Origin of the sequence: Pseudoalteromonas sp. DY56-GL79, assembly GCF_041414765.1 — a bacterium.
Taxonomy (GTDB): Bacteria; Pseudomonadota; Gammaproteobacteria; order Enterobacterales; family Alteromonadaceae; genus Pseudoalteromonas; species Pseudoalteromonas piscicida.
In genome coordinates this window covers 1-57,671 of the sequence record NZ_JANHZS010000019.1, presented here as the reverse complement: position 1 = coordinate 57,671, position 57,671 = coordinate 1, and the positions used below count along the sequence as shown (strand labels likewise).

At 42.5% G+C, this 57,671-nt stretch carries 56 protein-coding genes and 2 pseudogenes (1 of these 58 running past the window's edge); 23 read left to right on the top strand and 35 right to left on the bottom strand.

Annotation, left to right across the window (positions count from 1 at the left end; all coding sequences use genetic code 11):
* The 8 genes from NO992_RS14760 to NO992_RS14725 form a co-directional block, all read left to right on the top strand.
* Positions 1–1,295 carry the 3' portion of a methyl-accepting chemotaxis protein gene (locus tag NO992_RS14760; RefSeq protein ID WP_253106654.1) on the top strand. Its footprint begins 574 nt before the window's first position, so the window shows 1,295 of its 1,869 coding nt (coding positions 575–1,869); the start codon falls outside the window, past its left edge; its stop codon occupies positions 1,293–1,295.
* A 66-nt stretch (positions 1,296–1,361) separates the two neighbouring features.
* Positions 1,362–1,928 carry a hypothetical protein gene (locus NO992_RS14755; RefSeq protein ID WP_010372743.1) on the top strand — a complete coding sequence of 189 codons (567 nt, stop codon included), beginning with the start codon at positions 1,362–1,364 and terminating at the stop codon, positions 1,926–1,928.
* A 114-nt stretch (positions 1,929–2,042) separates the two neighbouring features.
* On the top strand, positions 2,043–3,080 hold the full coding sequence (locus NO992_RS14750; RefSeq protein WP_371378409.1) for an agmatine/peptidylarginine deiminase: 1,038 nt from the start codon (positions 2,043–2,045) through the stop codon (positions 3,078–3,080).
* A gap of 5 nt (positions 3,081–3,085) precedes the next feature.
* Positions 3,086–3,976 carry a carbon-nitrogen hydrolase gene (locus NO992_RS14745; RefSeq protein ID WP_017217436.1) on the top strand — a complete coding sequence of 297 codons (891 nt, stop codon included), beginning with the start codon at positions 3,086–3,088 and terminating at the stop codon, positions 3,974–3,976.
* Positions 3,977–3,992: 16 nt separating this feature from the next.
* Positions 3,993–7,466: a transcription-repair coupling factor gene (mfd, locus tag NO992_RS14740; RefSeq protein ID WP_371378406.1), complete on the top strand. Its 3,474-nt coding sequence runs from the start codon at positions 3,993–3,995 to the stop codon at positions 7,464–7,466.
* Positions 7,463–8,287, top strand: a complete 825-nt coding sequence (locus tag NO992_RS14735; protein ID WP_371378403.1) for a CsiV family protein — start codon at positions 7,463–7,465, stop codon at positions 8,285–8,287. The genes mfd and NO992_RS14735 overlap by 4 nt, the downstream gene beginning before the upstream one ends.
* Before the next feature lie 12 nt (positions 8,288–8,299).
* Positions 8,300–8,548 carry a hypothetical protein gene (locus NO992_RS14730; protein ID WP_010372728.1) on the top strand — a complete coding sequence of 83 codons (249 nt, stop codon included), beginning with the start codon at positions 8,300–8,302 and terminating at the stop codon, positions 8,546–8,548.
* Positions 8,549–8,682: 134 nt separating this feature from the next.
* Positions 8,683–9,381: a hypothetical protein gene (locus NO992_RS14725; RefSeq protein ID WP_371378400.1), complete on the top strand. Its 699-nt coding sequence runs from the start codon at positions 8,683–8,685 to the stop codon at positions 9,379–9,381.
* Positions 9,382–9,422: 41 nt separating this feature from the next.
* Here the strand turns inward: NO992_RS14725 and NO992_RS14720 are convergent.
* From NO992_RS14720 to seqA, 8 genes and pseudogenes are all read right to left on the bottom strand, one after another.
* Positions 9,423–9,673: pseudogene (locus NO992_RS14720) on the bottom strand (IS3 family transposase); the annotation flags it as partial.
* A 125-nt stretch (positions 9,674–9,798) separates the two neighbouring features.
* Positions 9,799–12,750: a TonB-dependent receptor domain-containing protein gene (locus NO992_RS14715; protein ID WP_371378396.1), complete on the bottom strand. Its 2,952-nt coding sequence runs from the start codon at positions 12,748–12,750 to the stop codon at positions 9,799–9,801.
* 947 nt (positions 12,751–13,697) lie between these two features.
* A complete protein-coding gene (locus NO992_RS14710) occupies positions 13,698–15,269 on the bottom strand; it encodes a dihydrolipoyllysine-residue acetyltransferase (protein WP_371378393.1) in 1,572 nt (523 codons plus the stop codon).
* 9 nt (positions 15,270–15,278) lie between these two features.
* Positions 15,279–16,256, bottom strand: coding sequence for an alpha-ketoacid dehydrogenase subunit beta (locus tag NO992_RS14705; RefSeq protein ID WP_010604720.1), 978 nt, complete (start codon positions 16,254–16,256; stop codon positions 15,279–15,281).
* Positions 16,256–17,473 carry a thiamine pyrophosphate-dependent dehydrogenase E1 component subunit alpha gene (locus NO992_RS14700; protein ID WP_010372716.1) on the bottom strand — a complete coding sequence of 406 codons (1,218 nt, stop codon included), beginning with the start codon at positions 17,471–17,473 and terminating at the stop codon, positions 16,256–16,258. The genes NO992_RS14705 and NO992_RS14700 overlap by 1 nt, the downstream gene beginning before the upstream one ends.
* 351 nt (positions 17,474–17,824) lie before the next feature.
* The gene (astE, locus tag NO992_RS14695) at positions 17,825–18,859 is read right to left on the bottom strand and encodes a succinylglutamate desuccinylase (RefSeq protein WP_371378390.1); all 1,035 of its coding nucleotides are present in this window, start codon (positions 18,857–18,859) and stop codon (positions 17,825–17,827) included.
* Positions 18,860–18,941: 82 nt separating this feature from the next.
* Positions 18,942–20,579 carry a phosphoglucomutase (alpha-D-glucose-1,6-bisphosphate-dependent) gene (gene pgm / locus NO992_RS14690; protein ID WP_045963816.1) on the bottom strand — a complete coding sequence of 546 codons (1,638 nt, stop codon included), beginning with the start codon at positions 20,577–20,579 and terminating at the stop codon, positions 18,942–18,944.
* A gap of 13 nt (positions 20,580–20,592) precedes the next feature.
* Positions 20,593–21,141, bottom strand: a complete 549-nt coding sequence (gene seqA / locus NO992_RS14685; RefSeq protein ID WP_039495937.1) for a replication initiation negative regulator SeqA — start codon at positions 21,139–21,141, stop codon at positions 20,593–20,595.
* Positions 21,142–21,277: 136 nt separating this feature from the next.
* Between seqA and NO992_RS14680 the strand changes: the two genes are divergently transcribed.
* The 5 genes from NO992_RS14680 (at position 21,278) to fur (ending at position 23,724) form a co-directional block, all read left to right on the top strand.
* Positions 21,278–22,045, top strand: a complete 768-nt coding sequence (locus NO992_RS14680; RefSeq protein ID WP_371378386.1) for an alpha/beta fold hydrolase — start codon at positions 21,278–21,280, stop codon at positions 22,043–22,045.
* A gap of 87 nt (positions 22,046–22,132) precedes the next feature.
* Entirely contained in the window at positions 22,133–22,354 is a 222-nt protein-coding gene (locus NO992_RS14675; RefSeq protein WP_010372701.1) for a DUF2788 domain-containing protein, read from the top strand.
* Positions 22,354–22,632: a LexA regulated protein gene (gene ybfE, locus NO992_RS14670; RefSeq protein WP_010372698.1), complete on the top strand. Its 279-nt coding sequence runs from the start codon at positions 22,354–22,356 to the stop codon at positions 22,630–22,632. The genes NO992_RS14675 and ybfE overlap by 1 nt, the downstream gene beginning before the upstream one ends.
* Positions 22,633–22,646: 14 nt before the next feature.
* Entirely contained in the window at positions 22,647–23,174 is a 528-nt protein-coding gene (fldA, locus tag NO992_RS14665) for a flavodoxin FldA (RefSeq protein WP_010372695.1), read from the top strand.
* 103 nt (positions 23,175–23,277) lie between these two features.
* On the top strand, positions 23,278–23,724 hold the full coding sequence (fur, locus tag NO992_RS14660; protein ID WP_010372691.1) for a ferric iron uptake transcriptional regulator: 447 nt from the start codon (positions 23,278–23,280) through the stop codon (positions 23,722–23,724).
* 48 nt (positions 23,725–23,772) lie between these two features.
* Here fur and NO992_RS14655 read toward each other — a convergent pair whose 3' ends face one another.
* The 9 genes from NO992_RS14655 to glnS all read right to left on the bottom strand — a co-directional run bounded on the left by NO992_RS14655 (position 23,773) and on the right by glnS (position 32,247).
* Positions 23,773–24,180: a VOC family protein gene (locus NO992_RS14655; RefSeq protein ID WP_017217446.1), complete on the bottom strand. Its 408-nt coding sequence runs from the start codon at positions 24,178–24,180 to the stop codon at positions 23,773–23,775.
* 24 nt (positions 24,181–24,204) lie between these two features.
* A complete protein-coding gene (locus NO992_RS14650; protein ID WP_371378381.1) occupies positions 24,205–24,837 on the bottom strand; it encodes a glutathione S-transferase family protein in 633 nt (210 codons plus the stop codon).
* 54 nt (positions 24,838–24,891) lie between these two features.
* Positions 24,892–25,245, bottom strand: coding sequence for a DUF1428 domain-containing protein (locus NO992_RS14645; RefSeq protein WP_371378378.1), 354 nt, complete (start codon positions 25,243–25,245; stop codon positions 24,892–24,894).
* Positions 25,246–25,259: 14 nt separating this feature from the next.
* Positions 25,260–25,649 carry a YciI family protein gene (locus tag NO992_RS14640; protein WP_017217449.1) on the bottom strand — a complete coding sequence of 130 codons (390 nt, stop codon included), beginning with the start codon at positions 25,647–25,649 and terminating at the stop codon, positions 25,260–25,262.
* Between the two features lie 85 nt (positions 25,650–25,734).
* Positions 25,735–26,583 (bottom strand): YciI family protein, encoded by an 849-nt coding sequence (locus NO992_RS14635; protein ID WP_010372679.1) that lies wholly within the window; start codon positions 26,581–26,583, stop codon positions 25,735–25,737.
* Positions 26,584–26,720: 137 nt separating this feature from the next.
* Positions 26,721–27,995, bottom strand: a complete 1,275-nt coding sequence (locus NO992_RS14630) for an RNA polymerase sigma factor (RefSeq protein ID WP_371378375.1) — start codon at positions 27,993–27,995, stop codon at positions 26,721–26,723.
* 144 nt (positions 27,996–28,139) lie between these two features.
* Positions 28,140–28,613 carry a DUF1203 domain-containing protein gene (locus NO992_RS14625; protein ID WP_045963832.1) on the bottom strand — a complete coding sequence of 158 codons (474 nt, stop codon included), beginning with the start codon at positions 28,611–28,613 and terminating at the stop codon, positions 28,140–28,142.
* 86 nt (positions 28,614–28,699) lie between these two features.
* Entirely contained in the window at positions 28,700–30,526 is a 1,827-nt protein-coding gene (locus NO992_RS14620; protein WP_371378372.1) for a serine/threonine protein kinase, read from the bottom strand.
* Positions 30,527–30,582: 56 nt separating this feature from the next.
* Positions 30,583–32,247, bottom strand: a complete 1,665-nt coding sequence (gene glnS / locus NO992_RS14615; protein ID WP_371378369.1) for a glutamine--tRNA ligase — start codon at positions 32,245–32,247, stop codon at positions 30,583–30,585.
* Between the two features lie 248 nt (positions 32,248–32,495).
* Between glnS and NO992_RS14610 the strand changes: the two genes are divergently transcribed.
* A complete protein-coding gene (locus tag NO992_RS14610) occupies positions 32,496–33,566 on the top strand; it encodes a DUF3083 family protein (RefSeq protein ID WP_371378366.1) in 1,071 nt (356 codons plus the stop codon).
* Positions 33,567–33,610: 44 nt separating this feature from the next.
* Here the strand turns inward: NO992_RS14610 and NO992_RS14605 are convergent, their stop codons facing one another.
* From NO992_RS14605 to NO992_RS14590, 4 genes are all read right to left on the bottom strand, one after another.
* The gene (locus NO992_RS14605) at positions 33,611–34,465 is read right to left on the bottom strand and encodes a pirin family protein (RefSeq protein ID WP_305776176.1); all 855 of its coding nucleotides are present in this window, start codon (positions 34,463–34,465) and stop codon (positions 33,611–33,613) included.
* A 92-nt stretch (positions 34,466–34,557) separates the two neighbouring features.
* A complete protein-coding gene (gene fos / locus NO992_RS14600; protein WP_371378363.1) occupies positions 34,558–34,965 on the bottom strand; it encodes a fosfomycin resistance glutathione transferase in 408 nt (135 codons plus the stop codon).
* 113 nt (positions 34,966–35,078) lie between these two features.
* A complete protein-coding gene (locus NO992_RS14595) occupies positions 35,079–36,005 on the bottom strand; it encodes an electron transfer flavoprotein subunit alpha/FixB family protein (RefSeq protein ID WP_371378360.1) in 927 nt (308 codons plus the stop codon).
* A complete protein-coding gene (locus NO992_RS14590; RefSeq protein ID WP_371378357.1) occupies positions 36,002–36,754 on the bottom strand; it encodes an electron transfer flavoprotein subunit beta/FixA family protein in 753 nt (250 codons plus the stop codon). Before NO992_RS14590 ends, NO992_RS14595 begins: the two co-directional genes overlap by 4 nt.
* 176 nt (positions 36,755–36,930) lie before the next feature.
* Between NO992_RS14590 and NO992_RS14585 the strand changes: the two genes are divergently transcribed.
* Positions 36,931–38,580, top strand: coding sequence for an electron transfer flavoprotein-ubiquinone oxidoreductase (locus NO992_RS14585; protein ID WP_371378354.1), 1,650 nt, complete (start codon positions 36,931–36,933; stop codon positions 38,578–38,580).
* Between the two features lie 83 nt (positions 38,581–38,663).
* Positions 38,664–39,143 (top strand): acyl-CoA thioesterase, encoded by a 480-nt coding sequence (locus NO992_RS14580; protein WP_010372647.1) that lies wholly within the window; start codon positions 38,664–38,666, stop codon positions 39,141–39,143.
* Positions 39,144–39,184: 41 nt separating this feature from the next.
* On the opposite strand, the gene NO992_RS14575 is transcribed toward NO992_RS14580, so the two are convergent.
* From NO992_RS14575 to NO992_RS14565, 3 genes are all read right to left on the bottom strand, one after another.
* On the bottom strand, positions 39,185–40,234 hold the full coding sequence (locus NO992_RS14575) for an energy transducer TonB (RefSeq protein WP_371378351.1): 1,050 nt from the start codon (positions 40,232–40,234) through the stop codon (positions 39,185–39,187).
* Positions 40,235–40,492: 258 nt separating this feature from the next.
* Positions 40,493–40,780: a hypothetical protein gene (locus tag NO992_RS14570; RefSeq protein ID WP_010372642.1), complete on the bottom strand. Its 288-nt coding sequence runs from the start codon at positions 40,778–40,780 to the stop codon at positions 40,493–40,495.
* Entirely contained in the window at positions 40,780–40,962 is a 183-nt protein-coding gene (locus NO992_RS14565; protein WP_010372639.1) for a hypothetical protein, read from the bottom strand. Before NO992_RS14565 ends, NO992_RS14570 begins: the two co-directional genes overlap by 1 nt.
* A gap of 156 nt (positions 40,963–41,118) precedes the next feature.
* Here NO992_RS14565 and tsaA point away from each other — a divergent pair, with 156 nt between their 5' ends.
* The 3 genes from tsaA to NO992_RS14550 all read left to right on the top strand — a co-directional run bounded on the left by tsaA (position 41,119) and on the right by NO992_RS14550 (position 44,616).
* Positions 41,119–41,826, top strand: coding sequence for a tRNA (N6-threonylcarbamoyladenosine(37)-N6)-methyltransferase TrmO (tsaA, locus tag NO992_RS14560; RefSeq protein ID WP_371378347.1), 708 nt, complete (start codon positions 41,119–41,121; stop codon positions 41,824–41,826).
* Between the two features lie 131 nt (positions 41,827–41,957).
* Positions 41,958–43,685 (top strand): proline--tRNA ligase, encoded by a 1,728-nt coding sequence (locus NO992_RS14555; protein ID WP_371378344.1) that lies wholly within the window; start codon positions 41,958–41,960, stop codon positions 43,683–43,685.
* A 130-nt stretch (positions 43,686–43,815) separates the two neighbouring features.
* Entirely contained in the window at positions 43,816–44,616 is an 801-nt protein-coding gene (locus NO992_RS14550; protein WP_371378341.1) for a UDP-2,3-diacylglucosamine diphosphatase, read from the top strand.
* 32 nt (positions 44,617–44,648) lie between these two features.
* Here NO992_RS14550 and NO992_RS14545 read toward each other — a convergent pair whose 3' ends face one another.
* From NO992_RS14545 to NO992_RS14525, 5 genes are all read right to left on the bottom strand, one after another.
* Positions 44,649–44,942, bottom strand: a complete 294-nt coding sequence (locus NO992_RS14545) for a hypothetical protein (RefSeq protein WP_305776177.1) — start codon at positions 44,940–44,942, stop codon at positions 44,649–44,651.
* A 155-nt stretch (positions 44,943–45,097) separates the two neighbouring features.
* Positions 45,098–46,246, bottom strand: a complete 1,149-nt coding sequence (locus tag NO992_RS14540) for a hypothetical protein (protein ID WP_371378338.1) — start codon at positions 46,244–46,246, stop codon at positions 45,098–45,100.
* A 155-nt stretch (positions 46,247–46,401) separates the two neighbouring features.
* Positions 46,402–47,610 (bottom strand): ABC transporter permease, encoded by a 1,209-nt coding sequence (locus NO992_RS14535; protein WP_010372620.1) that lies wholly within the window; start codon positions 47,608–47,610, stop codon positions 46,402–46,404.
* Complete coding sequence (locus NO992_RS14530; protein WP_371378334.1) at positions 47,603–48,388, bottom strand: ATP-binding cassette domain-containing protein; 786 nt, start codon at positions 48,386–48,388, stop codon at positions 47,603–47,605. The genes NO992_RS14535 and NO992_RS14530 overlap by 8 nt, the downstream gene beginning before the upstream one ends.
* Before the next feature lies 1 nt (position 48,389).
* Positions 48,390–49,190 (bottom strand): DUF3025 domain-containing protein, encoded by an 801-nt coding sequence (locus NO992_RS14525; RefSeq protein WP_371378331.1) that lies wholly within the window; start codon positions 49,188–49,190, stop codon positions 48,390–48,392.
* Between the two features lie 229 nt (positions 49,191–49,419).
* On the opposite strand from NO992_RS14525, the gene NO992_RS14520 reads away from it, so the two are divergent.
* On the top strand, positions 49,420–51,045 hold the full coding sequence (locus NO992_RS14520; RefSeq protein WP_017217470.1) for a M28 family metallopeptidase: 1,626 nt from the start codon (positions 49,420–49,422) through the stop codon (positions 51,043–51,045).
* 70 nt (positions 51,046–51,115) lie between these two features.
* Positions 51,116–52,282, top strand: coding sequence for a putative manganese transporter (locus NO992_RS14515; protein WP_371378328.1), 1,167 nt, complete (start codon positions 51,116–51,118; stop codon positions 52,280–52,282).
* A 321-nt stretch (positions 52,283–52,603) separates the two neighbouring features.
* Here NO992_RS14515 and NO992_RS14510 read toward each other — a convergent pair whose 3' ends face one another.
* Together NO992_RS14510 and NO992_RS14505 are read right to left on the bottom strand one after the other, a co-directional pair.
* Positions 52,604–52,828: a DUF6429 family protein gene (locus NO992_RS14510; RefSeq protein WP_099029137.1), complete on the bottom strand. Its 225-nt coding sequence runs from the start codon at positions 52,826–52,828 to the stop codon at positions 52,604–52,606.
* A gap of 118 nt (positions 52,829–52,946) precedes the next feature.
* Positions 52,947–53,243 carry a hypothetical protein gene (locus tag NO992_RS14505; protein ID WP_371378325.1) on the bottom strand — a complete coding sequence of 99 codons (297 nt, stop codon included), beginning with the start codon at positions 53,241–53,243 and terminating at the stop codon, positions 52,947–52,949.
* 174 nt (positions 53,244–53,417) lie between these two features.
* Here NO992_RS14505 and NO992_RS14500 point away from each other — a divergent pair, with 174 nt between their 5' ends.
* Both NO992_RS14500 and NO992_RS14495 read left to right on the top strand, forming a co-directional pair.
* Positions 53,418–54,389 (top strand): transposase, encoded by a 972-nt coding sequence (locus tag NO992_RS14500; RefSeq protein WP_371378322.1) that lies wholly within the window; start codon positions 53,418–53,420, stop codon positions 54,387–54,389.
* Between the two features lie 264 nt (positions 54,390–54,653).
* Positions 54,654–55,151 (top strand): annotated as a pseudogene (locus tag NO992_RS14495) (transposase); the annotation flags it as partial.
* Positions 55,152–55,353: 202 nt separating this feature from the next.
* Here NO992_RS14495 and NO992_RS14490 read toward each other — a convergent pair.
* The 4 genes from NO992_RS14490 to NO992_RS14475 all read right to left on the bottom strand — a co-directional run bounded on the left by NO992_RS14490 (position 55,354) and on the right by NO992_RS14475 (position 57,266).
* Positions 55,354–55,485: a hypothetical protein gene (locus NO992_RS14490; protein ID WP_371378320.1), complete on the bottom strand. Its 132-nt coding sequence runs from the start codon at positions 55,483–55,485 to the stop codon at positions 55,354–55,356.
* Positions 55,486–55,546: 61 nt separating this feature from the next.
* Entirely contained in the window at positions 55,547–55,882 is a 336-nt protein-coding gene (locus NO992_RS14485) for a hypothetical protein (RefSeq protein ID WP_371378317.1), read from the bottom strand.
* A gap of 85 nt (positions 55,883–55,967) precedes the next feature.
* Positions 55,968–56,666, bottom strand: coding sequence for a hypothetical protein (locus tag NO992_RS14480; protein WP_371378314.1), 699 nt, complete (start codon positions 56,664–56,666; stop codon positions 55,968–55,970).
* Between the two features lie 126 nt (positions 56,667–56,792).
* The gene (locus NO992_RS14475; protein WP_371378311.1) at positions 56,793–57,266 is read right to left on the bottom strand and encodes a hypothetical protein; all 474 of its coding nucleotides are present in this window, start codon (positions 57,264–57,266) and stop codon (positions 56,793–56,795) included.
* Positions 57,267–57,671: the final 405 nt, after the last annotated feature.

Below are 57,671 nucleotides of genomic sequence, written 5' to 3'. Positions count from 1 at the left end.
CCTTTATGGTGAGTAAAGACGGGTCGACTATCTCACACCCTGATGTAAAACTAAATGGTAAGTCTTCTCGTACATTTCTCGGTGACATAAGTATCTCAGAAAATATTCAATACGTTGAAGTGAACGGCGAAGACAAATTAGTGCAGTTTAAAGAAGTCGAAGGCTTAGATTGGTATTTAGGGGTGATGCTGGATGAAGACACCGTTTTTGCCGCACTTTCACGACTGCAAAGAGATGCAGCCATATTTGCTTTTATTTCTGTGGCACTCGCGACTGTGCTACTTTCTTTTGTGATTAGCTTATTATTAAAGCCGCTGGATGAAATCAACACCGCCATGGCTGCTATCGCACGCGGTAATGCGGACTTAACCGTACGATTAAATACCGAGCATGAACCCGAATTTGCAGCACTGGCGCAAAATTTTAATGCCTTTACCAGCAGCTTACAGTCTCTGATAGCGAATATTCAGGGCTTAGGCCATGAAGTTTTAAACGATGCTCAACAAACATCTCAGGTTGCAAATAAAGCCAAACTTTCCATTCAAGAGCAATTAGCGAGTATCAAAGTCCTTGATGAAGCAACAACACACATGTCTGCAACTGAGCATCAAGTAACTCAATCTGCCCATGAAGCCGCTGAAGCAATTAAAACAACCGATCAAGTTGCTCGCCAAGGAGAAAAAATCGTTGCAGAAACAACGGAGACAATTCAAGAGCTGTCTAATCAAATCAGTTCGGCAATGACCGTAGTTACGGAATTAGAAAGCTCGTCTACTGCTATTGAACAAATATTATCGGTTATCAATAGCATCGCTGAGCAAACCAACCTCCTAGCGCTCAATGCTGCCATTGAAGCCGCAAGAGCTGGTGAGTCTGGCCGCGGCTTTGCCGTCGTTGCAGACGAAGTGAGATCGCTTGCACAAAGAACACAAGAAGCCACAACTGAAATTCGTGGAATGATAAGTCAACTACAGTCAGGTTCAGAAAGCGCGGTTACTGTAATGAAGCAAAGCCAACATTATGTCGATAAAACGGTTGAAAAGGCAGAGCAAACTCGAGCCGCGCTTGAAGATATGCGTAGTGCTATTCGCCATATTGTCGATTTGAATTCACGTATTGCTGATATGCTGAATGAGCAAAATGACATTGTAAATAACGTGAATAGCAGTAGCTCATCAATTCGTGGTATTTCAGAGTCGGTGTATAGCGAAGCTAAGAGCGTTGATGCCACGATGCAGTCTCAAGTAGAAAAGATAACAACCCAAGAACAACTACTTGAGCAATTCAAAGTTTGATTATCGGTAAGCTAAACCGTTACTATAGAGACAGTTGTAAAGCGGCGCGATGCCAAGAGATAAAACATGAAAGCGAATTTGCAGGAATTATTTGAACAGTATTTTCAGATAGCTGAACAGGTTCAGATCAACCTCTACCCGGTTGATGACAATATGGTTCCAGAAAACGAATATCAATTAGAAGCTGCAATTCCGCCGCTATTTAAACTCGCGAACGAAATTAATGAGTTAGATCTTAATGCGCTGCGACCACTTCGTAATCTGGGTGATATTGCCAATGAGTTAGCAGCTTATTTGCAGGCGCAATCACGTAAGATTGATTTAATTATCAGCCATATTCTCGCAACTGAAGAGCCTGACGACAGTCATTTATTTTGTGACAGCTACGGCGGCGGCGGCCTGACCGCAACGTTAGAAGCAGATTATGAGGTCGGGCAATCGTTACGAACTAAAATATTTTTGCGCAATGAAGCCAGTGCTATCTTTTGCTACTCAGAAGTCATTGCCAAGCAAGATGGTAAATTCACCCTCGCCTTTACCGCTATTAGAGAAGCGGATCAAGAGTTGCTTGTACGGGCAAGCCTACACGCTCAGACCAGACAACTTAAGCTAAAGCAGCAAAAAGACCAATAAGGTATTTAACGCATTAAGTGCCTTCTTTAAATGCTCAATTATCTTCACAAAACTTACTGACACACCTGAGGTTAATGATAAACTATAGGCTTATTATTATATGGTGATGATTTAATGAGTTTTACTTTACTCCCAGAATGGGCACCACAAGATGCAATCATGCTTACTTGGCCGCATTCTGATACCGATTGGAGCGACATTCTCAGTGACGTTGAACCTGTGTACGTTGCACTTTGCCAACATATTACCCAAGTTCAAGAAGTTGTTATCGTGGCGCATAATGAAGCGTTAAAACAGCATATCGAAAACTTACTCAGCGCAGCTGAGGTTAGCTTAACCAAGTGTCACTTTGTTGTTACGCCTTGCGATGACACCTGGGCCCGTGACCATGGTCCACTTACGACGCAAACAAGTACAGGAAATCTATGTATCAAAGATTTCACCTTTACAGGTTGGGGTAACAAGTTTGCTGCGGATTTAGACAATAAGATCAATCAGCAGCTTGCTAAACAGGTCCTCAACCCAAACTGTACCTTTGAAAAGGTTGACGTGGTACTTGAAGGCGGCGGTATTGAGATCAACGAGTCCAATGTCCTATTGACCACTTCAGAGTGTCTGTTGAACCCAAATCGCAATCCACATCTAAGTAAAACCGAATTAGAACTATTGTTGCAAAAAGAGTTGGGTGCAGAGTCATTCTTGTGGGTAGATCATGGATACTTAGCCGGTGATGATACGGATAGTCATATCGACACTTTAGTGCGTTTTGCACCGGATAACACCTTGGTATATGTTAAGTGCGACGACAAATCAGACGAGCACTATGATGCCCTCAATAAAATGGAACAGCAGCTACGCACATTCCGCACCCCAAATGGCGATCCATACCGTTTGATTAGTTTACCTTGGCCTAGCGCTAAGTTTGATAATGAGGGTGAGAGATTACCTGCAACCTATGCAAACTATCTGATCTTGAATAAAACGGTGTTAGTACCTATCTATGGCGACGACAAAGACCAAGAAGCGCTGGACAAAGTCTCTCTTGCTCACCCAGAAAGAACGGTAATTGGCGTAAACTGCCTACCAATCATCCATCAATTCGGTAGCCTGCACTGTATTACGATGCAGTTACCAAAAGGTTTTTTAAGGTAAGTACCATGACTGAAAAAAACATCAAAGTTGGTATTGTTCAACATAGCAACTCTACAGATCTCGTAAACAACTTTGCGAAAACCTGTGACGGTATCCGAAAAGCCGCTAGTCAGGGGGCTAAGCTTATCGTTTTACAAGAATTGCACCGCAGCTTGTATTTTTGCCAGACTGAAGACACCGATCTCTTCGACTTAGCGGAAACCATTCCAGGCCCAAGCACCGACTCACTAGGCGCACTTGCAAAAGAGCTTAATGTTGTCATCGTTGCGTCGTTATTTGAAAAGCGTGCAACAGGGCTTTATCACAACACCGCGGTTGTACTTGAGTCTGACGGTACGATTGCCGGCAAATACCGTAAAATGCACATTCCTGATGACCCAGGTTTTTATGAAAAGTTTTACTTCACCCCTGGTGACATGGGCTTTACTCCAATTCAGACTTCTGTAGGCAAATTAGGCGTACTGGTGTGTTGGGATCAATGGTTCCCTGAAGGTGCGCGTCTGATGGCAATGGCAGGCGCTGAGTTTTTAATTTACCCAACGGCAATTGGCTGGGATCCTCGCGATGATAAAGCAGAGCAAATCCGTCAACGAGATGCTTGGATAATTGCACAGCGTGCACATGCAGTCTCTAACGGAGTACCTGTGATTAGCGTTAACCGTGTTGGCCATGAATCAGACCCTTCGGGTCAAAGTGAAGGTATTCAATTCTGGGGCAATTCTTTTGTTACCGGTCCGCAAGGTGAAATGTTATTGCATGCATCTGAAGAAGCTGAGGAAATCTCGGTTGTTGATGTTGATCTTGCACGCAGTGAATCTGTTCGTCGCATCTGGCCGTATTTAAGAGACAGACGAATCGATCACTATCAGGATCTTTGCAAAATTTATCGCGATTAATAAATAGGAGTAATCAATGGCGAATGTGCAATGGAACAATTTACCTTGGGTAAAATCAAACAAGGATAAAATTTCGTGGGGTAATTTGGTTGGCAGTAGCTTATCACTGTGTTTGAGTGAGCACATCCAACAACATGACAACTTAGTTGTACTCGTCACCCCCGACACGCCCTCTGCACTTCGCCTTGAGCATGAACTGGCGTATCTTTTAAAAGATACGCCCGTCATGATGTTTCCTGACTGGGAAACATTACCCTATGATCACTTTTCACCACATCAAGACATTATCTCCCAGCGTCTTGCAACGCTAAATACACTCAAACAGGAAAAGCAATCCGTACTCATCATTCCTGTTTCAACACTCATGCTACGTACCGCACCACCTAGCTTTATCCACGGCATGAGTCTTCAGGTAAAAAAAGGTGACACAGTAGACGCACAAAGCTTGCGTGATACCTTAACTCAAGCGGGTTATCGTCATGTTCAGCAGGTAATGGAGCATGGTGAGTTTGCTGTTCGAGGCTCCATTATTGATTTATATCCCATGGGTAGCCCACTCCCCTTTAGACTAGATTTCTTTGATGATGAGTTAGACTCAATTCGTCATTTTGATATCGAAAGCCAACGCTCAAATGATGAGATTGATGCTATCGATTTATTACCGGCGCACGAATTCCCAACCAATGCAGAAGACATTGAACGCTTTAGAATTAATTACCGCGAAGCGTTCGGCGCAAGTAGTGAAAAAGACAGCATCTATATGCAAGTCAGTAAAGGGAACTGGCCAGCGGGTATAGAGTATTATTTACCGCTCTTTTTTGATTCGTTAGCGACGGTGTTTGACTATTTACCTGAAGATACCGTATTTATGCCTTTTGGCGACATTGAATCTGCGGCCCAAACCTTTTGGCAAGACGTATCTAAACGCTACGAAAGTCGCCGGGTTGACCCTCTTCGCCCGCTACTTGCACCAGCCAAGCTATATCAGCCAATAGAGACCTTATTTGAAGGCCTTAACGGCTTCTCTCGAATAAAGCTTAGTCAAGCGATGCTGGGAACCAAAGCGGGCAATAACAATGTCGCAGCAGAATTAATAGACGATGTCCGCATTGAGCATAAACAAGCTAATCCATATCAAAAAATCCTTGATTACATCGCTGCTGAGAAAAAGCAAAAGTCGCGGGTGTTATTCAGTGTTGAATCAGAGGGCAGAAGAGAGTCACTGCTTACCTTATTAAAACCAACAGGTCTAAAGCTTAGGCCTTATAAGCGCATTGCAGAGTTTGTCTCTAGCGACTCAGATGTTGGTGTGGTCGTCACTCCACTTGCGACCAGTGTTAAGCTACTGGATAAACAATCGCTGTCTATCATCACCGAGCAAGAGCTGTTAGGTGTTAAGATTTCCCAAAAGCGCCGCCGTAAACATAAATACGAGCAAGGGCAAGATGCGCTGATCCGAAACCTCGCTGAGTTGAAAGAAGGTCAACCTATTGTTCATTTAGATCATGGTGTAGGCCGCTATTTAGGGCTAGAAACCATAGATGCAGCGGGTATTGCTACCGAGTTTGTGACTATCATCTATGCCAATGACGCTAAACTTTATGTGCCTGTTTCTTCGCTTCATATGCTCAGTCGTTACTCAGGAGGTGAAGAAGCTTCTGCACCACTTCATAAATTGGGTAACGACGCCTGGGAAAAAGCAAAAAGCAAAGCGGCTGAAAAAGTCAGAGATGTTGCAGCTGAACTCCTAGATATATACGCAAAACGCCAAAGTAAACCGGGATATGCATTTAAGCTAGATGCGAGTGCCTATCGAGACTTTTCTGATAGCTTCCCATTTGAAGAAACAGACGATCAACGCAATGCAATCACAGCCGTACTTGCAGACATGCAATCAAGCCTAGCGATGGACAGACTTGTTTGTGGCGATGTCGGCTTTGGTAAAACCGAAGTGGCCATGCGTGCTGCATTTGTTGCCGTCAACGATAGCAAACAAGTGGCTGTCTTAGTGCCAACTACGCTCCTTGCCCAACAACACTTTGAGAACTTTAAAGACCGTTTTGCCGATCTGCCTGTTGAAGTTGGTGTGCTTTCGCGCTTTAACTCAGCGAAAGAACAAAAAGAGACGTTACAAAAACTTGAAGAAGGCAAAATTGATATTGTGATAGGCACCCATAAGCTTATTCAAGAAAACATCAAGTTCGCCGATTTAGGTCTGTTGATTGTTGACGAAGAACACCGCTTTGGTGTGAGACAAAAAGAAAAAATTAAGCAGCTTAGAGCGGATGTCGACATTCTTACCCTAACCGCTACCCCAATCCCGCGTACACTGAATATGGCAATGAGTGGTATGCGTGATCTCTCTATTATCGCGACACCGCCAGCCAAACGATTAGCAGTAAAGACCTTTGTGCGAGAGCGCAACGACGAGCTTATCCGCGAAGCAATTTTGCGTGAAATCAAGCGCGGTGGACAGGTTTACTTCCTCCACAATAACGTCGAAACGATAGACAAAATCACCGCAGATATCTCAGCGCTCGTGCCAGAAGCCAATGTCACCACCGCCCACGGGCAAATGCGTGAAAAAGAACTTGAGCACTTGATGGGTGAATTCTATCACCAAAAGTATAATGTGCTTGTGTGCACGACCATTATTGAAACCGGTATCGATATTCCCTCTGCTAATACCATCATAATGGATAGAGCCGATAAACTCGGATTGGCACAGTTACATCAGCTTCGCGGCCGTGTAGGACGAAGCCATCACCAAGCATACGCATACCTACTCACGAAGAATAGCCAAGCCTTAACTAAAGACGCGGTCAAGCGCTTACAGGCCATTGAGCAACTCGAAGACTTAGGCGCAGGTTTTGCCCTTGCCACCCACGATTTAGAGATCCGTGGTGCAGGTGAGTTACTGGGAGACGACCAAAGCGGTCAAATTCAAACCGTTGGCTTTACACTGTATATGGAAATGCTGGAACAAGCAGTTGAAGCTTTAAAAAATGGTAAAGAGCCGACACTCGATAACCTACTTCAGCAGCAAAGCGAGGTTGACCTTAAGTTCCCAGCACTGCTACCGGATGATTACATTCATGATGTAAATATTCGTCTTAGTATGTATAAACGCATAGCAAGCACTAAATCATTGGCTGAACTCGATGAGCTGCAGATCGAATTAATCGATCGCTTTGGGCTGCTGCCAGATGCAGCGAAAAACCTCTTTGCGGTGCAGTCTGTTAAGCTAAAGGCAACCCAACTAGGCATTAACAAGGTCGAAGCAAACCCAAAAGGTGGCTTCTTTGAGTTCAGTAGTCATACAAAAGTTAACCCAACATTCATCATAGGATTGATACAAAGTAGCCCGTCAACCTATAGAATGGAAGGCGCGAATAAACTGAAGTTCCTGATCGAAGAAAAAAATGGCCAAGAGAGATTAAAGCTGGTGAATGCGATGATTGATGACTTTGAGAAAAAGGCTGTAGCATGAAAACAATAAAAAGTCTGGCCATCCTAGCGGCTTTGGCAAGTAGCGCGTCTGCACATGCCACCCGTTGGTTTGAAGTAGAAATGATAGCATTTGAGCAAGAGCCTAGTTTCTCTTTGCGAGAAGACTTTAGTATTGAACCTGAACCACTCAATCGGAAAAACATCAAGTCACTATTATTCGACGGTTTTAATACCACTGGCTATAAACTATGCTTGGAAGGCAGCGAGCAGTTTGCTGAGCAAGATTTTATTCGTGGATTAACGTCGGGCGCGCGTTCCAGCTCTTGCGATCCAGATGCAAACTATGTTGAAAAATTCGACACTTTGCCTCTTTCGCCGCAAGTTGAGTCACAAGAACATATGGACTCAATTTATTTGTTGGATGAGTCCCAGCTTAATTTTTCTAACAAAATTGCTGAATTAAAACGTAAAGGACTCAAGCCACTGTTACACACAGGTTGGCGATTCCCGGAACAAAGTAACAAGCGTGCTCCCAATATCGAAATTATTGCTGGCAAACAGTTTGCGTCACCATCCAGTTATAGCGTAATAGAAAATGACGATAAGTTTTCTTCATTGTCAAATCGCTTTAATATTCAAGAATCGAAAGAGCAAGTGCATTGGCAACTTGAAGGCCTGATTAAAATTCACGTGAGACATTACCTTTACGTGACCACAGATTTAGATTTAAAGTACGAAGACGGCAACGACATTCGTACTGCTCGTATGTCCCAATATACACGCGTGTATAGCGGCGACATACATTACTTAGATCACCCCAAACTTGGGGTCATCTTTCAAATAAGAAAATACAAACATTAGACGGGCAACCCTATGAAAAAATTACTAACTGCTGCTGCGCTACTCACCCTAGTCGGCTGTTCTAAAGTAAGTTTAGAAAACTACAATAAGCTAGAAGTAGGCATGGACAAAGCTGAAGTTGAGAATATTCTTGGCTCTGCTGATAAATGTGAAGAAAAAACCCTACACACCAATTGCATTTGGGGAAGCGAAAACAAGCACATTAAAGTAACGCTGCTTTCAGATAAAGTCACTTTGTATTCTAAAAAAGGGTTAGAGTAAACTTATTTAGCGCCTTTTAATCAAAATAGGGCGCTTTTATTTTTAAGTAGGCCAATCACAAGAAACAATTTGTTGACATAATAGATACAAGAAAGTACCGTTTAGCCTCCATTAAAACATTAAGGATTAAAATAATGAGAAAAGGTATTCTTCTTCCAATTATATTAGTAGGCAGTGCTTTATCAGGCGCTGAGGCTAGGACTGAACGTGAACTTAATTGTAGAGTTGAGGTTGTTGATAAAAAACCAATATATGGAGGAGCCGCAAGTTGTGTCGCTCACTACAGCGTAAATACCTGCAGTCCTACACATAATGGTTTCGATGTAATAGTAACAAATAAGACACTCCCCATTTCGCAATATATCGAAGCTCACAGCAGGTCTTCGATACGACTAAGTGCTGTTGTTGAATATTACGAAAATTATGGAGTGGGTCCTAACGCGTGTAGCTTGCCAAAAAAGACTACGGAGTTTGTTGGTTGTGATGCTAATCTAGAATTGCTCCGATATGAAGATATTAAAGAAAGAGTATGTGATTACACGCCAAATGTAACAGTAAGAGGTCGCCAATTCTCTGAGCTTGAAGTCGCATTCAAAGCCGATACTTCAGATAGAGACGGAAGCATTGTTAAACGAGAATGGACAGTTAATGACGTTCCCGCAAGTAGTAGTCCATTCTTAACATACGAACAAGGTGATGAAATACTTCTAATTGGACAAAACGGTCAATCTCTCTACACCTGTTTAACTGTAACAGATAACGATGGTTATACGTCTAAAAGCTGTGATGGAATTACGATTCAACGCCATGGATCAATTAATCCATATGAATAATTAACCTGAACCGAGGAAAAGTGTTCTGCACAACTAGAGCAAGACACTTTTCTTAAAGAATTTTCATACTCTACTGGTGACTGATCATTATTAGCTGAGTAGAGCCTTTCCAAATTATAATACTTCATATATTCAGCGACATAGTTTTTCATATGCTTTATAGCTGAGCTATTTTTAGCAACCAGTCATATTTTAGCTCAACAACACCTATATCTCAGTAAGCCCCATATCCCCCAAAAGCTCGAATTCCATAGCGTGCCAATAAATGATGGTAACGCTTAATGGTATATTGTGGCAGTAAGTGCTACAGACGCTATATTTAACTGTTCAGTTAATTGAAAAATTGTTGGATATTAGATACTAGTGATTCATAAAGTAAAAAGGCCACCCAAAGGTGGCCCTATTCAATTTCAAATGTTAGAAATTATAGGTTAGATTAACAAACGCTCTGCGTCCCCAAGGGTCGTAGATCGCTGATGACGTACCTGCGCCACCAACATAATCAGGTATAAGTTTATCGAAAATATTACGAACACCCAATTCAACCGAAAGGTCTTCAGTTGCTAAGTAGCGAGCCGATAAGTCATGATACACCATGCTCGGAGCATATGGATATGCGGTATCTTCAGGTGTATCACCTTCTTTCTTACCATCTGCGCTGTACGTTTCTTTCAAATTGATAATAGCGGATCTGTCTATGAAACGGCTACTCCAAGTGACAGATAAGTCATCTAAGTTATACGTTGCTCTGAAAGTCGCTTGCCATGTTGGATCACCGATTTCGCCGTCTTGACGGTCAGGCTTATCAGGATTGTTCTGGAACTCATACGTATCGTACTCGATAACATGGTTAACAAATAGGTTAATCTTTGCACTACCAGGTAGCGAGAAATCAGCAAGATCAAGGTTATAGTTAAAGTCAGCCTCTACACCTGATAACACACGTTTAGCGGTATTTTGGTAGCCAGACTCAACAAACGTAACTGATTTGTTGTTTGGATCGCGCGTAATTTGCGAGCAATAAATAGGATCAAGCTCAGGGCCATCTACACAGTTATTCACTACTGTCTGTGGCGTAATTGACTGAATAGCATCTTCAATTTCAATATCATAGTAATCGATACTAAATGAGAAATCCTCAAACGCAGTAGTAACGAAGCCAAGTGTGAAAGAAGTTGATTCTTCAGGCGTCAAGTTTGGATTTCCGCCGATGATTACCCGTTTACTAGCATTATCTTGACCAACATGGTCAGCTGGAATACCCAATGCGGCACAGTTTGCAGCGCGATTAGGATTGTTAGCCAATCTTGTTACATCGCATGGATCCCATACACGTGCAAAGTCAGGACTACGAGGAGAGAATGCTTCGGTTACGTTAGGAGCTCGTACCGCTTCACTATAAGTACCACGAAGACTATAACCTTCCACTGGAGACCACATGAAACCAGCTTTCCAAGCATCTACTTCACCAGCATGTGAATAATCCGCTCTACGAAATGCACCGTCAATACTTAACTCATGTGCTAAGAAAACGTCAGACAAAATAGGTAAATTAACTTCGAAGAACCATTCTGACACATCATATTCGCCATATGTATCTGGCGTCGCTACCTCGTTTAGAGCCCCTGATTTAGTTAACTCATCAGTAATCGAGCCCGACGACTCCCAGCGCTTTTCGTAGCCGAGTGCCATTCCCATAGCACCACCAGGTAGTTCAAACCACTCAGAACTATCAAACGACACCGAGCCACCAAAATACCTTTGTTTAATCGTATCTTGGCGAGTGACATTAGCACTAACCCACGCCTTTGCTTCTTCAGACGCTTGATCATAGCCAAACGGGTTGTAAGCCACACAGCTATTCACATCTACTGTAGCGGGGTTCGAGTAGCCTTCCCCTTGCATAGATGGAACATTAGCACGACAATCAGCTTGACCTGTTTCAGGGTTAATGACAGCATCTAGTGCAGCAACCCAGTTGCCAATAATGAGGTCATTAGCCTGAACACGATCATTTTCGGTGCGTCCGTATGAATAATAAACATCATAATCGAATAGCGTTTCACTCAGTGTGAAATCACCTTTGATCCCGGAAACCAATCTAAATGTCTCACGCTTGTTACGTGCCTCTCGGTTACCTATCTCATCAAAGAACTTATGTATACCTATTTTTTCTAAGTCAATACTATCGTCTTGTGCAGCCTTAGCCGTGAAGAAGTCAAGCGTCTCTTGCGACACGAAAGGGTTTTCTAATAAGTTAACGGTATCACCATCACCAAAACGATACGCAGGCTGAGCCTGTTGAATAATATCCGAACGTACATATTTTACGTCTGAGTAAAATTTAACATTATCATTGATTTCGTAATTAAAGAATGATCCTACCGTAACTTTGTCACGCTCAGGAAGAAAGTTTTCGTATCTTGTTGTAGAAAAGCATAGCTCACAGCCATCAGGGAAGCTACCGAAAGCTGGGGAGTTGGATAAATCTCGCGTCGGCATTAATTGGCCATTTCCTGCATTATCAAAAGTGTAGTTTGTTCTACTGTAATCTAAAACAGAAGTTTGACTGATCCACTCAGATAAAATATTTGGCGCCCACAGCTTATCAGGAATACCATCATCTTCACCTGTATCTGCTGGGTTATTAACAGTACCACTTTCACTGTAATGACGCATGTCACGTTTCATTACTTCCGCAACAGAGTCTTTGGTGATATAAACCGTCGCGTTGCCTTTCCCGTCAGCGGTTGATGTGCCACCGACTAAGCTGAAAGTTTTATTTTTGTTACCAATGCCATGAAGTGAGTCACTATAACCTACTTTCAATTCAAGGCCTTCAAAGTCATCTCTGGTAATAATGTTAACTACACCAGATACCGCGTCAGAACCGTAAATCGCTGATGCACCGCCAGTAATCACTTCAACACGTTTAATCATTGAAGTTGGAATAGTCGATAGATCAACAACCGCTGAGCCTTGCTGACCAGCTACGTGTCGTTTGCCGTTTACCAATACTAGTGTTCTGTCTGTTCCTAAACGACGTAAATCTATCGTACTTGAACCTGCATTTTCATTGCTTCCAGTGTTCGCTCTTAACGTGCCTGTTGCACCAATCGCAGGTAATTCTGAAAGTACCTGCGCAAGGTCTGGGATGCCAGCTTGCTCTATTTGTTCACCCGTTAACGTGATAGTTGGAGACGGTTGACTAAGTTCATATCGCGCAATACGTGAACCCGTCACTTGAATTTTTTCAATTTCTTTTACTGAGCCGTCTTGCTGTTCTTCTGCTAGAGCTGAACCGGATATAGTTGCAGCTGCTAGAAAAGACATTTGAATGGAGCTAAGTATTTTATTTTTAGCAAACATTGAAATTTCCCTTGTTGATATTCTTTTTTATTTTTAGCTAACACTTCATATTAAGTTAAGGTTTGATAGCAAACCAAATTAACAACTCATTTCTACCTTTTTTAACAAAAAAATAAAAGCTTTCTTTCTAAACTCATGAACTAACAAAACAACACAATGTAAACATATCAAAACAAATTACGAAAAAACAAAAGGTTAATCCTTAAAGAGACCCCCTTTAAATTCCAAAAAAATGCACAATAAACCAATAAAAAATCAAAGATTAACAAATAAAAAACAAAATAACGACTACCTTAATGATTACAACATTATTTTTTATGTCACTTTACTTTAATAAAGCTGGGGTACGCTGATAGGCATTTTAATTTTTGAGCTGAAATTAAAGTGGATTAAAAAAGTGAAAAAACCATTTATTGATTTTTTTAAATTAATCTACGAACACTAAGGATTCGATAGTTATCTTTTAGACAAAAAGCCAATTAGTTAGTGATTCCAAAGACACATAACTTGCGGCTAGGCTTAAGATGAATTGAAATGCACCGATAAAATCTGTATTTAACCAGAGGTTTGGATAAGAAAATAGCTACCCCATTGTTTTTAAGCTCACATTAAATTATCTAGCCAGAGAGTTTTGGGGATAACACCGCTTCTGTGTCCTGCTCTCGCTAAGGTACCTACATCCTGTAGGCAAGGTGAATTTACGCCCCAATAGCTGGCTGTTAGAGTTAAATTGGCTGCTAGAAAGGTATTAACTATCCACAGCTCGGGTTATTTAGTAAAGACGCTAATTTTTAGGAAGGAATAAGTTTACTTACGATTTGTCTGAATGGGGCTAAGTTTGAAAATTACAGGCCAATACCACGTAAATAGATTCCCTAGCTTTTGAGGCAATCAAAAAAGGGCCGTAAAGGCCCTTTACAACAAGTAGAAACTAGCAAAAACAAGGATTAGCGCATTGCCATCATCATTTTAGCCGGTTCCTCTAGGAAGGTTTTCCATAAATTATTGAAACGTGCAATCGTGCCGCCATCAATAATACGGTGGTCGCCAGACCAACTTACCTGCATGATAGAGCGTGCAACCACATTACCTTGTGCATCGAAGCGTGGTAACTGCTGAACTTTGCCAAGTGCAACGATAGCAACTTCTGGTTTATTAATAATCGGTGTAGCAACCGTGCCACCAATCGCCCCTATGTTTGAGATTGAGATAGTACCGCCTTTCAATGAATCAGGAGACACACGCCCTTCCCTAGCGGCTTCTGTCAGTTCAGTAACAGATTGGGCAACTTCTACAATCGATTTGCTTTGGCATGATTTAATATTTGGTACAAGAAGACCCAGCTTGCTGTCCACCGCCATACCAATATTGTGGTCACCAAAATAAGTGATTTCCGTACAGTCATCATTTACTTTTGCATTCAAAATTGGGAATTCGTTGATAGCGAGTGACAACGCCTTGATAAAAAATGGCATCATCGTCAGCTTCACGCCTTGTTTGGCATATTGCTCTTTCAAAGCACCACGAAGTGCAATTAAATCGGTTAAGTCAATCTCGTCACAGTAAGTGAAATGTGGGATCGTCGAAACAGAGGCCACCATCTGTTTGGCCATCGCCGCTTTCATACCACGTAGAGGCTCAACTCTTTTCCCACCTTCTGAGGTAGGAGCCGACTTTTGCGTTTGAGGCTGTACCGTGGTGCTAGCTTCATTCGTGGTTGAAGCGTCAGTTACACCGTGCTCAAGGAAATGTTCGATGTCTTCTTTATAAACGCGCCCATTTTTACCAGAGCCAGGCACTTCAGAGAGGTCAACACCAACTTCGCGCGCCTTGCGGCGTACTGCCGGAGAGGCAATTGCTTTACCATTTTTCGGCAAACTGCGCGTAGCATCATCGTTTGCAGTAGCAGCTTGTGCATTACTTTCTTTAGGCTTGTGGACATCAGCGATTAGATCGTCTGATTTTCCGGCGTGAGATGACGCCAACTTCATTTGAAATAGCGGACTATGCACCTGTGCTATCTCACCTTTTTGATAATAGAGTTTTTCAACAATACCATCGTACTTGGCTGGAATTTGCACTAGCGCCTTGTCAGTCATTACATCACAAACGGCCTGATCTTCTATAATTTCATCGCCTTCAGCGACAAGCCATTCAACAATTTCGCACTCAACAATGCCTTCGCCAATATCAGGTAAGATAAAGTCTTCAAGTACAGTACTGGTTGAAGTAGTTGGCGAGGACTGAGGTGCCGATTGCTCCGGCTGAGCAGCTTGCTCGCCAGCAACATCCATTGCAAACAAAGGCTCATGCACCTTCGCAATTTCACCTTTTTCGTAATGCAGCTTAGTGATCACACCGTCATGTACCGCAGGGATCTGAACTAGTGCCTTATCAGTCATTACATCACAAATAGGTTGATCTTCTTTTACTTCGTCACCAACAGCCACCAACCACTCGACGATTTCGCACTCTACGATGCCTTCACCAATATCTGGTAAGATAAATTCTTTAGCCATAACTTATCCTTAAAATTCCATAGAACGTTTGATAGCGGCAAACACTTTAAGTGCATCTGGCACATATTCTTTTTCAAGTGCTAAAGGATATGGCGTGTCTAATCCACAAACTCGCTCAATTGGAGATTCTAAATGCAGGAAACACTCTTTTTGTATGGTTGCTGCAATCTCAGCGCCAAAACCATTCGTGATTGGCGCTTCATGGCTCACGACCAAACGACCCGTTTTAACCACTGACTTGGCTACCGTGTCCATATCCCAAGGAAGAATGCTTCTTAAGTCGATTATTTCACAGCTAATACCTGCTTCTTCAGCTTTTTGCGCTGCTTGTTCGATGATTTCCATCTGCGCGCCCCAAGCCAATAGCGTTATGTCGGTACCTTCTTTAATCACTTCGGCTTTACCAAGCTCGATGCTGTAATCTTCTTCTGGCACTTCACCAACAGAAGCACGATATAAGCGCTTAGGTTCAAAGAAAATAACCGGGTTATCGTCTTTAATGGCAGCACGCAGTAGACCTTTCGCTTGATACGGATTGCGGGGTACTACAATTTTAAGACCAGGTGTATGTGCAAAGTAAGCTTCTGGTGATTGTGAATGATATAGACCACCTGCAATACCGCCACCGTATGGCGTACGAATTGTTAAGTTACCCACATCAAACTCATTTCCCGAGCGATAACGGAACTTGGCCGACTCGTTCACGATTTGGTCAAATGCTGGGAAGATATAATCCGCAAATTGAATTTCAGCAAGCGCAGGGGCACCAAACGCAGCAAGACCATTGGCAAAACCCAAAATACCTTGTTCAGTCAGTGGTGTATTAAATACGCGGTGTTTACCATATTTTTCTTGAAGGCCTGAAGTTGCACGGAATACACCACCAAAGTAGCCTACATCTTCACCAAAAATACAAGCCTGCGGATGCTCCGCCATCGTGATATCTAGCGCCGAATTAATGGCGTGTAGCATGTTCATTTTAGCCATTATTTAATTCTCCCTGCGGTGACTGGGTATGCGTCTGGATAAGCTTTAATATGCGCTTTCAATTCATCATATTGCTTCTGCAGCGATGGAATTGGCGTGTCATAAACATCTGAGACCAGATCTTCTAATGCAGGCTTCTGTACTTTCTCTGCAACCTTCAATGCAGCCAAGATATCTTCACGGATTTTTTCTTTTTCCGCATCATCTTGGGCTTCATCCAGCCAACCTTGTTTTAAAAGCCATTGCTTAAATCGATTTACCGGGCAACTATTTTTAAATTCAGCTTCTTCGTCTTTAGTACGGTAACCAGACGGATCATCAGAAGTTGAATGTGCACCCAAACGGTATGCAATAGATTCAATCATCACAGGCTCACCGTTTTCAACTGCGATTTTACGCGCGGCTTGTGTCGCGGCGTAAACGGCAAGCGCATCGGCACCATCCACACGGATAGTTTTTATACCATAGCCTACACCGCGAGCGGCAATACCATCACCTTTAAACTGTTCATCCGCAGGTGTTGAAATCGCATAACCATTATTACGTGCATAAAAGATGACCGGTGAACCATGCACTGCGGCCATGTTTAGACCGGCGTGGAAATCCCCTTCTGACGCAGCACCTTCGCCAAAATAGCAAATCGTGACATTATCGATTTCAGACGTTAGCTCGCCGGTTTCTTTATCAATATGTTTTAGCTTTTGGCCGTATGCATAGCCCGTTGCTTGAGGAATTTGCGTTCCTAGCGGTGACGAAATAGTCAAGTAATGTAATTCTTTAGAACCATAGTGCACAGGCATTTGGCGGCCTTTGCCTAAGTCCTTCTCATTCGAGAATAGCTGATTCATGAACTGCTCAAGCGAAAAACCACGATAGTGAATTGCGGCTTGCTCACGGTACTGAGCCATGATCATGTCATCTTCTTTAAGCGCTGCGGCACTTGCCGTAACAGCAGCTTCTTCGCCAAGACATTGCATATAGAAGCTAATACGCCCTTGACGCTGAGCACCTTGCATACGCTCGTCAAGTAAACGAATAAACCGCATTGTAGAGTAAATTCTTAATGCCGTTTCTTTATCAATATCTGGTGCTGTTGCACCGTCTAGAACATCGCCTTGGTCACTTAAAATCTTTAATGTAGGGATATTGAGTGCATGACCATCTATAAATTCCAGCGCGTGGCTGATATTTAAGGATATATTATTGGGGTTAGTCATAACCTACCTTCTCTTGTTGTCATAACAAACTTACGGAGTTCAAACCCGACTTCCTCATACGAGATCTGGCTTCAGATAGCGCAAGACGAAAAGAGTCTTAACTCACCTCGCATTTATGATTGTGTTAATTGGTCTTGATCACATTTGTGGTTAGTATGAATAACTGGTCTAACAACTTATCAAAGACTGAATAATATTTGCGATTTAAGTAAGTAAATTAAATTAAAGCGTTTCAACTTTACGTTAACGTAAACGGTTATTCAACTAATCCTAGATGAATAACCGTGAAAATGCATCAATGTTTTTGGAAAGATTTTGATACGAAGGCAAGTAGAATTTTACATCTATGATTTATATGAAGTTTTCATCAACCTCTAACGGTACAACGGTTAGTAATGCACGTTGCCCCAAAGCCACATTGGCATTTGGGAAGATAATAGCTTCGCCCTCAACCTCAGCGAAATACTGCTTATCTCCGTCCGTCGCTAGTAATTCACCTTTCGCAAACCCGGTAAAATTCTCTGCAGAATCAGCGAATGGAAAAGAAAATTCGGCTTGAGTACGATTGATAGTACGATGAACGGTAAATAGCTCGAACTCATCTGCATTAAATTCTTTATATTCCACTTTTTCTTGGCTAATTAATGCTTTTAGCGTTTCCTTGGTTTTTGCAAAGCTCGCCATGTTATTCTCACCAAATGGCTTCACCTGCCCAAGTTCGATAGTGAAAGCATCGGCCCCAAACTGGTAAGAAGAAAAGTAACTAAATGTTGTCGCCGCCGAGCGCATCATTAATACGGTATTGACACCGCATGACAATAAAAACTGCAGCTGTGATTTCTTCCACGGCTTACCATGTAAAAACGGATAAACTGCAAACTTTTCGTTTTTAGACCCTCGAATAGCAGTATGAAGGTCATAGTGACAACGATAGCGCTCGTTACCACCCTGTTCAAAAAAGTTCCTAACGTAACCCTCTAGTTTTTGTGCTCGGACCTTTTCGGGGTTATCTGTTTCTTGATTATGTGCGCCGTTAAATAGGCGGTTTAGGTTTTCATCGACAAAACGCTGGCCAATGTTAATGGATTTCGGGTTACCAAAAATAAATAACACCCGCTGCGCCAACACCAGCTTGCCAGTAATAATATGTTGGATAAGCTCGTCACATATCTCAATTGGCGCGGTTTCATTGCCGTGCACAGCGCTCGATAGCACAATATCTTTCGTTGTTTCACCAACGGGCGTAAACTGGATCACACCAGTATCATGGACTTCCACCAAGGTACCGTTGTCTAAAGTGAAGTTCACGGGTTCAAGTGTAAATTCATTATTTCTTGTGATAGTAAGAAAGTCACCGCTTTGTTTTAATTCTGCTAAGTACGTCATAATTCCAAATTGATGTTGTTGAATAATCCGCATTGGGATACAAAAAAGCCATACGAGGAGTATGGCTTGTAGAAGCTTTTTGTTAACTAATCACTGAGTCAACCAATGTCTTTGCCTCATGTTCAAGTTCAGCTAAATGCGCTTCACCTTTAAATGATTCAAGATAAATTTTGTAGATATCTTCAGTGCCCGATGGACGCGCCGCAAACCAACCGTTTTCGGTAACGACTTTAAGACCACCGATAGCAGCACCATTACCTGGGGCATTGGTTAATATCTGAGTAATTTTATCACCTGCTAGGGTGTCAGCCTTGATATTGTCTGCACTTAATGCCTTGAGCTTTGCTTTTTGCTCAGTATTTGCGGGTGCATCGATACGTTTGTATACAGGCGCGCCAAATGCTTGTTCAAAAGCGTGGTAATGTTGAGATGGCGATTTACCTGTAACAGCTAGGATCTCAGCGGCAAGTAACCCCATGATAAAACCGTCTTTGTCTGTACACCATGTGCTGCCGTCTTTTCTTAAAAACGCAGCGCCAGCACTCTCTTCACCGCCAAATGCGAGCTCTCCTGCCGCTAACCCGTCTACAAACCATTTAAAGCCCACTGGCACTTCGTAAACGTCTCGGCCATTTGCACCACACACTTTGTCAATCATGGCACTAGATACCAGTGTTTTACCAATTTTTATCGAGCTATTCCAAGCTCTATGCTTGATCAGATAATCAATTGCCACTGCTAAAAAGTGGTTTGGGTTCATCAGGCCATCTGGCGTGACAATACCGTGTCTGTCGAAGTCCGGATCATTACCTATAGCGATATCATAGTCGTCTTTTAACGCTATCAAATTAGCCATTGCATAAGGTGATGAACAGTCCATGCGCACCTTGCCGTCTTTATCAAGTGGCATGAAGGCAAAACTTGGGTCTACAACGTCATTTACAACCGTTAGCTTCAAATCATAGTGTTTGGCAATCACAGGCCAGAAATTAACACCTGAACCACCAAGAGGATCCACACCAATATTAACACCGGCTCGAGCAATGGCTTCCATATCAATGATATTACCCAAGTCTTGAACGTATGGTGTGATCAGATCTTCATACTTGATAAATCCAGATCTTCTCGCTTTCGCAAACGGGAATAACTCAACTTCAACCAAATCTTCGAGTAGTAGCTGATTCGCTCTATCTTCAATCCATTTGGTGACATCGGTATCGGCCGGTCCACCATTTGGTGGGTTATATTTGAATCCGCCATCTTCTGGCGGGTTATGTGATGGCGTAACTACAATACCATCTGCAAGCTCGTGTGGATTGGTTAAATTGTGCGAGACAATCGCGTGGCTGATCACAGGAGTTGGTGTGTAGTCATCATTTTCTTGTGTGATGACTTGCACTTCATTGGCAACCAAGACCTCAATAGCCGAGTTAAAAGCGGCTTCCGACAACGCATGGGTGTCTTTACCAAGAAAAAGCGGACCGTAAATATTGTTGTTTTTACGGTAATCGCAAATCGCTTGAGTGATGGCCAGAATATGCGACTCATTAAACTTAAAATTAAGTGAGCAACCTCGGTGGCCACTTGTGCCAAAGGCGACACAATGCTCCGGATGCGCTTCTAAATCAGGCTCATTTAAATAGTACGATGAAACCAGCTTAGGTACATTTACCAATAATTCTTTCGATACCTTTTTGCCAGCTTGCGGATGGATCGCCATAAGATTTCCTTACTTATAGGTAGTCTCTAATTTTCTCGGCAGCTTCATCTGTGTAACCTAACACCTTAGCTACTTCATGAAGCATCATTTTCTTTCTAGTCGTATTTGAATTTGTCATCACCCAATATTCACTGTCTGCAATATTTTTCGGGTTCATACTGCTACCACTTTCGAGTAGAGCATTTTTACTCGTAGCGAAGTAAATTCTATCGCGGCCCTTAATTTCAAGCACACTATTAAATTCGGATTTATGTGTACGATGGAGCGCCGATAGGATAAACAAAAAGCGCCCGACTACCCCTTTTTGCATGGCGAGCTCTTCTTTATTTAGAATATTAAAGACATTCGCTGCTGGCTTTACAGGTTGGCTTGGTGTTTTTGTTTGTGACTCAGCTGCAATTTCTTGTACTTGTTTTTCTTCCTGCTGTGCGACGGGTTTAGATTCTGTCCCAGGAGTGAGTTTTAATAAACGACGTAAAATCTCAGAAGCACTTTCTCCAATACTTTGTGTGTTACTTGCAATGTATTGATATAGCTCGTCATCTATTTCTATCTTTTTCATGCGTTTCCTGTCATCTATGCTAATTAGGAGCAACTCATTTCAATTGTCACTTAGTATATCCAAATTTAACTTATTACTCTATGGCTTTGCATTTTTACTCTTCAATGTCACAATTAGCGCCAAATTTGGAGGATTTATGCAGTTAAACTATCAACAAATTGGCGACCAAGCCAAACCTAGTGTATTTGTTATGCACGGACTATTTGGTTCTTTGGAAAATGTAAATGTGGTGGCAAAAGCACTTGCTGAACATTTCAATGTGATTAACGTCGATTTAAGAAATCACGGTCGCTCTTTTCATGATGAGCAAATGTCCTATCCAATAATGGCAAATGACGTCAAAGCACTAATGGATGAGTTAAAACTGGAAAAAATACACCTCGTTGGTCACTCGATGGGTGGTAAAGTGGCAATGCAATTCGCCCAGTTATTCCCAGAAAGTATCAACAAACTTGTCGTATTAGATATTGCACCTGTTGATTATCACTCAAGACATGATGCAATAATTGCTGCGCTAAACGAAGTGCAAAAAAGTGATGTATCAAGTCGTAGTGAAGCAGATACCATCATGTCGCAGTATATTGAAACCGTCGGTGTGCGTCAGTTTTTGCTCAAAAGTTTAGCAAAAAATGAAGAAGGCAAGCTTGCTTGGCGTTTCAATTTAGACGTAATTACTGAAAAATACGATACAATCACATCAAATATTAATGAAACGCATTCCTGTTTGTGCGATACTTTGTTCATTAAAGGGAATAATTCTGACTACATCCTGCCTGAGCATAGGGATGCCATCGCTCGTTCTTTCCCAAATGCGCGAGCAAAAATAATTCAAGGTGCGGGCCATTGGCTACATGCTGAAAAGCCTGAAGCGGTAAATCGCTCAATTATTGATTTTCTTCAATAAAACGAATCGAATTTACCGTTATAAACTTAATTTATGCATTTAGGTTATGATATAGTAGCCGCCGTTTAAGTATTGAGTAGAGCTCAGATGGTCAGTCAATTTATAAATGAATTTGAAACGCTAGGGCTGTGGTTTGCGCTAGCTGGTATATTCTTTTTCATCGGTATGGCGATTCAGGACGTACTGAAAAAAGGTGACGTGCCAAAGTTCGGACGCTATATCGTTTGGCTGGTGTTGTTTCTTGGTTGCTCTGGATTTATAGCAAAAGGCTTGATCCAAGTGTTTTGGCAAGGCGCAGGTGTTGGATAATGGCCAAGGCTGAAACAGATAGAACGACTATCGACCTATTTGAAAATGAAAAACGTCCCGGACGTCCTAAGACGAATCCACTGCCACGAGAAGTGCAGTTAAAGGTTAACAAGCGCAATCAAATCAAGAGAGATCGTGCTCGTGGCCTAAAAAGGGTAGAATTTAAGGTTTCATCAGAGTTGTATCAAGCGCTAAGTGATATGGCAGAGTCGCAAAACATTAGTCGAAGTGCACTCATAGAGACCATCTTACAAGAGAAGTTAGCGGTTAATAGATAGAAGGTAAGCAATTAATGGCAAGCGTAGGTATTTTTTTCGGCAGTGATACTGGTAATACAGAACACGTTGCTAAAATGATTCAAAAAGAGCTAGGTAAAAAGCTCGTTGACGTAAAAGACATTGCTAAAAGCAGTAAAGAAGAGATTGCAGAATTTGATTTACTATTGTTCGGTATTCCAACATGGTACTACGGTGAAGCGCAATGTGACTGGGATGATTTTTTCCCTGAACTTGAAGAAGTCGATTTCGAAGGCAAGCTAGTTGCTATCTTCGGTTGTGGCGATCAGGAAGATTATGCTGAATACTTCCTCGATGCGATGGGCATGATCAACGATATCGTCACTGAGCGCGGCGCTATTGTTGTTGGCCATTGGTCTACCGATGGTTATGACTTTGAAGCGTCAAAAGCTGTCGTCGAAGATGGTAAATTTGTTGGCCTTGGTATTGATGAAGACCGTCAGCCAGAGTTAACAGAACAACGTGTTAAACAATGGTGCGCACAAGTATATGATGAAATGTGCTTAAGCGAGCTGGAAGATTAATTCCATTTGCTTTGCACTTGCTGCCCGAGCAAGTTATTCTTAGGTATAGCGTCGTGAATATTGACCTAAGACAAATTATAACTAACAGATTGAGACAGATTTAATGACTGATCACAACTTAGAGCTTAAAAAGGCTGGTTTAAAAGTAACGCTTCCACGCATCAAAATTTTAGAGATCCTTCAGTCTCCTGATAATCAACACATCAGCGCAGAAGATGTGTACAAGATCTTATTAGACAAAGGTGAAGAAATTGGTCTAGCTACGGTATATCGCGTACTAAACCAATTTGATGATGCTGGTATTGTAACACGTCACCACTTTGAAGGCGGTAAATCTGTTTTCGAGCTGTCTGGCAGCACGCACCATGATCACTTGGTATGTTTAAAATGTGGCAAAGTTGTCGAGTTTGAAGATGACGTTATTGAAACACGCCAAGAAGAAATCGCGAACAGCAATGGCATCAAACTGACTAATCACTCACTATATCTATACGGTGAGTGTGAAGATAAAGAAGCGTGCAAAAAATACGCTGAGGAAAATGGTAACTAACCTACCACTTCGCCAATTTAAGCATTAAGCCAGCAAATTGCTGGCTTTTTAGTTCGCTAAATTTAGCTGCCAAGACACACCAAACCTGTCATTTAACCAAGCAAAAGTTTGGCTAAACCCATAGCTGCCAAGTGGCATCAGCACTTTTCCACCTTCAGCTAGCGTACTGTAAGCTTTTTCGATTTCTTGCTGTGATTCACAGTCAACATAAATTGACATCGCAGGAGTAAATCCAAATTTATGGTGGAGATAACTGTCCATCGCCAAAAACTCAACATCCTTTAACGCAAATTTTAAAAGTTTCACAGCACCTTCAGGCTCATTGTCGTCGGCTCCATAAAGTTCGATATCCAAAATTTCGGACCTCGGAAATAGCTCGATGTAAGATTCTACAGCTGACTTCGCATTACCCGCATGTTGGCCTACAAATAGTAATGTTGTTTTAATTTGTTGCATAAACACCTTCTTCCATTTATTTGGTTACCTCACTGTAGAGTACAATTCCAGCTGATCTTCGTATGCTTTTTTAAAAGCAGCTCTAGAAACGCATTGCTCTAGATACTTTCGGCAATAACTATATTGTTTTAGCCCATCAAACCTATCGACCAAACGAAGTACATCAGCCATCGCAATGTCTGCAACAGAAAATTGCTCAGCCAACCAGTTTCTCTCCCTAAGATATTCATTCATGTGTTTCAAGCGGCTATGTAAAAATTGCTCTATCGCTTTGCTACCATGATTCTCAAAAGTATCTCCAGAAAATTTCAAAATTGTCCATGGAAGACTCGCCATTTCTACAGAGTTGAGCGCGGCGAATAGCCACTGTATTACCGATGAGCTATTTTCTGTCGATATTAATTCATCGCTATGCTCAGCGATGTATAACAGACCAGCACCACTTTCGAATATCTCCTTATCTTCATGGCTAAGCCAAGGAACTTGGCCAAATGGTTGATGTAAATAATGCGTATTTTCTCGTTCATTGAAAGCGGTAAGCTCTATATCATAGGGTATTCCCGCCTCTTCTAGCGCCCAGCGCAAGCGAATATCCCGGACATAACCTCTTGGCGGCTCAGGCACCCAATCAAACGTGGTAATGGTAAAGTTCGACATATATCATCTCCATGTCAATTGGACTGATAACTCAGCCCAATTTAATAACTAAGGTTAATACTCTACTATTGTCTTAAAGCCACCATAGATAAGCCTTTTGCCATCAAACGGCATTGGATTAGCTTCTTGATCGCAAATAGGATCTTTAAATACTTCTGCCATTCCAGCATCACGGACTTCTTTTGAAGGCCAAGTGATCCAGGAAAACACCACAGTTTCATCAGGCTTACATTTTACAGCCAGTGGAAAAGAGGTAAGCGTTCCATCAGGAACATCATCCCCCCATGCCTCGACAACGCGTTCTGCTCCAAACTTTTTAAACACTTTTGCCGCTTTACTGGCGTGCGCCCGATATTCTTCGCGCTTATTGGTGGGTTCAGCGCATACAAAACCATCAATATAACTCATCTTTGACCCCTCTCTTATTCACGTCTTTGTGCTTCATAGCTGACATTGTTCTCGTCTTGCAACTCGCGAACTGGCCGAATTTCGATGCTGCCATAGCGTGCAGGCGGAATTTTGCTAGCCGCTTGGATAGCCTCATTTAAGTCTTTAACATCAAGTAAATAGAAGCCCGCAAGCTGCTCTTTAGTCTCTGCAAAAGGACCATCGGTAATATCAACTTTACCCGCTCGTACCCGCAATGTTGTCGCACTTTGAGTTGAGAGCAACGCGTTACCCCCTATCATCTGCTCGCGGTCTTTTAATGATTCCCCGCACGCGATGCATTCACGGTTAAGTGCGTCCCATTCATCTTGTGAGAGCTTTTCCATTGCTTGTTCATCGTAATAAACCAAAGCGACATATTTCATAGTGTGTCCAGCTCCTTATTAATTGGTATCTGAATAGCGAGCATCTTTTGCTGCTCGCTTTGACTTAGCTACTCCGTACTCGTGGTCAATTAGCGGCGTTACTAGGTAGCATCACCATCCACGCCACACCGAATTTATCAACGACTTGACCATAAAGGGGGGACCAAAATGTTTCTTGTAATGGCATTCTGACCGTGCCACCATCGGCTAGAGCATTGAATGCACGGTGAGCTTCTTGTTCAGAATCAATTGTTATAGACAGGCTAAATCCTGCAAACGAAGCATCATCACCACAGCCGTCAGATGCAAAAATCTTCATATCGCCAATACTAAACTCACAGTGCATTACTTTATCTGAAAAGTTTTCTGGTATCGCACCATCTGGGATAGGATCTGGACTTTCGTTAAAGCGCATAAGTAGACCGACTTTGGCATATAGATGCTGTTGATAGTATTCAAGTGCCTCTTCGGTACGCCCTGCAAAAAACAAATAATTGCAAACATGTGCAGTTTGCATCGCAATCTTTTGTCTTAATTGTTCTTCGTCTGCGAGGATTTCGCCGCAGGGATCAATATCTGCAAAGTCAGCCATTTCATAAAACGGTCGAACTTCAATATCTGATTCCTCATTCATGGGATTAGGGCAGCGCTTAACCCATTCTAGCGCCTCTTCCATCGATGTTACTTCCCAAACCCAATAACCCGCAATTAACTCATTAGTCTCTGCAAAAGGCCCTTTAGTTACAATCCGCTCTTCGCCTTTAAAACGAACGCGAACTCCCTCTTTACTCGGCTTTAAACCATCACCAGAAGTCATAATTCCAGCATCAACTAATGCATTATTGAATTCCCCCATCGCAGCCATTAATTCCGCGGTTGGTAACTCCCCTGCTTCAGACCCTTCACTTGCTTTTACAATCACCATTACTTTCATCGTCAATTCTCCTGTTGTCTTTCGTAAATAGAGCTGAATAACCAAAGATCACCTGCGGTTTTGATAAATAAAGTGCTCTATACACTCTAGTCGAATGCATTCTCTAGAGATCGACAAAGTAAGGAAAATTTTCTTAATTAATTTTCACCGAGCTTGAGAAGCTTTTGTTTGAGAACCCTTTGCTCTGGTAATTGCGTAGTTAAATTAAGAGCCGTTTTAAATGCATTAATCGCACTTGCGGTTCTGCCAGCACGAGATAATAGTTCGCCATAAGCCGCATGAGCCAAGTGATACCTTTGCATTTCTTTGTGCTCTAGTAGCCGCTCTATAATGGTAATACCCGCATCTGGCCCCTCTTTCATAGCGATTGCGACCGCTTGGTTGAGCTCAATAACAGGAGATGGGCTCACTTGGTGTAGCTGAGTATATAACTCGACAATCTGTGACCAATCTGTCGCTGCTGCAGTTGCCGCAACTGCATGGGTCGCAGAGATAGCCGCCTGAATGGTGTAAAAGCCATATTCACCGGCGTGCATTATTTCAGCGACCAACTGCGTACCTTCGGCAATCATACCTTTACTCCAAAGGCTTCGGTCTTGATCTTCCAGTAAAATAATGTCACCGCAGGCATTGGTGCGCGCCGCCCTTCTTGCATCATTCAAGAGCATCAAGGCGAGTAACCCCGCCACTTCTGGATCTGGCGTCAGAGAATAAAGTAAACGAGTTAAGCGGATAGCCTCCGAAGTCAGTTCACTGCGTATTGCAAGTTCGCCTTGTGTTGCTGAATACCCTTCATTAAAGACCAGATAGATAACCGTGAGCACCGCATCAAGTCGGTTGTTAAAGTCAGTGTCGTCCGGCAGCTCGAATGGAATACGGGCATCACGGATCTTCGCTTTGCCGCGCACAATTCGTTGTGCCATTGTTGTGTTAGACACCAAAAATGCACTGGCAATTTCTTCTGTTGTCAGTCCACAGACCTCCCGCAGAGTAAGCGCAACTTGTACTTTTGGATCAATAGCCGGATGGCAGCAAGTAAAAATTAATCGCAATTGGTCGTCTTCAATTGCATTGGCGTTTTGCTCTTGAGCGTGGCCTGCGATGTCAGAAATCTCATCCATTTCAGTAGCAGCAACTTCTAGCTTTTCTCTTTGACGTTGCTGTTTACGTATTGCATCAATGGCTTTAAAGCGACCAGTAGAAATTAACCAAGGGACTGGGTTTTCTGGCATACCTTGAGTAGGCCAGTGTTTTAACGCCACATTAAACGCGTCTTGCAATGCTTCTTCCGCTAACTCAAAGTCACCTAGAAGGCGGATCAGTGTAGCGTAAATTTTCCGGCTTTCTTGCTTGTACAGCACTTCTATAGACTTACGAATAGCATTGCTATCGCAGGCGAGTTGATTGCTCATCACTTTCCTTCGTCAGCTAAGTTATCGCCATTTAAATTGGTATAGTCACTATTTCATAAATCGACAAGCGCCTCAACTTGACACCATCAACTCTGAAAGACTCAACAGATTGGTTTTAGCCTGGGCAGATCCACCTTCTTTTTCCTATACTCTGCACGCTATGCAATTAAAGCAACCGGGGTTTGCATTGTGAATATGCACATATTCGATTTTATGGTCGTCAAATAAGGTATGGAGGCAGTCTTTAATTTCTATTCCTTTTACGATTTGCGCCTCTATCATTACACCTAAGCTGTCGTAGGCCCTGATGGACAGTAATCTGGTTTGCAAGATTTCTGGCACTTCATTTACTTTTGGGTCTGCCAATACTGCATTTTCCCTCACAAAGATAGGCCCAGAAGAGCGATATGGCGATAAAGTAGTATGGTGCTGATAATGTAATAACAACACCACCTCCCCAATCTCAGCTTCTTGTAGGGAAACGCGACAAGGATAGCCGGGTTTAGCGTCAACGACGAGCTTCTTGGCATGTAATGCCGCTAGTTCTTCATCGCTTAAAGAAAATAAATGCTTAAATTGTTTGTAGTCAATCGCGTTAATTTGAAATTGTGTTGTCATGTTTACCACTCCTGCTTCACTATAATGAGTGTAAAGAACTAGCAGTTAATGACTGGCCAGAAGTGGTACTAACACCTAAGTAGCACCTAAGTGTTAACAACAAATGTTTTGGGGTTTTTGGGAAAGAAAAAGTCAGGCTGACGGTCGCATAAAGCAAACTCACGTGTATTTTTATAGGGCAACTTCATAAACCCTGCTACGCCATAATCTTGAATACTCACCGCGTATTGCATGATCCGAGTCAGTAGCGCCTTAAATTGCGCTTCTTTATTAGCATCAAGTAGCCGGTAGTAATAGTGGATTTTCATCCTATCTTGTAACGATTCAAAAATGATGCAACCTGTATGATGGATTTGGTTTAACTCGAACACACATTGAATTATCTGTCTTGGCAGCTGCAGCTGCTCGTCTGGATCTTTGCCGTCTTCAAAGTATGAATGCGGACGTGTAATTTCATTACTCGAAATATCGCTAACGCTAAATTCTAGTTCTGGCAGATGGTCAAATTGGAATGCACCGGTGCCGTCACGAGTCAATTGAATAGTTTGCCGCGCGTCGAACAAACAGCATTTAAACAAACCTTTTTGTTTGATCCCCTGCGCAATCATTACAGTGGCGTTCAACGCGTCTTTAAATGCAAGACTCAATGTTTCATCGTGTAAAATAAGACTCGACTCAACAAATACCTGCGCGTCTTTCCAGTGAAAACTGAGACCACCAACGACCGGATATTTTGCCAGTCTGCTGATTGAGGCCAAAAAGGCTTTCTCGGTATCGCCGGTATCAAACAAAAACTCTTTATAATATCTATCTAATTGCGCGTCGTTTACGTCTCTTAGATTGTGTTTATCGTCAGCTCGACGCAAAAACTGCTTGCGTGAGCTGTAGACGACCGTTTCAGGCTTAACTGTGGTTTCGTAGGTCCAAAAAGGAATGCGGGATTTTTTCTCTGACAGTGTTAAATCAGGTAAATACATTTTTGCCATTGCTGGCATATTACGAACAAAGTAATCCCCTGCGCTGTCCCTCGTTGCTTTGTCTTTGCTAAGCATGCCATCTAGCACCTGCGCAAATACTTTTGGCAGCCCCAAAGCGCTAGCAGGAATGACCTGAGCACCAAAACGACATGATTGTGCACTAGCCAGTGCATAAATCGTCGATGCAACACCTTGCTCATCAAAACGAGGAGAAGATTGTGCACCCGACATTTGCTCATCGCCAATAAAATACACATCTCCCATCCGAGCGTTGGTCGTACTTACATCAGATGACATCAAATCCATGATATTGCTCGCGATAGGCTCACCATGCACATCCACCTGAGCATAGACTGAGCTTCCCCAATCAACCAAAGAGAAACCATCGGAAGCTTCATCCCAAACGATATTAGATGGCTTAATATCTCCATGAACGATGGGCTGAGGAGACATGCCATTGCGACGCTCGCGCAAATCAAGCAACACATTTCTGAGTTTCAGCGCGAGGCTTACCAACTCATGCGCTTTAAAACGGCCCTTTTTGAGCGAGATCTTTTCTAAGTCTTCACCAGGGGCACGCTCCATCATTAAAATGCCTTGCTTTTTTACTCGCTCGAAGGCATAGAAGTTTGGCACCATCGGGTTGTCAATTTGCGACAACATATAGCCTTCATCTTCAAGCCTATCACGCACACTTTGGGCAAGCGTGATCCGAGAAAATTTAAACACCCAGTCTTTCCCCATATCACTTGTACCAGCAAATACGAAGCCAAACGCGCCTGAGCCAATTACCTCAACATGTTTATAGCCAAGTTGACTCAATTGCTTTTTGCAGATATTCAGCCATTGACGGTGCTTTTTTGCATCATGATGAGACAGTAAGTAGATGGACTGCTGTTCGTTGATATAGAAGTGTTGGATGGATTTTTCAGACATAATTGTACGTAGAAAAAGCAATAAAAAAGGTCGACATTAGTCGACCTCATTGGGTATTAACCTTGCTGTTCTATCTTAGCCCACGAATCACGTAGACCAACAGTTTGGTTAAACATTAGCACTTCTGACTTGTTATCACGACAGAAGTAACCCAAACGCTCAAACTGATAACCTTGCTCAGGCTTAGCGTTTGCAAGCGCTGGCTCAAGTTTGGCATTCGCAATAGTTACCAAAGAGTCTGGGTTTAACACTTCCGTGAAATCTTCAGCAGCCGCTGGGTTTGGCACAGTAAATAGGCGGTCATACTGACGTACTGGCGCTTCAATACAATGTGAAGCCGATACCCAGTGAATTACGCCTTTCACCTTACGACCATCTTCTGGGTTTTTACCCAAAGTATCAGGGTCGTAACTACAGTAGATTGTCGTAATATTACCGTTTTCGTCTTCTTCAATGCGCTCAGCTTTAATCACATAAGCATTACGAAGACGCACTTCTTTACCTAGCACCAAACGTTTGAATTTTTTGTTCGCTTCTACGCGGAAATCTTCTTGTTCAATGTAGACTTCGCGCGTAAACGGTAGCTCACGCTCGCCCATGTCTAATGTTGGGTGATTAGGCGCTTGCAGCATTTCAACTTTATCTGCATCAAAGTTTTCAATGACTAGCTTAACAGGGTCAAGTACTGCCATTGCGCGTGGTGCATTTTCGTTTAAGTCGTCACGGATACACGCTTCAAGCATGCCCATTTCAACCATGTTGTCCATTTTGGTTACACCAATGCGCTTACAAAATTCGCGAATTGCAGCTGGTGTATAACCTCGACGACGAAGGCCTGCAATTGTCGGCATGCGCGGGTCATCCCACCCTTCAACATGGTTATTAACAACTAAGTCGTTGAGCTTACGCTTCGACATCACTGTGTATTCAAGATTTAAACGAGAAAACTCGATTTGCTGTGGATGACACTCGATGCTGATGTTATCTAGCACCCAGTCGTACAAACGGCGGTTATCTTGGAACTCTAATGTACAAAGTGAATGCGTGATCCCTTCAAGCGCATCGGAAATACAATGCGTAAAGTCATACATCGGATAGATGCACCACTTATCACCAGTTTGATGATGGTGTGCAAAACGTACACGATAGATAATAGGGTCGCGAAGCACCATAAATGAGCTTGCCATGTCAATCTTAGCGCGAAGTACACATTCCCCTTCTTTGAACTCGCCATTTCTCATTTTTTCGAATAAGGCTAAGTTCTCTTCAGGTGAAGTGTCACGATAAGGGCTATTTTTGCCAGGTTCAGTCAGCGTGCCACGATATTCACGCGCCTGCTCAGGCGACAGGAAGCAAACGTACGCTTTGCCATTTTCGATTAGCTCAACTGCGTAGTTATAGAGCTTGTCAAAGTAGTTTGATGAGTAGCAAATTTCGCCATCCCATTCAAAACCTAACCACTGTACGTCTTCTTGGATCGACTTAACGTAGTTGATGTCTTCTTTTTCTGGGTTGGTATCGTCAAAGCGTAAGTTGCATTTACCTTGATAATCTTGGGCAATACCAAAATTTAAGCAAATTGATTTAGCATGGCCAATGTGTAAAAAGCCATTTGGCTCAGGTGGAAAACGTGTGTGCGTAGACGCATGTTTGCCACTGGCAAGATCCGCATCAATAATGTTGCGAATAAAGTTTGATGGGCGATTTTCAGTTTCCGCCATAGGAAATCTTTCCTCTGAATTATGCTCTTAGTTAACCTCGGCATTATTACAAAAACTCAGCCGAACTTACAGCAATTATCTGCGCTGTATCAGGATTTATTCATTCGGTTAAATATTCATCAGGTTTTTGTGACAAATTTTGTTCTAGCGCAATATTTCCGTCACAACTTCATCCTATAGTTGCGCCATCTCAGTGTTTATACCACAAACACTGCTTAAGTCACGTTACCGAGGAAAGGACAAAAGTAATGGCTTCAATGAATTTGAATCGTGTTTATATATCAACTAAGGCTAGGAACAATCACTATATTCTTGCTGAGTTTAAACCGGATGATGCATTCTATGCATGTTTTGACTCCAGCAGCGCGTGTTACGAGCGTTTGTCTCGTCAGCTATTCGCACTGTGTGACGAATATGAGCTGCATAATGTACATGTAATTGCGAACGATAAATTGCCGGTGGTGCGTTACCATGACGAAGCCTATACCATGCAAACAGAAAAGCAGATTTTGTTTTTCTATAATCCTAAGTTCCACGAAGCGCACCAAACTTATCTCAATGACGGATACCAAGCGCGTAAAATCCGCTTATTATTTTTAGCCACGGGAAATGAATTACGCGCCAATGCAGCGACCTTTCACAGCAAAGTGAAAAAGGTGCTTGATGCACTTAAAGAAGGCTTTTCTCCGCTAGAGCCTCAGTTTAGAGTGCGAGACCATCAACATTTAACCTATGACCTATTTGCCAAAGCGAAAGGCGACAAAGAGTCGTATGGCTATAAGTTGCGTGCACTTTACCCACGTTATCAAGCCAGAAACTGCACGTTACCAGAAGAATATAGCGAAATGACTTATGCGACCTTTAACATTCCAGTGTCACGTGCAATAAAAACAGAGTTCCAAAGCCAAATGCGCCCTGGTGATTACGGACAATTCTATCGCACAATAGAAGATGCATTTCTTTCTTCTTGCGCCGATAAACAGCTCAATATGGTAGCAATGGTAGCCGATGGCCGTCTGCCTATCGTCAGAAGCGCCAAAATCGATAAGTCCGATACTAACCGAGAGCTACAAAAGCTGAGTTTTGATACTGGCTCCGGTGACAATCAAATTTACTCACTGTTTAACGAAGCAAACCTAGTGGACACCATTCGCTTTGTCATCGTTGCCAATGACAAAGACAAAAAAGACATGGGCTATGGTCGTTTTATGAATCACGTAGAAACGGCTATCAAACGCTTTGTTGCGCAACTTCCTGTTAATGTTGAAAAGCAAGACATCAACGTACGCTTCTTCCAGCATATTAGTTACGACTATTAATAGATAAAAGAGAGCATGTTCTATTTGGGTGTACTTTTATCACCCTAAGGCAAAGGAATATGCTCCAATTTATCACCGGGGATCTTATCGAACTTGCCCTCTCGCCAATCTTGCTTCGCTTGTTCAATACGGGGTTTACTAAAAGAAACAAAGTTCCAATCAATATAAGGGACTTTTTTAAACGCCTCTCCACCAAGCAATACCACTCTGCTATTCTCATTGAAATGTAATTGCGCGTCGTCGTCTTCAAGTAATACAAATGAGCCTGCACTATATAAGTTATTCGACACCACCACTTCGCCGTAAATCACATATACGCCAACCTCTTGTGTCTGATCAGGCCTTTCAATATGTCCGCCAGCTTTTGCCATCACATCAACATAAAACATAGGTGAAAATGTTGGTACAGGAGAATGCAAGCCATACGCACTGCCGATAATGACCCTAGCCATCACCCCTTCTAGTTGCCTAGTCGGCAAGTCAAAACGGTTTATATGTGAGAAACTGGGTTCAACGTCAGCATTTTCTTCCGGTAGCGCCACCCAGCATTGCAAACCATGAATAGTATGTGATTGCCCTTTGGTTTCAAACGATTCTCTCTCCGAGTGTACAATGCCGCTCCCTGCCACCATCCAATTTACATCCCCTGGGTGGATCTCAAGTTGATTACCAAGAGAGTCACGATGGAGCAAGTTACCTTCAAACAAATAAGTCAGAGTTGCAAGCCCAATATGTGGATGTGGCCTTACATCGATCCCATCACCAGCACTGAAGTTACCGGGGCCCATTTGATCAAAAAAGATAAAAGGACCTACCATACGTTTCGCACGCTGCGGAAGTACGCGGTTTACTGAAAGACCACCGATGTCATGTGCTTTGCCATTTAGTTGAATTGCCATTACTTTGCTCCATCATGTTTTGTTTTATTATGGAGCTCAGTAACCAGAAGTAAAATGCGCAATTAAAGATACAAGCATTCTAGAAAATAGAATCACACCGCTTTGTACCAAGTGAGGCCTGAATACGGTTGCTGCTGCAAACTTTTTAACCGACTTTGCAAACTACCACTATGGATCTCGAGTTTGTGATGATCGGGGTCATAAATATAGAGCGAGTCTCCTTCGCTGCTATTTTGCTGCCATAAGCCAATCCCGTTTTCCAATATTGTTTTAGAAAAAGTTGTAAAGTCTTCGGCAGCAACACTAAACGCTATATGGCTGTAATCTGAGCTTGGAGATACCTCACCTAAAGATAAGCAAAGCCATATCTCACCAAGCGTTAAATATGCCCCTTTGTCCCAAGTTACCCAAAGCTCGAACCCTAGCAAGCCGCAGTAAAAATCAAGTGAGGTGTTTAAGTTAGATACTGCTATTGTGATGTGATTTAAGCCTGATAACATATTTATTCCTACCGTTTTTTATCCCAGACACGAAAAAAGCCGCGACCAAAGGTACAACGGCTTTAACAACCAGAATTATTTTTCTTGATGTAGGCTAGCTACAAAAAGAAGCGTTACAGTGCCTGTTCAAGCTCTGGTAACGCATCAAATAGGTCTGCAACAAGGCCATAATCAGCCACTTGGAAAATGGGAGCTTCTGGGTCTTTGTTGATAGCGACAATGACCTTAGAATCTTTCATACCTGCAAGATGTTGAATAGCGCCGCTGATCCCAACTGCAATATATAAGTTAGGCGCCACAATCTTACCGGTTTGGCCCACCTGCATATCGTTAGGCACAAAGCCCGCGTCAACAGCAGCACGCGACGCACCAATTGCGGCCCCTAGTTTGTCAGCAATACCATTTAGCAAGGCAAAGTTTTCACCGTTTTGCATACCACGGCCACCTGAAATAACAACCGGTGCGGCAGTTAATTCAGGGCGCTCAGATTCAGTTTGTTCAATGCTCACAAACTCACTCACTTGAGAGGCAATACTTTGCGAGCGATCCTCAATGTCACATGCTGCCTGAGTCTCTACGGCATCAAATGCTGATGCACGCACAGTGATAACTTTTTGTGAGTCTAATGATTTTACAGTCGCAATTGCATTACCAGCATAAATTGGACGCTTAAAGGTGTCTGCATCAATCACATCGATAATTTCTGAGATCTGTGATTTGTCGAGTAACGCCGCGACACGTGGCGCGATATTTTTACCTGTGGTAGACGCTGAAAACAAAATGTGTGAAAAGTCACGTGCTAATTCAACAACTAGCTCAGATGTGTTTTCTGCCAATTGATGTTCGAATGAAGCATCGTCAACCGCGACCACCTTTTGTACGCCAGCGATCTGAGCAGCGTGATTGGCAGCCTCAGCAATGTTGTGACCTGCAACTAATACGGTAATGTCGCTTGCGATTTTTGTTGCAGCAGCAACCACCTTAGCGGTTTCAGGTTTCAATACACCATTTTCGTGCTCAGCAATAACTAATACGCTCATGAGATCACCTTTGCTTCTGTTTTTAACTTGTTTACTAACTCTTCAACGCTCTCAACCATCACGCCACCAGAGCGCTTAGCTGGCTCTTCCACTTTCACCAATTCAATACGAGGAGCTAAATCAACGCCTAACGAATCCGCTGCGATTACATCTAGTGGTTTACGCTTAGCTTTCATGATATTTGGCAATGAAGCATAACGAGGTTCATTTAAACGCAAGTCTGTTGTCACGACAGCTGGAAGTGATAGCGATACCGTCTGCAAACCGCCATCAACTTCACGCGTCACTTGCACTTTATCGCCTTCAACTACAACTTTAGAGGCAAAAGTGCCCTGAGCACGTTTAGTTAACGCCGCTAGCATTTGTCCTGTTTGGTTATTATCAGAATCGATAGACTGTTTACCTAGAATGACCAGCTCTGGACTTTCTTGTTCCACTACCTTAGCCAGTAGTTTTGCAATGTGCAGAGATTCAAGCTTAGCGTCTGTTTCAATGTGAACTGCTTTATCTGCACCCAGTGCAAGCGCAGTTCTTAGCTGCTCTTGACAAGCTTTATCGCCAATTGATACGGCAATAACTTCCGTTGCTGTGCCCGCTTCTTTTAAACGAACCGCCTCTTCTACTGCGATTTCACAAAATGGGTTGATCGCCATTTTAACATTGCTCAAATCAACATCACTGTTGTCAGATTTGACTCTTGCCTTTACGTTGTAATCAATCACGCGTTTGATTGGCACAAGTACTTTCATGGTTACTCCATCATCTGGTTATTCTCTAAGCTGACGTCTACGTCAACAAATTATTTTATTGGTTTCAGACTACTTCCTGTTGACGTAAACGTCAACCTCAAATAACCTTAGTTTAACGAAAATCAAACTAAAGCCTCTCTTTAGTTAATCTACCGTCAAATAGTGTGAGGTTAATAATGGTCGAACGCGAAACCATGGAGTTTGATGTTGTGATAGTTGGTGCAGGTCCTGCGGGCCTGTCTTGCGCTATCCGACTCGCTCAACAGGCTCAAGAAAAACAACAAGAATTAATGATCTGTGTAGTCGAAAAAGGCTCAGAAGTAGGTGCACATATTTTGTCTGGTGCAGTATTTGAAACCAAAGCACTAGACGAACTTATCCCTGATTGGGCTGCAAAAGGCGCTCCTGTGACAACGAAAGTGACGGGTGACGACATTTATTTATTCAAAAATGAAACCAATGCCACCAAACTGCCTCATCTAGTGGTACCAAAAACATTTAAAAATGACGGCAACTATATTGTTTCCATGGGGAATGTTTGTCGTTGGCTCGCTGAACAAGCAGAGCAACTTGGCGTAGAAATTTTCCCAGGCTTTAGCGCCCACTCTCTAATTGTTGAAGAGCAACAAGTTAAAGGTATTATTACCGGTGATATGGGCTTAGATAGAGATGGCCAACCTAAAGACAGCTACATGCCTGGAATGGAGCTTAGAGCGAAATATACCGTATTTGCTGAAGGTTGCCGTGGCCACTTAGGCAAACAACTTATAGCTGAATTTAAACTGGATAAAGACGCTTCTCCTCAACACTATGGCATCGGCTTTAAGGAAATTTGGCAAGTAGACCCAAGCAAGCATAAAGAAGGTCTTGTTGTACACGGCACAGGCTGGCCGCTCGACAATGATACCCATGGCGGCTCATTTATGTATCACGCTGAAAACAATCAAGTCGTGGTCGGGTTAATCATCGACTTAAATTACACTAACCCACACCTAAGCCCATTTGATGAGTTTCAGCGTATGAAGCATCACCACACCTTTGCGAGTGTACTGGAAGGTGGTGAGCGCATTGCCTATGGTGCTCGAGCAATCGCCAAAGGTGGCTTTCACAGCCTACCTAAAATGCATTTCCCAGGTGGTTTACTGATTGGCTGTGACGCAGGTACCCTCAACTTTGCCAAAATTAAAGGCAACCATACAGCAATGAAGTCCGGTATGCTTGCAGCCGATGCCATCATTGAGGCATTAGACCAAGAAAGCGCTCCGTTAGACTTGGTAAGCTTTGCCGACAAATTTAAGGCAAGCTGGCTTTATGATGAGCTTTATCAATCTCGCAACTTTGGCCCAGCAATGCATAAGTTAGGTCGTATTATGGGTGGCGCCTACAATATGATCGACCAAAACATTTTCTCAGGTTCGCTACCATTTACCATTAAGGACGAACATCAGGATCACGCACAGCTTAAGCTTGCATCTGAGTCGCAAACTATAAGTTACCCAAAGCCGGATGGTAAATTAAGTTTTGACAAACTTTCTTCCGTATTTTTATCGAATACTAACCATGAAGAAGTGCAACCATGTCATTTACAGTTAAAAGATTCTGATATACCAATCAAAGTGAATTTAGCTAAGTTTGATGAGCCTGCACAGCGCTACTGCCCCGCAGGCGTGTATGAAGTAAACGAAAACGAGCAAGGTGAGAAGCTGTTTGTCATCAATTCGCAAAACTGTATTCATTGCAAAACCTGCGATATTAAAGATCCGAGCCAAAATATTACCTGGGTCACACCAGAAGGGGCTGGTGGTCCGAACTATCCAAACATGTAATACCAATAAATCCTAAATTGCTGGGGCGAAATGCCCCTTTCTTTCCTATACTTAGCGTATATTTTTAAAATAGAGTTGAGTCTATGCCACAACAATCCGTCACCTTTCGATTTTTAGCAGAGCCCACCGACGTCAACTTTGGCGGTAAAGTACACGGTGGTATGGTCATGAAATGGATTGATCAAGCTGGGTATGCTTGCGCCGCGGGTTGGAGCGGTAGCTACTGCGTTACCGTTTCAGTAGCGGGCATGCGCTTCCACCGCCCTATTCTTGTGGGTCAGATTGTTGAAGTTTCCGCGCGCATTGCCCATACCGGAAATACCAGTATGCAGATTTTTATTCAGGTGCGCTGTGGCGACCCAAAAACGCAGCGACTTGTCGAAACCAATCACTGTATTATCAGCTTTATCGCCATGGACCAAGCTGGGTATCCAATTCAAATTCCTCAGTTTAAAGCGAAAACCGAAGAGGAGAAAAAATTGGAAGCCTATGCGGTGAAAATGAAGGAAATAGCGATCCAGACCGAATCGCTATTAGAAGAAACTTTGTCCGATAGTAAATAACATGAAGGTCTGATAACAAAAATTAAAGTATAGAAGTTCAGCTACGATTGAACTTCTATCAGTTTAAAGGAGCTATTCGGCTCACCAAAAACCACGACATTACACTCACCCCAACTTTTCGGTATATTCCACTGCATATTTTCGGCAAATTTAAATTGTGAAAACTGGTTATCACATCGTACTTCAAGAGTATGAAGTGCGCCTGAAACCTCAGCGATAGCGAAATTGGGTCTGGCTAATGTGTGTGTCCAGACATCATCATTTTTGATTTCAGCGGCAATAACAAGCATCTTGTTCTTATCCGCTATCAAAGCAACGATTTCATCTATGACAGGTTGCACTGCTGACTTATAAGTGTCTTGTCCATCTAACTCCATTAGTTTTTTATGGTTTTTCAGCGCTCCTTTATATTCCTGCAGCTGAGTTTGGAGCTTAATTGCATTGATAAGGGCGTTGGCGTAGAGTTCAGATTTAACGATATCCTTGCCGTGCCAGATGATCCCTCTATGCGCCTCAAGTTCTTGTCTAGGTTCAGCTGTTAGTTGAAAGTATCGCGCTTTTACTAAGTTAAAATAGGCTTCTTCATATCGATTCCAACGACCTTTTTTTGCCAGTTTATCAATATGTTCTTTAGCTTCTATTAGCTTACTTTCGTCAAGGAGGTTATTGATGTTGCGATAACTTCTCACAAAACCTCGCGATGCTCCTTCTTCCGCATCTGACATATTGAATGAAAACATCACACTATTTTTGCACTGTTTAATCGGCTTACCATCTTTTGTTGCTGGAGAATATTGCCAACGTTTGATTGCTCGCAGTGCAGCGCGTTCGAAGCCTTTCTGTCCAGATGAATTCTCCACTATCGGAGACGCCACCGAACCATCCTCATTGATGATATAACTCAGCGTAACCCAGCCTTCCCCGCCGACTAACGCAACATTACGTGGATACTGAGGAGCAACTCTTTCAACAGCCGATGCATTTACGATTGTAGATAAATGTATGTTTGGCTCGCTTTTCGCAAATGCGCCTGTTGTGAGTGAAACGAATAAAACAGAGGTCATTAAAGTAGATTTAATAAAATTTTCCATATCAAATTGTCCGTTATTGGTAGCAGCTAAAATATAGCACAGACTTTATATTCGCGACAACGACCCTAAAATAGGGACCTTGTTTTTATTTACAATCTAGCGCTGATAAGAGCCGTATGTCCTTTGAAAAACGCGTGCCTTGCTGGCCTGCACTTTAATGTAAGCTAGATAATGTATTGGCCGTAGAGCCTATGGAAACTGAAACTAAAGATAAAAAATCATTCGGGGATATTGATAGATTTGGCTAGTTAAGCCGCGCTAAAGCAAGTTCCTTGCTAATGTAAATATGGCTTTTTCACTTGCAGCGAGCGCGTCGCGTTTACTTAAGTTGCCTTCTTTTAATAATTGTAAGCTTACTTTTTCCGCTTCTTGACTGAGTAGTACATCCATTTTAGTTGGACTTACCGCCCCTTCTGTTAAATCATTAATTATTGCTTGCAACGCTGCTCTACGCTCAGATATCGCGCGGATCAAAATAGGTTTTAAAGGGGATGATTTACAGAGCGCTTCTTGACAGCTTTGGTCAACCTTTCTATGAAACTCCATTATTTACATTCATCTCTTTTCAGGCGATTAAATGCTTGTAATTTTTCTCGTAAGCCTTGAATTGGTTTAATGTCTTCGACCAATTGCTTGTACTCGTATGCTCTAGTGCCAATGATTTGTTCGTTATCTGTGCGTAAACTCGAACGTAAGCTATTTTGTGCCGAAAAAGTATACCGATTCATGTTGCGACTTCCACCAATATTCCATTATTTACAAGGTTATGCGAAAAATCTGAATAAATGAATTACATGGCATTACAGGGCTGATTGCGAGCAGGATTTTGTGAAAGTCGGGATCAATAGTAAACTTCACTCATCTTAATTCAGACAGAGACCGTAGTGGAACAGATCACTATTGAGCCCATCGGCTTTATCCAATCTCCTTATAAACAGAAGTTCGCTATCCCGAGACAACCAAGGCTTGTCCCAGAGGCAAAAGCCAAGCTTAGATTTGTTGGTGAATTCAATCGCGAAGAATTTGTTCGTGGTATTGAAGCGTTCACGCATATTTGGTTATTGTTTCGCTTTCATGAAACCGCTGATAAGGGTTACTCTGCACTTGTACGTCCTCCGAGACTCGGTGGCAATGAACGTAAAGGCGTGTTTGCGACTAGAGCGACTTTTCGACCCAACGGGATTGGCATGAGTGCAGTAAAGCTTGAGGGCGTAGAATATAAAAATGGTCAGCTGGATCTGTTGCTCTCCGGCGTGGATTTATTGGACGGTACACCAATCATTGACATTAAGCCGTACCTTCCCTATTCAGATGCCTTGGTGGATGCCACAGCTGGCTTTGCTGATACTCGGCCAGAAACGCAAATGTCTGTTAGTTTCTCAGACGAGGCTATTGTTTTTATTGAAAAACAAAAAAGCTATCCTGAACTTCAGCAATTCATTGCTAATGTACTGAAGCAAGATCCTCGTCCAGCTTATAAAAAGAAACGCACATCACAGCAGGGCTATGGTATGAGTTTGTATGATTTTAATATCCGCTGGACAGTAGATGGTGAGCATAACCATGTCACTGAAATTTCGTTAGCAAAATAGCAAACTCAGCGGCTTGCCAATAAACTTATAAATTATGAAGATGTTTAGGTATTAAAGCTTTTTAAGCGGCTACTGCACTGCTAGAATAGCCGCCAATAAGAGAACAATAAGTAACTTATACTGGAATAAGAATGCGTACGAGTGAATATATATTAGCGACTCTAAAAGAGACGCCGTCTGATGCAGAGGTGGTAAGCCACCAGCTAATGCTTAGAGCGGGTATGATCCGTAAATTGGCTTCAGGTCTTTATACTTGGCTACCATCAGGTCTAAAAGTTTTCCGCAAAGTAGAGAGAATTGTCCGTGAAGAAATGGACAAAGCGGGAGCGATTGAGCTGCTAATGCCAGTGATCCAGCCTGCAGAGCTATGGGAAGAGTCAGGCCGTTGGGAACAGTTTGGTCCTGAACTACTTCGTATTAATGACCGTCATGGCCGTCCATTTGCACTTGGTCCAACGCATGAAGAAGTGATCACTGATCTTGTACGTCGCGAAATCAACAGCTATAAGCAACTGCCGATCACACTTTATCAAGTCAGTACGAAAGTACGTGACGAAGTTCGTCCACGTTTTGGTGTGATGCGCGCACGTGAATTTACCATGAAAGATGCCTATTCATTCCATATGACTGATGAGTGTCTTGAAAAAACGTATCACAAGATGTTCCAAGCTTACTGTAACATTTTTGATCGTTTAGGCGTTGACTACCGTCCTGTTATTGCTGACAGTGGTTCAATTGGCGGTAACCTATCGCATGAGTTCCATGTACTTGCAGAATCTGGTGAAGATGCAATCGCATTCAGTGATGAAAGTGACTACGCTGCAAACATTGAAAAGGCAGAAGCACTTGCACCAACTGAAGCTCGCCCAGCGCCAAGTAAAGAACTTAATACGTTTGACACACCTGAAGCTTTCACCATCGCTGAGCTAAAAGCAAAACATGGCGTTAAACCACACCGTGGTGTGAAAACACTCATCGTGTATGGCACACCAGACGAAGACGGTAAACGTGCTCTTGTCGCGCTTATCGTTCGTGGCGATCATGACTTAAATGAGCTGAAAGCTGAGAAATTAGCACTAGTGGATTCACCGCTAGAGATGGCGAGTGAAGAAGACATTGTTAACGCTATTGGTGCAAAACCTGGCTCTTTGGGGCCTGTTGGTCTTTCAATGCCTGTTATTGTCGATCGCAGCGCAGCTATCATGGCTGATTTTGTTGCCGGTGCAAACAAAGATGGTGTTCATTACAGTGGGATCAACTGGGACAGAGACGTAAGCACTTATACAGTTGAAGATATCCGTAACGTGGTTGAAGGCGACCCAAGCCCTTGTGGTAAAGGTAAAATCCTTATCAAACGTGGTATCGAAGTAGGTCACGTGTTCCAACTTGGTACTAAGTACTCTGAAGCAATGAAAGCTGGTGTACTTGGCGAAGAAGGGAAAAACCAAACATTAACCATGGGTTGTTATGGTATTGGCGTTTCTCGTATCGTTGCCGCAGCAATCGAGCAAAATAACGATGATTACGGTATTAAATGGCCTGTTGCTATTGCGCCATTTGAGTTGGCAATCGTGCCAATGAATATGCATAAGTCTCACCGTATTCCAGAGATCGCAGAAAAGTTCTATGCAGATCTACAAAATGCAGGAATTGATGTGTTATTTGACGACCGTAAAGAGCGTCCGGGCGTTATGTTTAACGATATGGAACTTATCGGTATTCCATACACCCTAGTGATTGGTGAGCGTAACCTTGATGAAAATAAGGTTGAGCTGAAAAATCGTCAAACTGGCGAAAAACTGATGCTGGATATTGGATCTGCGGTTGAAACAATCGTTAATGCAATTAAAAGCAAATAAGCCTACGTAAATTGTATAATAAAAGAGCATACAGATGTATGCTCTTTTGTCATATTAGCTTCTCCTAACTGCCCCGCCACTGTCATCTTTGCCTCTTAGCATTGTCATTATTACGCTAAAGAGCCAAGCCATGAAAACAACATACTATCCGAGTATTTGGATCTCAGACGTACACTTGGGCTACAAGGACTGTAAAGCGAAGTTCTTGCTAGATTTTCTCAACAAAACTGAATGTGATGTACTCTATCTGGTTGGTGATATCGTTGATCTATGGTCAATGAAACGCCAGTTTTTTTGGGATCCATCCCACTATCAGGTATTAGAATGCATACAAAAAAAAGCGGGATCTGGTACACGCGTTATCTACATACCGGGTAATCACGACGAAACCTTCAGAAACTACGTAGGACAAACGCTTTTTAAAGTCGAAGTGCATAAAACCTTTATTCATACCACTTCCGCAGGTAAGCGGTTTTTATTACTACACGGTGATGATTTTGACTCGGCAACAAGATATAACAAACTGATCAGTATCATTGGTGATGCCGCTTATGATTTTCTACTCTTCTTAAATCGCTGGACCAATCGCGTACGACGTTTATATGGTGGTCATTATTGGTCGCTTGCATCTTGGCTGAAAAAACGCGTGCATAAAGCCAGAGAGGCTATTGCCGCATTCGAAAACGCAGCAATTCATGAAGCGAAGAAGCAAGGTGTCGACGGCATTATCTGCGGGCATATCCACCAACCGGAGATCCGTGTCGTAGATGGTATTGTGTACTGTAATGATGGTGATTGGATAGAAAACTGCACGGCACTGGTTGAAAACCAAGAAGGTCGTATTGAATTGCTGCATTGGTCAGATGTTCAATCCGTCCTCAACGTAGTTGAAATTGACGATATTAAAACCGACAATGTTGAAGCCGCTTAGTCAGCGGCTTCATTTCTTCAAGTATCAGCTAGTCACTCTTCTTTTAATAGCTTATGCAGTAAATCGATGCGTTTATTGATACGCTTGTTTTGCACGTACGACTCTGCGCTTACGCTCATCATTAAAATCAAAAAGATGTATAAAACGGGTTGTTCAATAATTTCTGGGTAGCGATAAGTTAAAAATACGACTGCCGTTAGCATCGCGATGCTCTGGTAGAATCGTCGCTTATTATTAGGCCTCAGCGAATTAAACTCTTTTAGTATCGCTTCTTTTCGCGACATATCCTCAAACAGCACCTGAGGACAATCCTGATTTTTCTTCATATATAGTACTTTCACTTATTTTTAGCGAAGTTATATTCGAAATAAACAATCGCCGTTTGTTAACAATACTTGTTGCCCAAAAATGGGGAATTACCCAAGCTTTATCACTTAAGAAGACGTTTTATGAAAACAATCTCCGCTTTTCGTCAGGTGTGTTATATCACAAATGTAGTCGTTGCCCAGACAATAATACCGATAATAAACACTAGAATACCATATTGAAAGTGCCTCACCATTGGGAACACCGCTTTATCCGTACGTTCAATAGACAAAGGATATTGCCAATGCGTTAACGCAAGTAAGAGTGGCTCAGCTTCTACGCTCATGCCAGAGAGTGAAACCGTCGCACCATACTCAGTATCAAAGACCAAACCAACAATATGATTACGACGAGTCGACGCGGTTAACCTATCCAAGTCGCTGACTATAAACGTGTTCCAATGTACCTTAATATCGTTAACTTCATCCTTTTTTACCTCTCGTGCTTGTTTATCTGTAAACAGTAACGCAGGTAGCAGCAAACTATTTTCCTCAACCTTAATTTGGTTACAGGGTGAGTGGTAAACAAAATAGTGTTTATTACTAATAAGTAAAGACGTCAACCAATAGCTCAAATACGTGAGCACCAAAAATACCAAACCAGCTATGTAATTTTGTGACGAGTAAAGAATAAAGCAGGTCATTAGAGCAAAAGCCCCTACCACCATCCAAACAATATGCAGCTTATGCTTAGGCGTCGGTAGTGCACATCGTAACACGGAGAATTGCGCTTCAATATCACGATTGCTATTCATAAATAAAGGAAATAATCTTGCAAGGCTAGTGGGAGTTGAACGCGTAGCTGACCTCGAATCTATATCTGCGCCTGCCGTTGGTTGAACGTTATGGTCAAAACCTGATGCCGACAAAAGCGTGTTGAGTTTATCAGCTTGCCGTAAACACGAAAATGAATAGACCGCAGGCTCCTCATTTTCTGAGAGGTAACTTATACCAATATAATTGAGTTGCTTGTTACAACCCGTAGATACTTCAGTCACAGTTGCAAGCGGTATCACACGCTCACCTATTCTCCGAATACGTACATTCAATAACGATAGTTGTTTAGTGATAACAAACTGCTTTTGTGCAGGGTCAAACATTAAACGATTACGGTATGCAAATAGTAACAAAGAAATCACTAAGTAGATCAGAGCTTCCAAAAAACTTGACCCGGCTAAGTGAAAAACCGACGAAAACAAGAATAAAATGGCTATGCCGTTAGTAACCGATTCACTGACTGACTTAAGTACCGAGGTTGATGTCATCCTACATTCCTTGAGTGACTAATATTGAAACCTACGACTTGCGCAAGCTATCCAGATAAACAGCACGCTAAATTACAAAAAGTTAAATGCTGAATAAGGCGTTTATCGTACAGAAAAACGCCATAATTCTCAATGACTCACACCTAACTGAAGCTTTACCTAAACAATACGGTTTCTTTATTAAACCATTTAACGCAGCACACGAGTAACCCCGCCGCTAGAACGGCAGAAGCGCCAAAAATTAATGCGACGTAGCCATAATCAACCGTGCCTTTGATGATTTCTTTAATCGCTAATGCGACATTGGTAATTGGGATCAATGCGGTTTTTGCGGTTAACTCCATATTTGGCATTAAAGACATCACAATGGGAATGAAGATCCCCATGCTGAGCGGCCCCATGTAGTTTTGAGCTTCTTTAAAGGTTCTGGCGTAAATTGAAATGGCAAGTGTTAGCGACGAAAGCATCACAGCAACAGGAAGCAACAACGCAAAAATCAACACAAAGTCTATTAATGCAACCGACGAGAAGGCGTTTTTAATCACGTCTAGCTCGACAAAGCTACTGGCAATTCCTATCCACAGCGCCATACTGGAAACCGTGATAAGCGCACAGAATATTGAACTGCTCAATACGGTTAAAAATTTACCTAACACCAGCTCTGTGCGTGAGATTGGTGTTAATAACAGCGTCTCTAAGGTGCCACGCTCTTTCTCTCCAGCGCCTAAATCAATAGCTGGATAGCTTGCCCCCATCAATACCAACGGAATTAACATGTAAGGGATAAACGCACCTAACTTCTCGCCTAAATTTTCGCGTTTGTCAGCAGTATCCACTTTAGTAATCGATATAGGTTGCAGCACTGCCGCTTGCTCCGCTTGCGACAACCCCAGTGAGGTTAACTTCGCCGCTCTGAGTTCATCAGAAAACTTCTTAGCAAGTTTAGATAAACGGTCGTATATAAAGTTGATAGATTGCGCATCGTTAAACACGATTTTCCATTCACTTTTTACGCCAGACTCCAGATTTTCAACCGGATCGGATGGAATAAAAACCCCAACATCGATCACTCCACTTCGTACCGCATCACTCAATGCTTCGACGCTATCAAGCTTGAGCTCACCAGCATATTTTTTAAAACTTTTATGATAAAAAACCTGCTCTGAGAACTTTTCAGCATAGGCTTCATTTGCGATGTAATACGTATGAACTTCTTGCTTCGCTTCCATGGCGGCTTGTGAAGCCATAAAGCCGACTAAAGCCATAATCACAGGAAATACTAACATTGGCAGTGCAATCACAAAAAACAGTGTTTTGCGGTCGCGCAGCAGCTCTCTAATTTCTTTTAAAAATACCTCAAACATGCTGTGCTCCCGTTACCAAATTTAAAAATGCTTGATTTAGCTCTTCACTTTGCCCCTTCACTTTAAACTCAGCCAAACTGCCATCAAAACAGGTGATCCCTTTATCGATAACAGACACTCTATCGCACAATAACGCGACTTCATCTAAATGGTGGGTAGAAAATATAACGGGTGTACCACGCGCTTTGAGGTCGCGAATAAAAGAGATAACCGTTTGTGTGGTCATAATATCAAGGCCAGTCGTAGGCTCATCTAGTACCACGACTTTAGGGCTATGTACCACCGCCCGTGCAATATTGGTCTTTTGTTTCATACCGGTCGATAGGTGTTCAGCCCTTTTATCTAAAAAGGTCTCCATCTCTAAGCGCTGAAACAGCTCATCACATTTCGCTTTTAATGCTTTGCCTTTTAAACCATGAAGTCGTGCAAAGTATTCAACATTTTCTTTGGCAGTAAGACGTCCATATAACCCTGTTGACCCTGATAGAAAACCGATGGCTTTGCGTGCAACAACAGGCTTTTTCACAATATCCTGACCATCCACTAAGATAGTGCCGGCATCCGGCGTCAGCGCAGTTGATAGCATACGCAAAGTGGTGGTTTTTCCCGCCCCATTGGGGCCGAGCAATCCGAGTACTTCACCTTGCCCACAGTGTAGATTGACCTCTTCTACACTATGAAAAAAACCCTCACGCTCGCGAGGATCCGTTTGACTCTTTTTCTTTTTATGTTCGCGAGTCAGGGCGAAGCGCTTTTTTAATCCATTGATAGCTATCATGCTACTTCCTTCTTTTCGGCCTGAAATAGTCCGTATTTTGATAAAATTCTAAATCTTGTGGCTCATGCCAGTTTGGGATCCCAAGCAGCGGAATGGGTGACATTTTGGTATTGTCTTCAAGCAGCCCATCATTGATCAGTGCGACCAATTTATCATCTAACCAACGATATTGTTCGCTCAATGAAAGTTTCCAAAATGCGGTATCAACATTGATACACACCAGTTTTCCCGTTAGCCCAATAAAAGGATTGGTTAGCATCTCGTAGTTTGCATGGCCAAATACAAAAGGCTTTAGGTTTTGCTGCCATTCTGAGCGATTATCGTAAAATACATTCTGCCATTGGTGTGATTTAAGGGCATCACGCCATTTATCATCATCGATTGCCAACACCAAACCACACTCATCAAAGAGTGTTAACGCATTGCGCTTTTTACTCCGCTGCTTTAAACCAAACTGTGCTATTTCTTCGATATGTAGGGCATTTAACAAAGCTTTTGTTTTTGGGAATAAACACCAAATCAACGCGCCAAATAAGTCGTGCCAATTTTGACTACGCGTCGGTACCTGGTGGGTTTCAAAGATAATCTCTTCATAGTATTTATCGCCAAAGTCTATCGTTTCATCGGCCACAAAGCGGGTATCATACTGTTGCAAGCTAATGCTGTTTACGTGCGAAGACAGCCACTGGGGGCTTGGCCAGTCTTGTTGGCTTTTTAAGTCAAAAAGCTGATTTAAATGGGAAAACGGCTCAGCATGTAAACATGCAACCTGCCACGCCTCAGGCGCTGTAAACTTTTTCATTTGATTGAGATACTTATCATGCAATTAGCCGACTATTTTACTGAAGCGCCTGATACTTGGCAAAAGCCAATTGTAAATGAGCGTAACAGGCTAAATCGCATGCTAGAATTAAGGTAATTAACCTGAGCTTCGGATAATTAATGCCTTTCTAGCCGTCTTGTCCCGCTCGAACTTTTACGCATTTTATGTTACTACTTATGGGTTCCTAACAAGTAAAAGAAAGGCAATTATGAAACTTAAACTGACGCTTAGCGCTTTATCTATGGCGGTGCTGGCGGGCTGTGTTAGCACTAGCAATAGCCCCCAAGACATCGATACTGCATATAATAGTATTAACGATGCTCAACTCAGAGCCCATATTAAAACCCTTGCCTCTGACGAATTTGGCGGCCGTGCTCCGTCAACAAAAGGTGAAGAGCTAACGCTTGCCTATTTAACCAAACATTTTAAAGCGCTTGGCTATCAGCCAGGAAATGGCAACAGCTTCTTACAAGAAGTGCCGCTTGTTTCGCTTGAAGCCGATCCTAATATGACGTTAACAATCGGTGGCAAAAACTACGAATATAAAAAAGACATGGTGATGGGCTCAGCCCGTATCAGTGAACTCGAGTCAATCAAAGATTCAGAGCTGGTTTTTGTTGGCTATGGCGTAAATGCTCCAGAGTACGACTGGAATGATTACGAAGGCCTAGACGTGAAAGGCAAGACAGTGGTGATGCTAGTAAACGATCCTGGCTTTGCTAATCCTGACTCGGGTAAATTTACCGGTGAAGCTATGACCTATTATGGTCGTTGGACGTATAAATACGAAGAAGCTTCACGCCAAGGCGCAGCAGGTGCGATCATTATTCATGAAACAGCGCCAGCTTCTTATCCTTGGAGCGTAGTAGAAAACTCTTGGAGTGGCCCACAGTTTGGCTTCCAAAAAGAAAATAACAATATGGACCGCGTTGCGGTTGAAGGTTGGGTAACAGTAGACGTTGCTAAAGAGCTATTTCAAAAGGCTGGACTTGATTTTGACACAGCAAAGAAAAAAGCTGCTGAAGGCGCATACCACGTTGATATGGGCAACCTAAGCGCGTCAGTTACCGTCAAAAACACCATCAAAAAATCAACTTCGTATAACTTTATCGCCACCTTACCAGGTAGCAAAAAGTCTGACGAGCACATCATCTACTCAGCACACTGGGATCATTTAGGTACCGATCCAAACCGTAAAGGCGATCAGATCTATAACGGCGCACATGATAATGCTAGCGGTACAGGCGGTATGATTGAGGTAGCTGAAGCCTTTACTAAACTACCAACTCGCCCTAACCGTTCAATTACATTTTTGGCCGTAACGGCTGAAGAGCAAGGTCTGTTAGGCTCAAAATTTTATGCTGCAAACCCTGTTATTCCAGCAGAGAAAACCGTTGCTAACATCAATATGGATAGCCTAAATTTATTGGGTAAAGTAAAAGACATCAGCGTAGTTGGTATTGGTAAATCGGAACTTGATGAAATGCTAGAAACCGCAGCAAAAGCGCAAGACCGCGTCGTTTCAGGGGATCCACGTCCTGCCGCTGGTGGTTACTATCGCTCTGATCACTTCGCATTTGCGAACATGGGTGTGCCTGCAATGTACGCCGGTGGTGGAACCGAAGCACGTGACGAAGAGACTGAAACCTACCGTAAACGTATGGGCTTAGTATTGCGCGGTTGTTATCATCAGCCTTGCGATCGCTACCGTGAAGAGTGGGATTTAAGCGGCGCGATACAGGATCTACAGCTGTTCTTTAAAGTTGGCTACGATGTCTCTGAGCAAGATGCATGGCCGAAATGGAAAGCAACCGCAGAGTTCCAAAGAAAATAATGCAAATGACATTGATTTTCATTTAAAATGAAATTAAAGTGCAACTTAGACAATACACGGGTTGCACTTTATGTTTTCATCTCTACTTCGATACTCTCAACCAGCACATGGCGCTAAGGTGAGTTTATTGTTCAACAAGCGGTTGATTTTCCCCCTCGTTATTATTGTACTAATGGCATTTGAAACGGCGAGACCAATTGTGGTCAGTGCGCTGAGTGATGCATTCTTTCAAGTCAGCGTCTTTGTAGCCGCTACCCTGCTCGTGTACTACTTTCTTGTTGACAGAATTCCACAGCTTAATCTCAGCTATCTGAGTACCAAATCCCCTATTCTCGAAATAGCCATGGCGTCAATATTGGGCGCACTACCCGGCTGTGGTGGCGCGATTATCGTGGTCACCCAGTTTACCAAAAAACAAGCAAGCTTTGCTTCAGTTGTCGCTGTACTTACTGCGACGATGGGAGATGCAGCGTTTTTGCTACTCGCCAAAGAGCCGCTGACAGGCCTCACTATCATCGCGATGGGCGTTGGTGTGGGTATCGTGAGTGGGCTATGTGTGCACTTAATTCATAAACCCGATTTTTGTGTCCCGCAGACCATCAATGAGGTCGAAGAAGAAACCTTACACGCGAGCCGTGCGTTTAGTCTAAGCCGTAAGGTTTGGAAGCTGGGCTTACTACCTAGCCTTGCAATTGCGCTCGCGATTGCTTTTAACGTCGACTTAGCACCTTTTGATACGGAAATCGCTTGGCTTGGAGCAGCATTGTGTCTTTTTGCTGTGTGTGTGTGGGCACTTAATTCAAAAGGCGTAAGCTATAAAGATATCACCTGTGAAGAAGGTGAATGCGACCCTCCGTCAAAACTCACTAGAGTACTACAGGACACGCACTTTGTGACCGCTTGGGTCGTTGCAAGCTTTTTGCTTTACGAGCTATCTACCGCGTATTTAGGGCTTGATCTCGCGGTTTGGTTTAAAGACTATGCGCTGTATGCACCACTGGTGGCCATTATTGTCGGATTATTACCAGGCTGTGGCCCCCAAATTGTTGTTACAACGCTGTACCTGCAAGGCGTCGTGCCATTTAGTGCCCTTGCAGCCAATGCCGTTGCTAACGATGGCGATGCGTTATTTCCAGCGATAGCATTGGCACCAAGGGCGGCGCTATTTGCCACCATCTACTCTGCAGTGCCTGCATTTATCGTGGGCTACGGCCTCTACTATATTAATTTGGCTTAATACTTGAGTACGTCGACAAAGTGATCTGATGCTGGCTCAAGCACAATCTGGCAGTTTTGGGTTATGAGTTCAACCAAATCTGACCGTCCGTAACTGATTAATGGCCGAAAAGGCGAACAGCGGGCGGTCAAATAAACTTATTTTTGGACAAAAACGTTTTAAGTCAGCGGCTGTATTAGGCAAATTTCGCATAAAAGTTTCTATGGGCTAACGCCGCAAATAAACGGCTAAAAATAGTTGGCTAAAATTTGTGAGGCACGAACAAAGCCAACTGTTTTTTGTCCGAGCTTTTAATTTGCTTTGTTATATGACCAATAGCTTCTATTTTGAAAAAAGCTTTTTGAATAACTCTTCTGATTGCTTAATGCCTTCATCGGTCAATTGCACTGACTTTGCCTTACCAACCGGATCACAAATTAGACCTTTTTCATAAAGCCTATTCATAACTTCCCAGTCAATTTGTTTCCAAGCTCGGCCATAATCATGCAAAGTGAGATGTAATAAAGCTAAAGCTGCTTCATCTATTTTATTTTCATCTATATCCATTCAACACTCCAAAACCTGATGGGCATAACGCCCACACAACCGGAAACGCAAGCGTCTTAATGGCCTGCTTTCCAAGGCCATTGCTTGCGGTTTTCGGTTGCTGTGTTTGTTATGTGATTTACCATTTTGCTATTTTTAACTTACTTGCAGCTGCACTAAGCTCTTCTTTGGTTAACCCAATAATAGTTTGAAAATCGTTGTCATCTAAACCGAAACCCAATCTATGTGCATTTAAAGTATTGATAATACCGCCAAGTTCAGGAGCAGTAAGCATATTTGGAGATACTTCTTGCACAACTGAATACAGTTTGTTCGCAATAGCATTTTCAACCGGGTTTACAACGACTAAGTCGCCAGCCTCTTCTAGTTCTTTAATTGCTTTGATTAATACTTCTTTTACTACAGATTCGCTCATGTCATTTATTCACATAACGCTTTACTCTGAAGAATCCCCAGATAATCATATTTAAAATCAAAAACCACAACAAATCGCTCACAACAAATCGCTGACACCCACCACTAATTTGCACCTTCCTAAGATACCGCCTAAGCTTTAATTCTGCACTCAAAGGATTGAGAAAAACAAACTATGGCTACTGCCCGTAAAAAACAAATCAGTCTAACCGACACTAAATACTACCACTGTATCTCCCGCTGCGTAAGGCGTGCCTTTCTCTGCGGTGAAGATAAACTTACTGGCAAATCATACGAACACCGCCGGGATTGGGTTGAAGAAAAGCTCCTGATGTTGGGTTCCGTGTTTTGTATTGATATTTGTGCTTATGCCGTGATGAGTAATCACACTCATATTGTTTTATATGTTGATGATACAAAGGCTAAGCGTCTGTCGGATGAAGCGATTTTGATACGGTGGCACAAGTTGTTTAAAGGTAATTGGATAAGCCAAAAGTTTATTGAAGATGAGCCACTGAATGATTCGGAGCAATTGATGCTCGATGAGCTGGTTGATAAGTACAGAGAAAGACTCGCAGATATTAGCTGGTTTATGCGAGTGCTTAACGAAGACATCGCCCGGCGAGCAAATAAAGAAGATAATTGTACAGGCCGGTTTTGGGAAGGACGATTCAAATCCCAAGCATTACTGGACGAGGCGGCGTTGGTCGCTTGTCTCGCTTACGTAGACTTAAACCCCATTAGAGCCAAAATCGCCGCAACGCCTGAAACCTCAGACTACACCAGCATCAAAAAGCGCATCGACCATGCGAAGCTGGGAAAACAACCAAAAAGCCTACTACGCTTTGCTGGCAGCCCACGAAAACATATGCCAAAAGGTCTGCCTTTTGAACTCAAATCCTATATTGAATTAGTTGAACTCACAGGCCAATGTATTCGCGCCGACAAGCGAGGCTATATCTGTGAGTCTCAACCCATTCTTACTCGATTAAATATAGAACCGGAAAACTGGATAAAACTTACTACGCAGTTTTCTCGGGTATTCCACGGTGCAGTTGGACGAGAGCGAACAATAACCGCTTACTGCGAAACACTTCAAAAACGACGACGGACGAACCTAACAAACTGCGAGCGCTTGTTGGCTTAGCAAAACTCACATTCTCAACGCTAGAATTTCTTACTATTGTATTTACAGCGTGTTGTCGTGCGCGATAACCCAGTCTTGGTGCAGAAATATGCCTAGGCGATAAGAATTGGCCTACCGAAAAACGTTTTTGTACCCAGTGATTGAGGTGTTTACATACTTTTTTACTTCACTACCTCAGTTTGGATGCTAATTGTGATGGGTGTCAGCTATTTGTCGCGTTGTCAGCATAGATACAAATAACGATGGGTGTCATCAATGACTCTAGGCCGATTTTGGGAAGGACGATTTAAATCCCAAGCATTACTGGATGAAGCTGCACTGGCTGCTTGTTTGGCATATGTAGACTTAAACCCCATTAGAGCCAAAATCGCCGCAACGCCTGAAACCTCAGACTACACCAGCATCAAAAAACGAATCGACCATGCGAAATTAGGTAAACAACCAAAAAGTCTATTACGCTTCGCTGGCAGCCCACGAAAACATATGCCTAAAGGCCTGCCTTTTGAGCTCAAATCCTATATTGAATTAGTTGAGCTCACGGGCAAATGCATTCGCGCCGACAAGCGAGGCTACATTAACGAAGCACAACCCATACTCACTCGACTAAATATAGATCCGGAGAACTGGATAAAACTCACTACGCAATTTTCACGGGTATTTCACGGTGCAGTTGGTCGAGAGCGGACAATAACCGCTTACTGCGAAACACTTCAAAAACGACGACGGACGAACCTAACAAACTGCGAGCGCTTTTTGGCTTAGCAAAACTCACATTCTCAACGCTAGAATTTCTTACTATTGTATTTACAGCGTGTTGTCGTGCGCGATAACCCAGTCTTGGTGCAGAAATATGCCTAGGCGATAAGAATTGGCCTACCGAAAAACGTTTTTGTACCCAGTGATTGAGGTGTTTACATACTTTTTTACTTCACTACCTCAGTTTGGATGCTAATTGTGATGGGTGTCAGCTATTTGTCATCTTCAATTTAATCTCAGCATCTTTTATTGCAGATGTGGCCCCCTTTAGTTCCTTGGCTATATCTATAGCAACTTTAATAGAGCTTATCCCTGCTGAAATGGCACCAATGTCTGGCATAGATAATGACTCCTTGAAACATAACGCCCGCCATCATGCGCTTGTCGCATGCATGGCATTGTTAAATTATTGCACCAGCCTTCCACAACCCAACTCCCACTATGACTCCCGATGCAAAGAGCATCATTCTAAAGAAGTCGTTAACCATCAACTCCCAAGACAACTTAATAAATCCTATCGGATCACCAAAGAAATCTTGGTGAGACATATCCAGCCTGCTTTTTATACTTTTCAAACCAATAACAAAAAAGACAGACGCCGAAAGGAAATATCCCACAAAGAAAAAATTTGCCACTTTTTGATGCGAATCTTCGACAATCTGAGCCGACCAAAGAAACGCCAAATACGCGCCTAATGGCAACCCCGATAAAAAAGCAGTCAACTTAGAAGCTCTCACAACCCTCATTCTTTTATTTAACGCCCAACTCAGCGGGCAATTAAAGCGAAGCGTAAATTGATCCGCTGCAGTTGTTTGTTATGAGTCATGGCTTGCTCACAGTAATTGTCATGCCAGGCAAAATCCCGACCTCTTTAAGTCCACGACTATCTGTACATGGTACGCCGATTTTTGTTTTAGTAATCATTCTAGAGTTCTTAATGACTTCACCTTTATCGTTTTTAAGCACCCAAGAATGACCATATTCAAATGGTCTTACATGACTTTCAATTAGGAAATATACCTCATTAGTTAGGCTATCTAATGAGGAAAACCCAACGTAGGGGAGATCGAAACTATCACCTGCGTCACCAGTAAAAGACCTTGCATCGACGGTTATGAATGCACTTGTTTTAATCGATTCGGTTATTTTCTCAGCAATGCTTTTCTTTCTATCTTCACCATGGACATCATCTGAAGCATTAAGAACTTCGTGAACTTTAGCCTCTATTACCTTTTCCATCGAAGCAATGCCTTCTCTTTGCGACTTACTACCATTTGCACTTTCTAGAAATGATTCATCACTTTTGTAATCAGATGGCGCGTAAAGGGCTTTATGATTCCAGTTAAGTGTTGCAAAAAACAAAAGAACCAAAGTAAATGGAAAAAGCATCAAGAACCATATGTAAAGCTCTTGGTTTTCTGCATCTATGAAAGGGAGAACCCCTGTGCCACTTATCTCAGCAACTCCAGCAAATATAGCGATCACTGACAAAGGGTTTTTAACTATTCCTGTATTATTCATTCTTCATCCAACGCCTAATATTTGTGCGACTCATAACGCCCCATTCAGGGGCTTTTAATAGTTGGCTAAAATAACGAACGCAGTGAGGAAAGCCAACTGTTAAAAGTCCCGCACTGCAATGGCTTGTTATATTTTTTGTGCTACATAGCTAGGTACATCGATCTTCTCGCCACCATTGCTAAAGTGATGATCAAAGGCGTATGCCATTTTTTCTAAGGGGGCGCCTTCGTAACCTAATGTTTGGATTTCACTAATGTAACGTTCTATAAAAGGAACAGCTCCTAAATAGTTCCATTGCGCTACATGAACCAGTTCATGAAAATGTATACGTAAATTTGAAGCTATGTGCGGAAGGAGATAATAAGTGTTTTTATATGTGATGCCATCAACTTCCGTATCTATAAAATCTCCCAACCCCATTTGACGTAATTCGGGAAAATTTGGTTTTGGAATTTTATCTACTATTACAAAGTAGGCTTGCTTTAGAAATGACAAAGGGTAAAAACCTTCAAAATCGTCAAAAAATTGAGAGCAACAAACCCTTTGCCCTTTGAATTCAATATTTGTTTGATCAATCCATTGTTCAATTTGATTTAACATCACCACACTCCAGAAAAATATAACATTTTATTCGTGCGCATGCGCGTTTACCTCGTTGGACCAGTGAAAACGCGCACAGTTAACTATCAGTATGCAAAGAACTTATCAGCATTCGGCTAAATATACCATCTGGAAAAATGCGCATGCGCGTTTCCCAAACCTATTATCTCAAATCGCAGATAAATAACCTTATGATAAACAATAATATTTTTAATTTATTCATGCGTAAACGCGCAAAAAATTTTTCATTATTTTCCTTGATATCCGAGAACCCCAGATAATACTGTATATATATACAGTCAAGTAAGGTAAGGAGTTATCATGAGTATAAAAAGCCCATTTCTGAAAGGTATTCAGGAAGAAATGCGTATGCGTGGTTACAGCATTAGAACAGAAAAAACCTAC

What these genes read in the sequence shown, in the direction of transcription:
- NO992_RS14755 (WP_010372743.1), top strand. Translation starts at nt 1,362, where the DNA reads ATGAAAGCGAATTTGCAGGAATTATTTGAACAGTATTTTCAGATAGCT.
- NO992_RS14750 (WP_371378409.1), top strand. Translation starts at nt 2,043, where the DNA reads ATGAGTTTTACTTTACTCCCAGAATGGGCACCACAAGATGCAATCATG.
- NO992_RS14745 (WP_017217436.1), top strand. Translation starts at nt 3,086, where the DNA reads ATGACTGAAAAAAACATCAAAGTTGGTATTGTTCAACATAGCAACTCT.
- mfd (WP_371378406.1), top strand. Translation starts at nt 3,993, where the DNA reads ATGGCGAATGTGCAATGGAACAATTTACCTTGGGTAAAATCAAACAAG.
- NO992_RS14735 (WP_371378403.1), top strand. Translation starts at nt 7,463, where the DNA reads ATGAAAACAATAAAAAGTCTGGCCATCCTAGCGGCTTTGGCAAGTAGC.
- NO992_RS14730 (WP_010372728.1), top strand. Translation starts at nt 8,300, where the DNA reads ATGAAAAAATTACTAACTGCTGCTGCGCTACTCACCCTAGTCGGCTGT.
- NO992_RS14725 (WP_371378400.1), top strand. Translation starts at nt 8,683, where the DNA reads ATGAGAAAAGGTATTCTTCTTCCAATTATATTAGTAGGCAGTGCTTTA.
- NO992_RS14715 (WP_371378396.1), bottom strand. Translation starts at nt 12,750, where the DNA reads ATGTTTGCTAAAAATAAAATACTTAGCTCCATTCAAATGTCTTTTCTA.
- NO992_RS14710 (WP_371378393.1), bottom strand. Translation starts at nt 15,269, where the DNA reads ATGGCTAAAGAATTTATCTTACCAGATATTGGTGAAGGCATCGTAGAG.
- NO992_RS14705 (WP_010604720.1), bottom strand. Translation starts at nt 16,256, where the DNA reads ATGGCTAAAATGAACATGCTACACGCCATTAATTCGGCGCTAGATATC.
- NO992_RS14700 (WP_010372716.1), bottom strand. Translation starts at nt 17,473, where the DNA reads ATGACTAACCCCAATAATATATCCTTAAATATCAGCCACGCGCTGGAA.
- astE (WP_371378390.1), bottom strand. Translation starts at nt 18,859, where the DNA reads ATGACGTACTTAGCAGAATTAAAACAAAGCGGTGACTTTCTTACTATC.
- pgm (WP_045963816.1), bottom strand. Translation starts at nt 20,579, where the DNA reads ATGGCGATCCATCCGCAAGCTGGCAAAAAGGTATCGAAAGAATTATTG.
- seqA (WP_039495937.1), bottom strand. Translation starts at nt 21,141, where the DNA reads ATGAAAAAGATAGAAATAGATGACGAGCTATATCAATACATTGCAAGT.
- NO992_RS14680 (WP_371378386.1), top strand. Translation starts at nt 21,278, where the DNA reads ATGCAGTTAAACTATCAACAAATTGGCGACCAAGCCAAACCTAGTGTA.
- NO992_RS14675 (WP_010372701.1), top strand. Translation starts at nt 22,133, where the DNA reads ATGGTCAGTCAATTTATAAATGAATTTGAAACGCTAGGGCTGTGGTTT.
- ybfE (WP_010372698.1), top strand. Translation starts at nt 22,354, where the DNA reads ATGGCCAAGGCTGAAACAGATAGAACGACTATCGACCTATTTGAAAAT.
- fldA (WP_010372695.1), top strand. Translation starts at nt 22,647, where the DNA reads ATGGCAAGCGTAGGTATTTTTTTCGGCAGTGATACTGGTAATACAGAA.
- fur (WP_010372691.1), top strand. Translation starts at nt 23,278, where the DNA reads ATGACTGATCACAACTTAGAGCTTAAAAAGGCTGGTTTAAAAGTAACG.
- NO992_RS14655 (WP_017217446.1), bottom strand. Translation starts at nt 24,180, where the DNA reads ATGCAACAAATTAAAACAACATTACTATTTGTAGGCCAACATGCGGGT.
- NO992_RS14650 (WP_371378381.1), bottom strand. Translation starts at nt 24,837, where the DNA reads ATGTCGAACTTTACCATTACCACGTTTGATTGGGTGCCTGAGCCGCCA.
- NO992_RS14645 (WP_371378378.1), bottom strand. Translation starts at nt 25,245, where the DNA reads ATGAGTTATATTGATGGTTTTGTATGCGCTGAACCCACCAATAAGCGC.
- NO992_RS14640 (WP_017217449.1), bottom strand. Translation starts at nt 25,649, where the DNA reads ATGAAATATGTCGCTTTGGTTTATTACGATGAACAAGCAATGGAAAAG.
- NO992_RS14635 (WP_010372679.1), bottom strand. Translation starts at nt 26,583, where the DNA reads ATGAAAGTAATGGTGATTGTAAAAGCAAGTGAAGGGTCTGAAGCAGGG.
- NO992_RS14630 (WP_371378375.1), bottom strand. Translation starts at nt 27,995, where the DNA reads ATGAGCAATCAACTCGCCTGCGATAGCAATGCTATTCGTAAGTCTATA.
- NO992_RS14625 (WP_045963832.1), bottom strand. Translation starts at nt 28,613, where the DNA reads ATGACAACACAATTTCAAATTAACGCGATTGACTACAAACAATTTAAG.
- NO992_RS14620 (WP_371378372.1), bottom strand. Translation starts at nt 30,526, where the DNA reads ATGTCTGAAAAATCCATCCAACACTTCTATATCAACGAACAGCAGTCC.
- glnS (WP_371378369.1), bottom strand. Translation starts at nt 32,247, where the DNA reads ATGGCGGAAACTGAAAATCGCCCATCAAACTTTATTCGCAACATTATT.
- NO992_RS14610 (WP_371378366.1), top strand. Translation starts at nt 32,496, where the DNA reads ATGGCTTCAATGAATTTGAATCGTGTTTATATATCAACTAAGGCTAGG.
- NO992_RS14605 (WP_305776176.1), bottom strand. Translation starts at nt 34,465, where the DNA reads ATGGCAATTCAACTAAATGGCAAAGCACATGACATCGGTGGTCTTTCA.
- fos (WP_371378363.1), bottom strand. Translation starts at nt 34,965, where the DNA reads ATGTTATCAGGCTTAAATCACATCACAATAGCAGTATCTAACTTAAAC.
- NO992_RS14595 (WP_371378360.1), bottom strand. Translation starts at nt 36,005, where the DNA reads ATGAGCGTATTAGTTATTGCTGAGCACGAAAATGGTGTATTGAAACCT.
- NO992_RS14590 (WP_371378357.1), bottom strand. Translation starts at nt 36,754, where the DNA reads ATGAAAGTACTTGTGCCAATCAAACGCGTGATTGATTACAACGTAAAG.
- NO992_RS14585 (WP_371378354.1), top strand. Translation starts at nt 36,931, where the DNA reads ATGGTCGAACGCGAAACCATGGAGTTTGATGTTGTGATAGTTGGTGCA.
- NO992_RS14580 (WP_010372647.1), top strand. Translation starts at nt 38,664, where the DNA reads ATGCCACAACAATCCGTCACCTTTCGATTTTTAGCAGAGCCCACCGAC.
- NO992_RS14575 (WP_371378351.1), bottom strand. Translation starts at nt 40,234, where the DNA reads ATGGAAAATTTTATTAAATCTACTTTAATGACCTCTGTTTTATTCGTT.
- NO992_RS14570 (WP_010372642.1), bottom strand. Translation starts at nt 40,780, where the DNA reads ATGGAGTTTCATAGAAAGGTTGACCAAAGCTGTCAAGAAGCGCTCTGT.
- NO992_RS14565 (WP_010372639.1), bottom strand. Translation starts at nt 40,962, where the DNA reads ATGAATCGGTATACTTTTTCGGCACAAAATAGCTTACGTTCGAGTTTA.
- NO992_RS14555 (WP_371378344.1), top strand. Translation starts at nt 41,958, where the DNA reads ATGCGTACGAGTGAATATATATTAGCGACTCTAAAAGAGACGCCGTCT.
- NO992_RS14550 (WP_371378341.1), top strand. Translation starts at nt 43,816, where the DNA reads ATGAAAACAACATACTATCCGAGTATTTGGATCTCAGACGTACACTTG.
- NO992_RS14545 (WP_305776177.1), bottom strand. Translation starts at nt 44,942, where the DNA reads ATGAAGAAAAATCAGGATTGTCCTCAGGTGCTGTTTGAGGATATGTCG.
- NO992_RS14540 (WP_371378338.1), bottom strand. Translation starts at nt 46,246, where the DNA reads ATGACATCAACCTCGGTACTTAAGTCAGTCAGTGAATCGGTTACTAAC.
- NO992_RS14535 (WP_010372620.1), bottom strand. Translation starts at nt 47,610, where the DNA reads ATGTTTGAGGTATTTTTAAAAGAAATTAGAGAGCTGCTGCGCGACCGC.
- NO992_RS14530 (WP_371378334.1), bottom strand. Translation starts at nt 48,388, where the DNA reads ATGATAGCTATCAATGGATTAAAAAAGCGCTTCGCCCTGACTCGCGAA.
- NO992_RS14525 (WP_371378331.1), bottom strand. Translation starts at nt 49,190, where the DNA reads ATGAAAAAGTTTACAGCGCCTGAGGCGTGGCAGGTTGCATGTTTACAT.
- NO992_RS14520 (WP_017217470.1), top strand. Translation starts at nt 49,420, where the DNA reads ATGAAACTTAAACTGACGCTTAGCGCTTTATCTATGGCGGTGCTGGCG.
- NO992_RS14515 (WP_371378328.1), top strand. Translation starts at nt 51,116, where the DNA reads ATGTTTTCATCTCTACTTCGATACTCTCAACCAGCACATGGCGCTAAG.
- NO992_RS14510 (WP_099029137.1), bottom strand. Translation starts at nt 52,828, where the DNA reads ATGGATATAGATGAAAATAAAATAGATGAAGCAGCTTTAGCTTTATTA.
- NO992_RS14505 (WP_371378325.1), bottom strand. Translation starts at nt 53,243, where the DNA reads ATGAGCGAATCTGTAGTAAAAGAAGTATTAATCAAAGCAATTAAAGAA.
- NO992_RS14500 (WP_371378322.1), top strand. Translation starts at nt 53,418, where the DNA reads ATGGCTACTGCCCGTAAAAAACAAATCAGTCTAACCGACACTAAATAC.
- NO992_RS14490 (WP_371378320.1), bottom strand. Translation starts at nt 55,485, where the DNA reads ATGCCAGACATTGGTGCCATTTCAGCAGGGATAAGCTCTATTAAAGTT.
- NO992_RS14480 (WP_371378314.1), bottom strand. Translation starts at nt 56,666, where the DNA reads ATGAATAATACAGGAATAGTTAAAAACCCTTTGTCAGTGATCGCTATA.
- NO992_RS14475 (WP_371378311.1), bottom strand. Translation starts at nt 57,266, where the DNA reads ATGTTAAATCAAATTGAACAATGGATTGATCAAACAAATATTGAATTC.